Raw genomic sequence first — 54,325 nt, 5'->3', positions numbered from 1 at the left:
ACACCGCCGGGCGAACTCCGTCAGCAGGGCGGCGACGGTGGCGCCCGCGATGTCGGGCGGCAGGGCCGCGCGCAGCAGGCCGCTCTCCCCGTCCCGGATGCGGCGGGCCGCGGCACGCAGCGTTCCGGCGCGGGCGAGCAGGTCGCGCGCCTCGGGCAGCAGCAGCGTGCCGGCCTTGGTGAGGGCGACCTGGCGGCTGGTGCGCTCGAACAGGCGCACCTCCAGCTCCCGTTCCAGTCGTTGGATGCGCTGCGACAAGGGCGGCTGGGCCATGCCCAGGCGGGCCGCCGCCCGGCCGAAGTGTGACTCTTCTGCAACAGCCACAAAGCATTCCAGATGTCGGATCAGGTCCACGACCAGCAACTATATCTGAATATGATTGATCATTGATCAATATCTGTCTTGGACATGAAGCAGTACGGCTTGCTCTGCTCACGGCATGACTCACCACTCCAGCACCGGTCGGGCGCCGCGATCCGGCCGCTCGCCGTCCTCGCCGTTCAAGGCCGTCACCGCCGTCGTCGTGGTCGGCGCCGTCGTCGCGGGAGGCGCCTGGGCGGCCGGGCTCGGCCCCTTCGACCGGGGGCCCGGCGCGCCCGATCCGGCCGCCGCCGCACAGGCGCGGGCCTTCCTCTCCGACTGGTCCCGCGGCCGCTACGAGGGGGCCGCGGCCCGGACCACCGCGCCCGCGCGCGCCCAGGAGGTGCTGCACAGCTTCACCTCGGGCCTCGACATCGAGAAGCCGCGTCTGACGGCGTCCACCGTGCAGCGCGCGGGCGACGGCACCGTGCGGGTCGCGTTTACCGCGAGGATGCCCGTCACCGGGCTCGGCACCTGGACGTACACCTCGCACGTCCCCGTCCGCGAACAGGGCGACGGTTCCTGGAAGGTGGCCTGGTCCCTGGGGCTCGTCCACCCGCATCTGAGCGACCAGGCCAAGTTCCGCCTGGAGCGCGCGGACCCGGTCGTCCCGAAGGTCACCGACCGGCACGGAAAGTCCCTGGTGGCAGACGCCTACCCCTCGTTGCAGCCGCTGCTCGGCGGGTTCGCGGGGGTCGGCGGCGGACCGCGCGGGTCGATCCGGCTGATCGACCGGGTCACCGGCGAGACCGAGAGGACGGAGACCACGTTCGGGCGCACCGGCGGCGCGAAGGGTGGCGCGACGTCCGGCGACGCGCCGGTGCGGACCACTCTGGACGCATCCTGGCAGTCCGCCGCCGACCGGGCGCTCGCCGCCGAGGCCGACGGCAAGAACGCCTCACTGGTCGCGCTGCGCGTCGACAACGGCGAGATCCTCGCCATGGCGAACACCCCGGCCACCGGCTTCAACCGGGCCGTCTCCGGCACGTACGCGCCCGGCTCCACCTGGAAGATCGTCACCAGCAGCGCGCTGCTGCTCAAGAAGGCCGTCACACCGAACACCGTCGTGGACTGCCCCCGCCACCTCACCGTCGGCAAGGAGTTCCACAACGTGGAGACGTCCGAGTTCCGCGGCGCGACCTTCCAGAAGGACTTCACCGAGTCCTGCAACACGGCGTTCATCAGCCTGCGCGACAGACTGGGCGACGCCGAGAGCGGCGACGTCGCCCGCACCTACTTCGGTGTCGGCCAGGAGTGGCACGTGGGTCTGCCCTCGTACGACGGCTCGGTTCCGGTGCCCGAGGACGCGACGGAGAAGGCGGCGGCGATGATCGGGCAGGGCCGCGTCCAGGCCAATCCGCTGATCATGGCGTCGGTCACCGCGACCGCCGCGTCCGGCCGCTTCCACCAGCCGACGATCGTGCCCGGCGCCGAGGACCGCACCTCGACCACCCCGCTTCCCGCGTCGGTGGTCACGCAGTTGCGCACCATGATGCGGGCCACCGTGACCGACGGGACGGCGCGCGTCCTGGCGGATCTGCCCGGTGACATCGGCGCGAAGACCGGCACCGCCGAGGTCGCCGAGGGTGAGCCCAACAACGGCTGGCTGGTGGCCCGGCGCGGCAATGTCGCCGTGGCCTGCGTGGTCGAGCAGGGCGTCACGGGCGGCGGCTCGGCCGGGCCGATCCTGCACCGGCTGCTGTCCGCGGTTCCCGGCGACCCGAGCTGAGCCGGCCGGGGCCGCGGTCGCCCCGAGGGCCCCGGCTCAGCCTGCCGCCCGTTCCGCGGCCACCGTCGCGGCGAGCTTCTGGAACTCCCCGAGGTCGTAGTTGGCCAGCGTGGAGTCGAGGTTGGTCAACGCGCCCAGGTGCTCCACGAACCCCTGGGGGTCGTACTCGATCTGCAGGGTCACCCGGGACGTCGTGTCGCTGAGCCGGTGAAAGGTGACCACACCCGCATGGTGCACGCCCTCCACGGTGTGCCACGCGATCCGGTCCTGCGGGATCACCTCGGTCAGTTCGGCGACGAAGTTCTTGTCGGCGCCCGGCAGTGCGAGCTGCCAGGCGAATCGGCGCTGGTCCATCCGTTCCACGAGCCGGACGTGGCTGAGGAAGGCGGGCCACCGTGCCACGTCGCTCCACAGCTCCCAGGCCACGGCGACGGGTGCGTCGACATCGACGGTCTCCAACAGCGACGCGGACATACGGGCATCTCCTTCCGGTCCGCCGGCCGGCCTCGGCCGTCCGGGCTCTGAGCGGCTTCCGGCCTCCGGTACCCCGTCGTCGCGACGGCACGCAGGCCGCGCCCCGCGGTGTGCGGTGCGCGGCCTGCGGCACGGTGTCGGTGCGTCAGGGAGCGGGGACCGGGATCACGGGAAGGAAGTGATCTTGGACGGCACGGTGTCGGTGCCCGAGGTCGGGGCTCCGGTGTCGTTCACGACGTGCGCGTACTGGCCCTTCCCGCCGAGCGAGATGACCTGGATGTCGTGCAGCTTCACACCCGACTTCACCGGGACCTGGAAGCCGTGCTGCTGCACGATGCTCGGGTCGGCGGTGAAATTGCAGTAGCTGCCCAGGCCCCACGCCTCGTGTGTCGTCACGCTGTCGGCGACCTTGTAGGCCGCGTACCCGACGATGCCGTCGTGTGTGATCGCGGCCGCGCTCGGAGCGTCGTACGCCTTCTCGTTCTGGAAGAAGATCGTGCGTCCGCGCTCGCCGTTCCACAGCACGTCGTACTTGTTGAAGTGCTCCACGAACAGGCCCGTGGCGAGGACGTCGTCGCCGTTGACGACGAGCCCGTAGTCGGCGCGGTTGGTCTCCCAGCCGACGCCGTCGCCGTGGTCGGCGCGCCAGATCCAGGTGTGGTCGACGATGACGTCGTCGCTGTTGACGATCACCGAGTTGGTGGCGAGGCCGGGGCCCGCGCCGCCGATCCGGATGAACACGTCCTGCATGGTGGTCGGGTTCGCGGCGTGGTCGGCGCTCGCGCCGGAGCCGCCGATCTGCAGCAGGGTGTCGGACTTCTTCGAGCCGGCGTCGATGAGGAAACCGGCCAGCCGGACACCGTCGACATCGGCGACGTGCATCGCGTCCACACCGTTGTCGGGCACGATCGTGGCCAGGCCGAGACCGAGGACCACGGTGTTGGCGCGGTCGACGTCGAGGGTCCGGTCGAGGTGGTAGACGCCCGGGGTGAACAGCAGGTTCAGTCCCTGGGACAGCGCCTGGTTGATGGTGGCCGCGGTCGCGCCGGGCTTCACGACGTAGAACTGGCTCAGCGGGAGCGAGGTCCCCGCGTTGGCCGGCCAGGACACGCCGCGCGCGTTGGTGCGCTTGGCCGGGACGAACACCTTGTAGTCGTTGCCGTCCAGGTAGAGGAACGGCTTCTCGCGGGAGACGGGAGTGTTGTCGAGGGTGGTGTACGGGCCGGTGTCGAAGTTGGTCGCCGGGGCGCCCTGCACACCGGAGAACGTCATGTTCCACACGCCGTTGGTCCAGCCACCCACCGAGCTGTCACGGGTGTACCACTGCTGCTGGGAGTACGGGCCGACCGTGCCGTCGATCTTGGAGTCGGCGATGTAGCCGCCCGAGGCCCAGCCGTAGCCGTTCGGCGCGAGGTTGAGCCCGCCGGTCACGTGGATGCGGCGGAACGGTGCGGCCTGGGCGACGGCCCACCGGTCGGTGCCGTTCACCGGGTTGAGGGCGAGGTTCTCGGCGGAGCGCCAGAAGTTCTGCGTGGCGTTGCCGTTGAACCAGCCCGCGTCGACCGTGATGTCACCGTTGATCTTCGTGTCGTCCGGGTTGATGCCGAGCCCGGAGATCGAGGTGTAGAAGCCGAGCTGGGCGTTGATGTTGTTGTACGTGCCCGGCTTCAGCAGGAACTGATAGCGCTGCGAGCCGAACTGGTTCGACTCCTGCTGCGCGAAGACCTGGTCGAACTTGGCCTGGAGGTTCGCGGTGTTCGGGTCGACGACGATGACGTTCGGGCCGAGGTCGCCGCCGCCCTCGACGGGCGGGGTGGTGCTCCCGGTGCCGGTGTGCACCGCGACCTCCCACAGCGAGTAGCCGTAGCCGGTGGCGCGCGTCGTGCCGTAGACGCGCAGGTAGCGGCCGGATCCGCTGACGTCGTAGGAGGCCTTGCCGCCGGTGGCTCCGGTCACGTCCTTCAGTGTCGTCCAGGTCTGGCCGTCCGTGGATGCCTGGATCTTGAAGGCCTTGGCATACGCGGCCTCCCAGTCGAGGTCCACCTTGCACAGGCTCTGCGTGGAGCCGAGGTCCACCTGGATCCACTGCGGATCGGCGGCGGCGCTGGACCATCGCGTGGCGCCGTCACCGTCGAACGCGGCGGAGGCGGGGGTGCCGCCGTTCTCCGTGGAGGAAGCCGTCGCGGTGTGCCCCTGGGCGGCGTTCGCGGTCGAGCAGTCGCCGGCCGGCGGGGTGGTGCCGGCGGTGCCGTACACCTGGAACTCCCAGAGGGAGTAGCCGTACTGGGTGGCGCGGGTGACCCCGAGCATGCGGACGTACCGGCCCTGCCCGGAGACGTCGAGGGTGTCGGTGCCGCCGTCGGAGCCGGTGACCGACTTGAGGTCGTTCCAGGTGCTTCCGTCGTCGGAGACCTGGATCTTGTAGTCCTTCGCGTAGGCGGCCTCCCAGTCGAGGACGACCTTGCTGAGCGTCGCGGACGCGCCGAGGTCGACCTGGAGCCACTGGGAGTCGGTGGCGGCGGACGACCAGCGGGTGCCGGTGTCGCCGTCGACGGCGTACGCCGCCGGGGTGCCGCCGTTCTCCGTAGAGGAGGCGGTGGCGGTGTGGCCCTGGGACAGCGGGGTGTCGGCGGCCGCCGCCGAGGAGGCCTGGGCGGGGATGGTCAGCAGCGCCGCCGCCGTGGCGAGCGCGATCCCCAAGGATCTGTGTCTCATGCGTGTCACTCCGTGCGGGGTGAGGGTGGGACGGCCGTGGCCGCCTTCACCGGGTGAGCGCACGTCTGGGACGACGGGCGCAGTGGAGCGCACTCCTGCCGCGTCCGGAAGTTTCAACGGCCAGAGGAAACCGCTTAGTTCGAGCTTTGATTTAAGGGTCGAGGCAAGTGGACGGCAAGACCTCGGAAGCGTCTTCTTTTCATGACTCGAACGGACCGATCATCGATTCCGTCGTCCCGGAGGCCGCCGCACGCCCCTCACCTGCTTGAACGTCATCTCGGTCGCGCCACCTCGCGCAGCCGTGCCGTCAGAAATTGGACACACGGGTCGCACTGATCCGCCGGGCCTGGGACACGGGCGATCCACCGGCGCGCCGCACCGGTCGGCCGGCACCGGTCCGGGCCTCGTGACGGCCGTCCGTGGCGGACGGACGACACGCTTCGCAATTCGATGCGGCCGACTCAGGTTTGCGGACGGATTCACGGGCACCGGAGGCGAGAGGCCCCCATGGAAGGTTCCCATGAACGCCACAGATTCCGGGCGCCCGAGCAAGGCACCGGGTGCCAAGACGAGTACCGCCCAGGACCGCGAGACGACGGACCGAAACCGCACGAGTGACGAAGGACGGGAGAGCGCCGCTTCCCGGCCTCGTCGCCCGAAGCGACTGCGACCCGCCGAGGCGATCCGTCAGGGCCGCGAACAGCTGATGGAGCTCACCGGCAAGGAAGTGGACTCCGTGTCGTCCTTCAGCGCCACCGACGACGGTGGCTGGCAGCTCGACGTGGAGGTCCTAGAACTGTCCCGGATCCCCGACACCATGAGCCTGCTGGCGAGTTACGCGGTGACGCTCGACAGCGACGGCGTCCTCACCGACTACCGCAGGGTCAGGCGTTACGAGCGCGGCCGCTCCGACGACCGCAGCTGAACGTCTCCCCTTGACGATCCGCCGGCCCGGGAGCCGCCCGCACCGGGCGGCTCCCCCGACGAGCGGCCGGCTCAGGACAACCGGACACGTCAGACGAAAGAGACGAAAGGACGGATTCCCATGACAGTGGCCACGACGCAAGGCGGAGGAAGCGGCGGAGGCACCAGTGGCCTCTACGACGTTCTGGAGCTGGTCCTCGACCGGGGCCTCGTGATCGACGCGTTCGTCCGCGTCTCCCTGGTCGGCATCGAGATCCTCAAGATCGACGTACGTGTCGTCGTCGCGAGCGTGGACACCTATCTGCGCTTCGCCGAGGCGTGCAACCGGCTCGACCTGGAGACCGGCAGCAAGAAGCCGTCGGGCCTGACGGACATCACCGGCAACGCGATGGAGTCCGGCGCCCGGGGCAAGACCAAGGGCGCCCTGTCCGGCGCGGCCGAGACCATATCGGACGCCTTCAACCAGGCCCGCGACGAGGCCGAAGAGAGCCAGTCCCGCTCCCGCACCCGCCGCACCTCGACGAGCCGCAAGAAGGAGGACTCGTGATGAGCACGTACGTCTACGGAATCGCCGCGGCCGACCACCCCGCCCTGCCCGACGGCATGGAGGGCGTCGGCAAGCCCGCGCTGCCCGTGCGGACGGTGACGGCGGGCGGCCTGGCCGCGATCGTCAGCGACGCCCCCGAGAACCTGCGGCCCAAGCGCCGCGACCTCCTCGCCCATCAGAACGTCCTGTCCGAGGCGGGTGGCGGCGGCACGGTGCTCCCGATGCGCTTCGGCAGCGTCGCCGACGACGACCGGGCGGTCGCGACCGCGCTCGAACAGCGTGCCGAGCACTACACCGAGCGGCTGCGGGCCCTCCACGACAGCGTCGAGTACAACGTGAAGGTCCAGCACGACGAGGAGGCCGTGCTGCATGTCGTGATGGCCGAGCACCCCGACGTCCGTGAACTCGCGCAGCGCAACCGCGCGGCGGGAGGCGGCAGCCACGAGGACAGGCTGCGGCTGGGCGAGGCGGTCGCGACGGCCGTGCAGCAGCGTGAGGCGCGGGACGCCGAGGAGGTACGGGCCGCTCTGGAGCCGCACGCCCAGGACGTCAGTCCAGGACCCGAGAGTTCCGGCTGGATCACCAACCTGTCCTTCCTGGTGCACCGCGGCTCGTCGGAGCATCTGCTCCAGGCGGTCGAGGAGGCCCGCAAGGCGTCGCCGCATCTCGTCTTCAGCGTGAACGGGCCGCTGCCGCCGTACAGCTTCGTGGAGCCCGCCCCGGCGGCCCGGGCCGGCGGATGAGGCCGCCATGGGGCTGCTGAGCGAGATCCTCCTGCTTCCGCTCGCTCCGGTCCGGGGCTCGTTGTGGGTCCTCGACCAGGTGGTCGCGGACGCCGAGCGGCAGTACTACGACCCGTCGGCGATCCAGGCACAACTCCGCTTCCTGGAAAAGCAGTTGGAGGCGGGCGAGATCGACGAGGAGACGTTCGACCGGGCCGAGGACGAGCTCCTCGACCGGTTGGAGGCCAGTCGCTTCAGACAGACAGAGACGTGACCACGGGGCCTCGCGCGGCGCGCGCGAGGCCCGGGCACGACACACGAGAACGGGCAACGCATCATGAATCGAGCAGCACTCGGCCTGGCCGTAGGGGCCGGGTACCTCCTGGGCCGGACCAAGAAGATGAAACTCGCCTTCGCGGTCGGCACGATGGTGGCCGGCAAGAAGCTGCAGCTGTCCCCCTCCGCGGCGCTCGACCTGGTCCGCACCCGGCTCGCCGACCATCCGCAGTTCAAGGAGTTGGGCGGGCAGCTGCGCCAGGACTTGCGCGGCGTCGGCAAGGCTGCCACCGGGGCGATCCTCGAACGGCAGATGGAGAGCCTGGCCGACCGCCTTCAGGCCGGCACGGCCGGTGTGCGGGACCGTCTCGACGGCGTCACGCCGAACTCCGGCGACGCCAAGGAAACAGCCGAGACAGCCGAAACAGTCGAGGCAGCCAGGACAGCCGACACGGCGGAGAAGACCTCCGGCGGCAAGGACTCCGCGCGTCCGGCCGCGCGGAGGCGGGCGCCCGCGAAGAAGACGGCCCCTCGGTCGGGCGAGCGCGGGGCGGCGCCGCGCAAACGGACCCAGGGCGTGGCGAAGAAGACGCCGGGCAGCACCCGGCGGGCCCCGAGCGGCGACGCGAAGGGAGAGCGCGGCGATGGCTGAGACACCTGCGGTCAACCCGTTGAAGGAACTGGCCGGAAGTGAGGCGGCCGACCGGCTGAAGGCCGAGGCTCAGGACTATCTGGTCGCTCAGGCCACCCGTCTGCTCACCGGCGTCGGCCGCGGTCTCGGCCGGACCACGGCCAGGCTGAACGACATCGCCGAGGGCAACAGCCCGGGTTTCGCCCGGCCGGCCCTGGACGGCGCTCGCACGCCGGCCGCGGGCAAGGGGCCCGTGCGCACGGCCGTCGAGGTCGGTGCGGGCCGTCTCAAGGAGAACCTGGTCAGCGGCGTCAAGGGATGGCTCGGACCGGGCGGCAAGGACGGCAAGGGCAGGTCCAGGGCGGGCGGCGGTCAGAAGCCGACGGTGATCCTGGAGAGCATCGACGTCGGGGTCGATGTCCGGACCGCCTACGACCAGTGGACCCAGTACCAGGAGTTCTCCACGTTCGCCCGGGGCGTCAAGAACGCCGGCCGCGCGGACGACGTGACGTCCGACTGGCAGATGAAGATCTTCTGGTCGACCCGCAGTTACAAGGCGCACACCACCGAGCAGGTTCCCGACCAGCGGATCTGCTGGACGTCCGAGGGCGCCAAGGGCACCACGAAGGGCGTCGTCACCTTCCACGCACTGGGCGAGCGCCTGACCCGGGTGCTGCTGATCATCGAGTACTACCCCGAGGGCCTCTTCGAGCGGACCGGCAACATCTGGCGGGCGCAGGGCCGCCGCGCCCGCCTCGACCTCAAGCACTACGCCCGCTTCATCTCGCTCAGGGGTGAGGCGAGCGACGGCTGGCGGGGCGAGATACGCGACGGAGAGGTCGTCCGCTCGCACGAGGACGCCGTGGCCGAGGAGGAGGACTCGGAACGGGCCGACTTCGCCGAGGAGGAACCCGAGGAATACGCCGATGAGTACGACGAGGAGTACGCGGCCGAGGGGGAACCCGACGAGTACGACGACGCATCCGAGGACGCGTACCTCGACGAGGACGCACCGGCGGACGAGCCTGACGACGACGAGGACGGGTACGCGGGCGAATACGAGGAAGCGGACGAGGACGAGTACGACGACGAGTACGACGACGGCGAGGAGCCCGCATACGACGGCGAGGAGCCGGCGTACGAGGACGAGGAGCCCGCGTACGACGCCGAGGACGACGATGCGGACGAGGTCGCCGACGACGAGCGCGGGCACCGGGCCGGCGCGGGAGCACGGAGCCGCTGATGGGACCTGCAAGCACTTTCCCCGATTCCCCGCTCGGCGGGGGGAACTCGGGAGCCAACCTCGCCGACATCCTGGAGCGTGTCCTCGACAAGGGCATCGTGATCGCCGGCGACATCAAGATCAACCTGCTGGACATCGAGCTCCTCACGATCAAGCTGCGTCTTGTCGTGGCCTCGGTCGACAAGGCGCGGGAGATGGGGATCGACTGGTGGGAGCACGACCCGGCGCTCTCGTCGGGCGCCCGCAGCAAGCAACTCGCCCGGGAGAACGCGCAGTTGCGGGAGCGACTCGCCGCCCTGGAGGCCGGAAGCGCGCCCGAGGCCCTCGACACGGCCGACGAGAAGGAGACCCGCCATGACTGAACTGCGGTACGTGTACGCCGTCTGCGGCTCCCTCGACGCCCCGCTGCCCGCGCAGCTGACGGGCGTCGCGGGAGCCGTCCCCCGACTGGTCCGGCACGCCGGACTGACGGCGGTCGTGAGCCATGTGCCACCGGACCAATTCTCCGAGAGCGCGTTGCGCCGGAACCTGGAGAACCTCGACTGGCTGTCCGACACCGCGCGCGCCCATCAGACCGTGATCGCCGCTCTGGCCTCCGTCACGAGTCCCCTGCCGATGCGGCTGGCCACGGTGTTCCACGACGACAGCGGCGTACGCACGATGCTGGAGACGCAGGCCGACGGTTTCCGGGCCACTCTGTCCCGGCTGGACGGGCGCGTCGAGTGGGGGGTGAAGGTCTACGTCGAAGCGGAACCGGAGGAGACGCGGGAGGCGCGCGGCGGGGCGCCGCGGGAACGGCCCTCGGCGAACGCGGCGGCGGCCGGGTCGGGCCGCGACTATCTCCGGCGCAGGCGGGCCGAGCGGGCCGGGCGGGACGAGGTCTGGCGCCGGGCGGAGGGGTTCGCGCAGGACCTGCACGACCGCCTGACGCGGCGCGCGGAGGAGGCCCGTCTGCATCCGCCGCAGAACTCGGAGCTGTCCGGGGCGAGCGGCCGCAACGTCCTGAACGCCGCCTACCTGGTGGACCGCTCGGCCTCCGAGGAGTTCGTGGAGCGGGTCGACGCGGTCAAGGACGGACAGCCGGGGCTGCGGGTGGAGCTGACGGGGCCCTGGGCCGCGTACTCCTTCTGCGCGCCACCCGAGGAACGCTCCGGGCCGTCGGCTCCTCCCGCCCCCGCGCCGGAGGGCGAGCCGTCATGACCGTCGTGGAACGCCGCGAGATCGCCCTCGTGGACCTGCTGGACCGGTTGCTCGCGGGGGGTGTCGTCCTCACCGGGGACATCACCCTGCGCATCGCGGACGTGGACCTCGTCCGGATCGATCTGAACGCTCTGATCAGTTCGGTCAACGAGAACGTTCCCTCGCCCTGGGAGGACCTGCTGTGAGCACGTACGACGCCCGCGAGCGCCGGGACGACACGGCACCGGCCCACACGGCTCACTCCGACGAGACGGCCGACCCGACCGGCACGCCGTGCGCGACCTGCGGTGCCCCCGCCTCGGGACGGCGCGGGCGGATCCAGATCGAGCCCGACACCGTGGAACGCGATCTGATGAAACTCGTCCTCACCATCGTGGAGTTGCTGCGCCAGCTGATGGAGCGCCAGGCCCTGCGCCGGTTCGACACGGGCGACCTGACGGAGGAGCAGGAGGAACGCGTCGGCCTCACGCTGATGCTGCTGGAGGACCGGATGGCCGAACTGCGCGACCGCTACGACCTGGCCCCCGAGGACCTCAACATCGATCTCGGTCCGCTGGGTCCGCTGCTGCCGCGTTGAGCGCTCGGCCGAGGCGTCGACCCTCAAGGTCAAGTAGACCCTCAGAGTGAAATCGCACGAAAAGTCCGCGCAGCACCACCCTGACCCGGTGTCCCAGATGGAACATCATGCGTCATGTACGAAGATCACAACGCGGCCCCGTGTCGCGGCACCGCTCCGTTGCCGCGCGCCGCGGCACTCGCGATGGCGACGGCCGCAGCCCTTGCCTGCGCTGTCGGAACCGCGCTCGCGGCGGCCCCGCCGACTCCCCCGTCGTCCGCCGCCTCCCAAGGGGCCTCGGCCCGGCCGAGCGGCCCTGGCGACATGACGTCCCGGCCCATTTCCGGCAGGACGGAACCGCTCGGCGCTGACGGACACCGCTCGGCCGACGGCAGCACGGCCAGGTCCGCAACGAGCCAACAGGGACCGATCGGCTCCGCGGATCCAGGACGCGAGGGGGACGAGCACGGGACGACCGGCTACGCCGACCCCGGACACGAGGAGTCGACCTACGGCGACACCGGATACGGCGGCTCTGGCTACGAGGACTCCGGCTACGGGGGGCCCGGTTACGAGGACTCCGGCTACGGCGAGCGCGGATACGGGGAGGAGGAGTCACCTTCTCCCACCCCGTCGATGACGTCCTCCGTCGGACCACCCGTCGTGCGCACCCCGCCGGCCTCACCCCCGGCGACGCCGCCCTCCACCAGCCCTTCCGCCAGCCCCTCCACCTCGCCTTCTCCTTCTCCCACGCGCCGCCCCGTCGCATCGCCCTCCCCGCGCCCGGGGCAGCTGGCCCATACGGGTCCTCAGGACAGCGCCCTCGTGGTCGCGGCCTTCGCCGCCGCCCTCGTGCTGACCGGCGGCGCCTGCTGCGCGATCACCCGCAGAAAACGTCCGTAGGTTCCTCGGCGCACACCGTTCAGCGGCGGCGCAGGCGACTGAGCCAGGCACGGGCCTGAGCCCGCTTGCGGGGATCCGCCGCCGTCCGGCGTGCCGTCGCGATGGTGCGCCGGCCCTGCGGGGTACGGCTGTACTGCTTGATGCGGTCGAGAATGCCGGGCATCACGCCTCCATGGTGTCGTCGGACGGGGGCCGCGGCGCCCCCTTCACGGTCCGGCTACCCGGGATGCTCTACAGAACGCGAAAGCGGGCACACGGGCGTCAACACGAGGCCGATCAAAGGGAGTCACCATGTTCGCCATAGCCGCAGCCGTGCTGTTCTTCCTCGCTTTTCTCATCAACGCCGCGACGATCTCGACCAATGACGTCTTCTCCTCCGTGAACGTCATGCTGCTCGGGCTCACCGCGTTGGCCCTTCATGTGGCGGGAGCGGGCGGCTGGGCGCGCGGCCGGTCGACGCGCCGCCGCTGAACCGGTCGGCCGCCGCGGATGCCGGGAGCCGGGCTCGTGTCCGCACATGCTCGTGGCATGCGCGTGCGCCGACGACCATGGCCAAGAAGGCATCTTGAGCGCAAACCGACATATGACCTAGCGTGTGGGGCGCGGCGCAGAGGGTGTCCCTGCGCTCGCTGGCCCTCGGTCCCCGGGCCGTGACGACCTCAGGCGCCGGAGCCGCATCGCCGACAGACACGGCTCCGGCTCTCCGCCCGCAGGCGACCGGCAGGTGCGATTCCCGCACGCACCTGGGGCGCCGAGGCGGAGTCTGCGGGGCAGCGCGCAATGGAGGAGCCGCGCCGCCTCGCCTCGGCCCTCGCTGATGTTCCGGCCGGATTCCCGGCGGGGGCCGCTGTCGGCAGTGTGCACCACAATTTACGGTTCATACATGTTCCTGCCGAAGCGTTGAAGGCTTTGCGCCATCGTCGCCACGGTCCTTGTCACCGCGGCGCGGGGACCGGCCCGGCGAGGAGTTCGCCCTGGTGTCCCCTGCCCTCAGCCGGATCAGACGGTACCGCCACGGCCTCCGTCGGTCCCCGTCCCCCGGATCGCCCGGGAACGCCTCCCGGGTGCCGATGACGGTGAACGCTTCGGCCAGCCCTGTCAGCCTCAACAGCCTGCGGAACTGCGGCTTGTCACTCACCAGCGTCAGCCGCCCGTCACCCTGCTGGACGCGGACACGTACGGCACAGAGCATCGACAGGCCCCGGCAGTCGATGAAGGACACCTGGCTCAGATCGAGCACCAGGTCGGTGCTGCCTCTCCCCATCAGGGAAAGCAGGCGCTCCGACATCTGCTCGACGGCGAGGATGTCCAGTTCACCCCAGAGTTCGATCACGCGCCGGCCCCGGGTCCCCCGGACACGGCAGCCGAACGCGGCGACGTTTTCGGCCATGCCTCCCCCTCCCGGTGCCTGGGCGGGCGGCAGCGAGACACGAAGGATGCCGTGACGTCCGGGACGTGACAGGAGTAGTGATAGGGCGGTGCGGGCGTTCACTCCCAGCAGGCGCGGGCGCCCGCGCAGATGTGGCGACCACCAGGGTCAGGGGCGGCGCTGACGTGCCAGGGGAATACCCCGCACCTTCCTGGCCCAATCAACCCCCCACTGTCAGAAGGAAGTTGTCCGAAATCTCACGTCCGAAGGACGCGCACGGACCGTGACGGGGCCGGGACCCGAGCCCGGCCGTCGCTCTCACGGGTGGACGGTCCGCGCCCGGGGAACTCACCGCCGCCGTCAGGACAGCCGTGTCGCCACGAACTCCGTGAGGTCGAGCAGGCGGTGGGTGTAGCCCCACTCGTTGTCGTACCAGCCGAAGACCTTGACCAGTTGTCCGTTGGCCTGGGTGAGCGGGGCGTCCAGGACGCACGAGGCCGGGTCGCCCACGACGTCGCGGGAGACGATCGGCGCGTCGGACACCCGCAGGACACCTTTCAGGGAGCCCTCGGCGGCCGCGCGGTAGGCGTCGTTGATCTGGTCCGCGGTCGCGGGCTCGTCCAGCACGACCGTCAGATCGGTCAGCGATCCGTCCTCCACCGGCACCCGCACGGCGAGCCCGTCGAGGGTGCCCGCCAGTTCCGGCAGCACCATGCCGACGGCGCGCGCCGCCCCGGTGCTGGTCGGGATGATGTTCACGGCGGCCGTGCGGCCACGGCGCGGGTCCTTGTGCGGTCCGTCGAGCACGACCTGGTCGTTCGTGTAGCCGTGGATCGTGGTCATCAGCCCCTTGCTGACGCCGAACCGCTCGTCGAGCACCTTCACCATCGGGGCCACGCAGTTGGTGGTGCACGACGCGTTCGAGACGACGTGGTGCCGGTCCGGGTCGTACGTGTGCTCGTTGACGCCCATGACGAGGGTGGCGTCGACCCCCTTGCCCGGGACGGAGAGCAGGACTTTGCGCGGCCCGGACTTCAGGTGCGCCCCGGCCTCCTCGCGGGTGCGGAACCGGCCGGTCGACTCGATGACGACGTCCACGCCGTACGTGTCCCAGGCGAGCGCCGCCGGATCGCGCTCCGCCGTCACGGCGATGCGGTGCCCGTCGACGCTCAGTGAGGTGTCGTCGTACGTCACGGTCCTGTGCAGCCTGCCGTACGTGGAGTCGTACTCCAGCAGGTGCGCCAGGGCCGCGGGTGAGGTGATGTCGTTGACGGCGACGATCTCGACCGGTGTCCCGGCCGCGCTCTCGGCGCGCTCCAGTACGCAGCGCAGGTAGTTGCGTCCGATGCGGCCGAAGCCGTTGATGCCCACACGCACGCTCATGTCGTGCCTCCCGGTCGACGGTTCCACGATGCGGTCCCAGCTTCCCGGCCCGGCGACGGCGCGGGCATGGGTCGGGCGGCGCCCGCGTGGGGGTCGTTCGGCCCCACCCGGGGCCCGTCACCGCGCGCCGCGGGTGGCGACGGCGTGCACGATGGCGGCCACGCCGACGCGGTCCGTGGGCCGGTCGTCGACGGAGTTGTGGATGGAGAACCCCTCCACCAGGGCGTCGAGCGCACGGGCCGTCAGCGGGTCGAAGTGGCGGGCCAGCGACCGCCGGCTGGCCCGCATCCAGGAGCGCATCACCGCGCGCAGTTCGGGGTGGCGGGCGGCGAACGCGTACAGCTCGTAGCTGAGCAGCAGATTGCGGTCGGTGCCCCAGACCTTGCCGCAGATGATCTCGACGACGGCGGCCTCGGCCTCCTCGGGGGTGCGGGCCGCCTCCAGCAGGGCCCCGTACCGCGAGGAGACGGACTCGGCGAGCCGGGTGAAGGCGGCGGTCAGCAGGTGCTGCATGTCGTCGAAGTAGTAGGTGAGGGAGCCGAGCGGGACGCCCGCGGCCGCCGCGATCTTGCGGAAGGTCACCTTGATGGCGCCGTGTTCGGCGATGACGTCGAGGGCCGCGTCGAGGATGCGCTCGCGCCGGTGCGGGTCGTTGGGCCCGCGGGAACTGCCGGTCATCGCTGTCGTCCGCCTCTTCTCTCACCCGTGCTCAAGTGTGTACGTTTGTACATACATGGTGCCGGTCCTGTCGTCCGCCCGGCATTCTTCCGCAGCCGCATGGAGTTCCTTCGTGATGGACCGCGCCGTACGCCGACGCCGTCAGGCCCTGTTCCTGTTCTTCTTTTTGCCGGGCATCGCCGTGTCGTCCTGGGTCACGCGGACCCCGGACGTCCGCGATCTGCTGGGCGTCTCCACCGGGGAGATGGGGCTGATCCTGTTCGGCCTGTCCGTCGGTTCCATGGGGGGCATCCTCTGCTCGGGCCGTCTCGTGTCCCGGTTCGGCACGCGGCCGGTGATCGCGCTGGGCACCAGCCTGATCGTGGCGAGCATGCTCGTCGTCGGGGCCGGCAGCGCTGTGCCGTCCGCGCCGATGGTCGCCGCCGGCCTGTGCGTGTTCGGGGCGGGGATGGGCGCGGGCGAGGTCGCGGTCAATGTCGACGGGGCCGATGTGGAGCGCCTCACCGGCACGGCCGTCCCGCCCACGCTGCACGGGTGCTTCAGCCTCGGCACGGTGATCGGCGGGCTGGCCGGCATGGCCGCGACGGCCGCCGGGCTGCCGGTCGTGCAGCACCTGGTCGCGGTCGCCGTCATCGCCACCGCGATCCTGTTCCACGCCCTGCGGGCCGTCCCGTCCGGCATCGGGCTCAAGCACGGCTCCGCCGGGGCGCAGGCCGCGGCGCCTTCCGAGCGTCAGGTGTGGCGGGACCGCAGGCTGCTGCTGATCGGCGGCATCGTCCTGGCCATGGCGCTGGCCGAGGGGGCGGCCAACGACTGGCTGCCGCTGCTCATGGTGGACGGGCACGGTGTGGACGCCGCGCTGGGCTCGCTGGTGTTCGTGGGGTTCGCCGCCTCGATGACCCTGGGCCGGTTCTGCGGCACGTACTTCCTCAACCGGTTCGGCCGGACGGCCGTCGTGCAGGCCAGCGCCGTCTCCGGCGCCCTCGGTCTGGTCCTCGTCATCTTCTCGGACAACGCCGTGGTGGCCGCGGCGGCCGTGCTGTTCTGGGGGCTCGGCGCCTCGCTGGGCTTCCCCGTCGCCCTGTCCGCGGCGGGCGACTCGGGGCCCGATCAGACGGCGCGCGTGAGCCTGGTCGCCACGATCGGGTACGTCGCCTTCCTGGTCGGCCCGCCGGCCCTCGGCTTTCTGGGCGACCATTACGGGCTGCGCTCCGCGATGCTGGTGGTCCTGGTGTTCGTCGTGGCCGCCATCGGTATCGCGCCCGCCGCCGGGAAGCGCAACTCCGAGGTGGCCCGCGGCGGTTCACCCGAGGCCCCCGCGCAGCGGGCACCGGCGGCCGACGCGTCCGAGGTGGCCGACGAACGACCGTGACGCCGGGCGGACCGAACGGCGCCGCGCTTCCCCCTCAGGCGGCATTCGGCGCGTGTTCCGCCCGCCGGTCCGCCGCGACGCGGGACGGGCTCAGTACAGTGCGGCGCATTCGTCCCCGTACGGCCCACTTGTCCGAAGGAGCAGTCCCATCGCGACACAGCCCTCAGGTTCCCGGATGACGTCCCGCAGGCGGGCCCTGGCCGGTATGGCCGGGGCCGCGTGGGCCTTGAGCACCGCCCGTCCGTCCGCCGCCGGTTCGGTCGCGGAGACCGCGCGCGCCCTGGCCGGCCGCATGACGGTCGAGCAGAAGGTCGGCCAGCTCTTCCTGATCGAGGTGGCGGGCCGGGACGCCCACGACGTCGACGAGGCCGCCGCCGCGCTCAACCGGCAGCGCTACGGCGTGGCCACCCCTGCCGAGGTGGTGCGCACCTTCGCGCCCGGCGGCGTGATCTACTTCTCCGCCCGCGGCGACGACAACCTCGGCAGCCCGGCCCAGCTCGCCCGTCTCTCCCAGGGCTTGCAGGAGGCGTCCACCGCCGTCGCCGGTGTCCCGCTGATCATCTCGGTGGACCAGGAGGGCGGCGTGGTCTCCCGGATGCCCACCCCTCCGGCCACCCCGCAGCCGGGCAACATGGCGCTGGGCGCCACCTGGTCGACGGCCCAAGCCCGGCGCGCGTACGAGATCACCGCCGCCGAGCTGTCGGCCTGCGGCATCACCGCCGACCACGCTCCCGTGGCCGACGTGAACGTGAACCCGGCCAATCCCGTGATCGGCATCCGCTCGTTCGGCTCCGAACCGCGGGCCGTGGCGGCGTTCGTCCGCGCCGCGGTCCAGGGGCTGCACCGGGGCGGCGTGGCCGCCACCGCCAAGCACTTCCCCGGGCACGGCGACACGGACACCGACAGCCACCTCGGGCTGCCGCGGATCACGCACAGCAGGGCGCAGCTCGACGCGATCGACCTTCCGCCGTTCCGCGCCGCGATCGCCGCGGGCGTCGACATGATCATGACGGCGCACATCAGCGTTCCCGCGCTCGATCCGACGCTCGCGCCGTCGACCATGTCCCGCACGATCGTCACGGGCCTGCTGCGCGAGGAGCTGGGGTTCGACGGTCTGATCGTCACCGACGCGCTCGACATGCGGGGCGCCAGCGCGGTCTACCCGCCGGACAAGGCCGCCGTGACCGCGCTCGCCGCGGGCGTCGACATGCTCGTCCTCTCCCCCGATCTGCCCCGGGCCCACGCCGCCGTGCTCAGCGCCGTACGCTCCGGGCGGATCTCCGCCGCCCGCCTCGACGCGTCGGTGATCCGCATCCTGAGCCACAAGATCCGCCGCGGTCTCGGCCACGGCGCGAGCGACCCGGCCAGGGCCGAACGCGTCGTCGGGCGCACGGCGTTCCTGGCCGCCGCCGACGCGATCACGGGCCGCGGCACCACTCTCGTGAAGAACGACGACGACGTGCTCCCCCTCTGCCCCGGCACCCGCTCCGTCCTCGTCACCGGCTCGGACGACGCCGCGGTGCGCTCGCTCGCCGCGGCGTTCGGCGAGCGCGGCCACCGTGCGACGCCGCTGGCGACGGGCGCCGCACCGGACCGGACGGTGACGGAGGAGGCGGTGCGGGCCGCGGCGTCCGCGGATCTGGTGGTCGTCGCGAGCGGCCTGGCCCCGGCCGACGGGGCACAGGGCGGGACCGCTCATGTCGCCCTGGTCCGGGCCCTGTTGGCGTCGGGCCGTCCGGTGGTGGTGATCGGAGTGCGCAACCCGTACGACATCAACCGCTTCCCCGAGGCCCCCCTCTACCTCGCCACGTACGGCTCCGGCCCGCGCCAGCTCGACCACGCCGTCCAGGTCGTCCTCGGCGAACACGCACCGCACGGACGGCTTCCCGTGGCGGTCCCGGCGGCCGGCGATCCGGCCGAGGTGCTGTATCCGGTCGGGCACGGGCTGCGGTTCTAGGGAGAGTCCGCCATGTCGAGGGCGACGGCGCCGACCACCGCTCCGGTCCGCAGGCGTTCCACGGTCTCGGCGAGGTCCGCCATGCCGTGCCGCTCGTACGGCAACGACAGCGCGCCGGACATCAGGTCGGGCAGCAGCCGCAGCACCTCGGGGGTGGCCTGCGGGCCGCGGCGCAGCATGTTCACGGGCAGGAGGGCGACATCCGCGAGGCAGAAGTCGGCCAGGTCCACGGTGAGTTCGCGGCCCGCCGTGTAGCCGAGGAGCGCGGCCCTGCCGCCGGACCGGACCAGGGTGAGCGCGTCGCGCAGGACCCGTCCGCCGACGGTGTCGATCAGTACGTCGACGGGGGCGCCCCCGCGCGCTTCGTCCAGGTCGGCGGCGAGCACGGACCGCGCGACCGCGGGTACGTGCTCCAGCTTGGCCGGGCGGCCGACCACGCCGATCACCTCCGCGCCGGCCCGCGCCGCGAGCTGCACGGCGACGGCGCCGACGGCCCCGGCGGCGCCGGTCACCAACACCCGCTCCCCCGGCCGCACTTGGGCGATCGGGTGGACCGAGGCCCAGGCCGTGCCGACGGGGGTGAAGCAGATGCAGGCGAGGACCGGGTCGATTCCCTCGGGCACGGGCTCGACCGCCGCGTCCGGTACGAGCGCGTGCTCCGCCCAGGCTCCGTCGCGGCTCAGGCCGATCCCCTCGCCGCGCAGCCGGACCAGGGCGCCCTCGGGGTGCGGGTCCGAGGCGAGGACGAAGCCGCTGCCCTGCACGCCGGGGACGAACGGCAGCGCGGGCAGAATGCCGAACTCGCCGTCGACGACGTTCAGATCGAGGTGGCCGAGGCTCGCCGCCGCCATCCGTACGAGGGTGTGGCCGGGGCGTGGCGCGGGCGCGGCCCGCTCCACGAGCCGCGGCAGGGTGCCGAACTCCTCCAGGACCAGGGCCCGCGATGCCGTCGTCGATCCGCTCATGTGCGTCCGCTCTCCGATCTTCCCCCGGTGCCGGCACCCCCGCGGCTACACCCTGGCCCCGCCCGCGCCGGCGGCCCTGGGGCCCCCTTGCGTCCCTGCTTCACCACGGTACGACGACGAGCGCGCCGCAGGACCGCGCCACCAGGGCCCGCAGGGACCGGTCGAGATGAGGTCCACCGGGACTGACGACGAGGAGCTGGGACCGCGGCACCGCCCACGCGAGCGCCTCGTCGGCGGTGAAGCGGACGACGTCCGGCACGACCCGCACGTCCGGGTACCGTGCGCGCCAGGGACGCAACGCGTCGGACAGGGCCTGGACCTCCTGGTCCTCCCACCGCGCCCGGTCCGCCTCCGGTACGGGGAACGGCCGTTCCCGTGCCGCGTCTCCGGGCGGGCTCCACGCGTGCACGGCGCGCAGGCGGGCTCCGAGCAGCCGGGCCCGCTCGAAGGCGAAGCCGAGGGCGCCGTGCGCGGGCCGACGGGCGTCCAGGAGGAGCGCGATCTCCCGTTCGAGGACCGTGGCCGGTGTGTGCGGGACGAGGACCACGGGGCAGACCGCGTGCCGGGCCACGGGCCGGGCGGCCGGGTCGTCCGCCCCGAGGACCAACAGGCGGGCGTGCCGGGCCAGTCGGCACAGCGCGCCGGCGTCGCGCTCGCCGGTCATCATCAGCCGGCCACCGGTTCGTGCCGTTTCGAGCGCCGCCCACTGCCCCGCGGCCCGCCCGCGCACGCCGCCGTCCGTGACGGCGACGATCGTCCCCCGCATACGGTTCCTTTCCCCGTTCCGGTCCGGTGCCCGGTCGTGGGCCCCAGCGTCGTCGGGCGGGCACCGGTGGCACGAGGGCCGTTCGGCCCTGTGCCGCCGCCGAAGGGACCGCTCCGTTCAGGCCGTGGTGCGTTCGGTGACGACCTCGTGCGCGATGGTCTCGGCCCAGGCGTCGATGCGGCCGACGTCGCGGAAGTCGCCGCCCCGGCCGGAGTTGAAGGCGGCGCGGGCCGGCCACCCCTTGGGGTGCGCGCCGAGGCAGCCGCCGAAGGTGACGTGGCCGCGGGCCCCGATCCGGGTGGCCGTGCGGCGCACGAACGGCACCGGCGGGATGTCGTGCTCGGCCGCCGACGTGTCCAGGGGGCCGCTGCTGAACAGCCACACGGGCCGGTGCCGCAGCGTCCAGCGGGCGCGGGCCGCAAGACGGCGGGCATCGCCGTGCCAGTGGCTGGAGCAGAGGGCGCCGCCGATGATCACGGCGTCGTAGCGGGTGATGTCGTCGACGTCGGCGGCAGGGCGGACGTCGGCCTCGCATCCGTGGGCGCGCAGGTCGTCACCGAGGCGGGACGCGATGGCGGCCGTCGCCCCGTTCCTGCTGCCGTACGCGACGAGGACCAGTGGCCTGATGGGGATCATGACGCGGCCTCCTTCCTCCGGCCGGGCTCCGCCCCTCTCCAGCGTCCGGCGCCCCGCGCCCCGTCCCCAGGGTCGCGCCGGGCATCCCGGTGGGCCGTTCGGCCCCAACTGCGCACGGAGACCGGGGCCGCCCTAAGGCGAGGACGTGCCCCGCGACGGCGTGGCGCTGTTGTCGCCGGTGTTGGTCGGCGGTGACGAGGGCGACGGGACGACCGAGCTCGGTGTCGCGGTGCCCGAGGGCGGGAGCGACGGGCTCGGTGTGGCGGGGAGCCGTGAACCGGTCGGCGACGGTGGCGCCGCCGGCGGTACGGGCCGGCGGTCGCGGTCCGGACCCATGAGGAGGTGGCCGACGACCATGGCGGCGATCACCGCCGTGGCGAGGCCGACGAGCGGCAGGGCGTAGCGGCGCCATCCGCGGGGCGGCCACGGCAGACGGCGCGGCTGCGGCACCGGCGGCCGGGCCGGGCGCAGGGTCCGTACGGTGATGCTGTCGGCGCGGGCGGCGAGCGCTTCTCGGAGCAGTCGTTCCGTGGCGCGTTCGGGGTGGCCGGGCGGAGCGTCGGCCCGAGGTGTGCGGGGCGTCATATCCGGCCCTCCAGAATCTTTTCGAGTGCGTCAAGGGCCCGGCTCGCGTTCGACTTCACCGCGCCCGCGCTGATACCGAGCGTGGCGGCTATCTCGGCCTCGCTGAGGTCGGCCCAGTAGCGCAGGACGAGGACCTCGCGGCGGCGCGGGGTGAGCCGGGCGAGCGCGGCGAGGACCTCGCGGTGGGCCTCGTCGAGCACGACGGAGTCCTCGGCGGACGGGGCTTCACCGGCCGGTGGCGGGGTCCAGGCCCGTGCGGTGCGGCGGCGGCGCAGCACCGACCTGGCGGTGTTGACGACCGAGGTGCGCAGATAGCCGAGCGCGTTGTCCACCTCGGTGATCTGTTCGCCGTGCCGGCGGTAGAGGGCGGTGAAAGCGTCCTGCACGACGTCCTCGGCGGTGGCCGGGTCGTCCACGAGCAGCACCGCGAGCCGGACCATCCGCAGCCGGTGCGCGTGGTACAGGTCGGTGAGCGTGGGCGGCCGCTCCGCGTGCGCGCCCCCGGCGCCGTACGGCCGCGGACTCGCGGACGGGTGGCGGGGGCCGGGCCGGGCCACCCCGTCGGCGGCCGGGCCGGCCGCTTCGAGGGTGGACCGGTCGCGGCGCAGCAGCCCGCGCAGCAGATCCCGCCGTCCCGAGCGGGCACGGCGGCCGCGCGGGAGCGTGAACGGCAGCGTCCGTGGGGCGAGTTCGGTCAGAGCGGGGCTGGGCACAAGGGTCCTCGGGTGGGGCACGTCAGCGGTGCGAGCGGCGGCGTACGGCGATGAGGGCCCCCGCGCCGCCCGCGACGAGCACGGCCGCCCCGGCGCCCATGGCGGTGGTCACCCCGTTCGAGGCACCAGTATGGGCGAGCTCGTCCTTGGCGGGGGCGGGGGACGGGGTCGCGGTCCCGCCGGGTGCGGTGCTGGGCGCCGCGCTGGGCACGGTGTTCCCGTCGTCGCCGGGACGGGTGGGCGAGGCGGACGGCACCGCGGAGGGCTGCGCCGACGGCGGGAGGCTCGCGGACGGTTCCGGGGCGCTGCTCGTGGAGGCGGAGGGCACCGGGCTCGGGGTGGCGACCGCGGTGGCCGAGGGGGTGGCGGTCGGGTGCGCGGGTGCGGCGTCGGCGGGGTGGGTCGCGGCCAGTGCGGCCAGCAGTCCGGCGGCGACGACGGCACTGCGGGCGGGGACGAGACGGTTCACGGTCGTACTCCACGGTCGGGTCGAGGACGCCGGGCGGCACCCTTCACCCCCACACGACGCGCGACCTCACGCGAGGTTGCCGCCCGGGCGCGAAAACTTTTCCGGCCGCCGCGCACCACTCCACCCTCGCGCCCCGCTCAGTCCTGTCGGGTCGCCTCCGCGGGCTCCACCACCGTCCCGCCGTTGTGCAGGGTGCTCGCTCCGACCATCACCCCGAGCGCCACGGCGACGACGGTCAGCAGCGCGTTCACCGTGGTCAGCAGGCCGTCGGACGCGTGGCCCGCGACGAGTTCGCCGACGCCGGTGAGGCTCAGGGAGCCGGGCACCAGCATCCAGAAGGCGGGCAGGAACGTCACCTGGGCAGGCGGCGCGGCCCGCCACTGCTCCACGATCCGGGCGACGAGCGGCAGGACGACGCCACCGAGGAAGGCGCCCACCAGGGTGCCGGCCAGCGACCGCCCGAACTGCTGGACCCCCTCCACCGACACGAGCACCACCAGCAGCCAGGGCAGACGGGTGAGCGAGGCCGAGGAGTTGAGCGCGAAGCCGACCCCGAGCAGCACGGCCCCGGCCCAGGGCGCCCACGCTCCGAACGACGGGGCGTGGCTGCCGTCGGGGACCGGGTGCGCGGTCATCAGCTGGGCGCCGATGGTGATGCCGAAGGCCAGCAGCACCAGCACGTTGACGCCGTAGACGAGGCGGGAGGAGCCGGACACCAGCGATCCCGTCGCCAGTTCCATCGTGCCCATGGTCAGGGCCGCACCGGGCAGGAACGCCAGCAGCGGCGGGATGACCATCTTGCTGGGGTTCTCACCGAGCAGCGGTCCGCTGAAGCGGTAGGCGAGGACGGTCACGACGACCGCGGCGACGACCGGCAGGGCGAGCGCGAGAAGGCGCAGCGGCCCCACTACGAGTTCGCGCAGCAGGCCGACGGCCACACCGAGGACGGCGTAGCCCACGAGCGCCATGGGGTTGGGGTAGGTGAGCAGGCCGAGGCCGACCGTGAGGATCGCGTATCCGGCGATACGCGGCACGGCGGTGAAACGCGGCGGACGGGCCTCCAGCTCGGCGAGACGGCGCATGCCCTCCTCCGGCGGCACCAGCCGGTCGTGGAGCAACTCGTCGAGGAACGCGTACAGCTCGCCGATCTGGTCGAGGCGCAGGTCGTCGGGGTGGACGGGGGTGAAGTCGGTGACCGCGCCGGGTCCGTCGCCGATCCGTACGAAGACACCGGTCGGCAGGACGAAGGCGTGGACGGGGGGCATGGCGTAGCGGGCGCCCAGTTCCACGATCACCTGCTCGACGCGCCGGGTGGTCTCGCCCGCCCGGCACAGCACGGCGCCGCAGTCGCGCAGGAAGCGGCCGACCTCCTCGGGGCCGAGGGAGGAGTCGTGGGACGCGTGCACGGGCGCCTCGCGCCACAGGGCGCCGATCCGGGCGACGGAGCGGCCGACCCGGTCGGCGAGCCGGTGCAGCGAGTCGTCGGACCGTCCCCGGGAGCGGCGCAGGTGGGAGACCCGCCAGTTCTCCTTCCGCGGACGTCGCGGCACGGCGGGCCTCCTCCGTACGGGCATGTGGCACCCCATGCTGACGTACCAGGACAGAGTTCGCACGACGGGCGACATCTGCAGGGTGGCGCGCCCCGCAACCGTGCGATCGGATGCGGACCGCGCCACCGATACCGGTCGCGCTCAGCTCCCTTGGGCGAGCGCCGCCACCTCCGCGGCCGTCAGGGTCTTGCCGTAGATCCGGAAGTCGTCGACCGAGCCCTTCAGATACGGGTCGGCGTACTGGGACTTTCCGACGTAGCAGGCGCGGACGTGGTTGCCGAACAGGTCCGGCTGCGCGGTGACCTGGTCGTTGCGACCCTTCTCCTGGCCGTCGACGTAGAGGACGGCCGTGCCGTTCCCGTAGGTCACCGCCACGTGGACCCAGGTGTCGATCGGCAACGGGTCGGCGTCGATGCGCTGTTCGGCCCCCGCGCCGCCGGCGGTGACGGCGAACCGGAGGGTGCCGGCGTCGCTGCGCGGGGTCAGGAACAGGTTGGCGGTGGTGCCGGTGCCGAGGTCGAAGACGCGGGTCCACGCCTCGGGGGCGCCGTCGAGCCGCACCCAGGTCGCCAGGGAGTAGGCGGCGGCCCCCGCGATGACGTCCTGGGCCAGGGCCACGTGGCCGTCGGTGCCGTCGAGCGCCACGGCGCCGCCTACCTTTCCGCCGGTCGACCAGGTGGCGCCGCCCGTCAGCTGGGCGGTCATGCCGTGGCCCGTGGCGTCGGCCGCGGTGCTGCCCGACGTCTCGTCGAAGCGGTGCCAGGCGGCGAACTCCGGCGGCGGGGACGGAGGTTCGCCGGTCAGCCAGTACACGTTGTAGTACACGTGGTGGGTGCGGGCGACGGGCAGCAGGGTGACGGTGTCGCCGTCGGCTCGTGCGGTGAACTTCATCGGGGACGCGGCCGTCCGCGTCACGGTGCCGGGGTCGAGGCGCGGCATGCGCGGCACGGCGCTGTCGCCGTACTGTCCGGCGAGGACCACGGGCCCGTACAGGACGGCCTGTACGTCCTGGTCGTCCGGGGTCGGCTCGATGGTCAGCCGCATCGGCAGGGTGACCTCAAGCCGGTCGCCGCGCTGCCAGCGGCGGCGCAGCGAGAACCAGCTGCCCGGCTTCGGCCGGTCGGCGAGGGCGCGGCCGTTGAGCGTGACGCGGGAGCCGGTCGTCCAGGAGGGGATGCGCACGCGCAGTTCGTGCTCAGCCCGTCCGGCCGTGACGGTGAGCAGGGTGGTGGCCCGGTCCGGGAACCCGGTCGCCTGCCGCCAGGTGATGCCCTGTTCGCGCCAGGTCACCTCTGCGGGCACGAAGAGGTTCACGAGCAGGCTGTCGGCACCGTGCGAGAAGACGGTCTCGGCGAACTTCGCCTGGGTCTCCATGCCGGAGCCTTGGTCGCAGGAGAAGTTGTCGTAGTCCGTGGAGTAGGCGTTCGGGTCCTCGCCCATGAACGACGGCTGCTGTTTGAAGGAGCCGGGAGCCAGGCCCGTGTAGTAGATGTTGAAGCCGTGCGCGGAGTCGGGGTCCTGCTCGCCCAGCATCTGGTTGAACAGGGTGCGCTCGTAGTAGTCGAGCAGGTCGACGCGGTCGGGTGCGTGGAAGTGCATCAGGCGCGTCAGCTTGAGCATGTTGTAGCTGTTGCAGTTCTCGCAGCAGCCGTTGGAGAGCTGGGAGGCGATGGCGTCGGGCTCGTGGAACGCCTCGCCGTTGCTGTTGCCGCCGATGACGTACGTGTGGTGGTCGGTGACGATCTGCCAGAAGTTCTCGGCGATGGTGCGGTAGCGGGCGTCGAGCCCCTCCTCCCACAGCCGCAGCGCGCCCACCATCTTCGGAATCTGCGTGTTGGCGTGCAGGCCGGCGAGCCGGTCCTCGTTCTTGGCGAGCGGATCGAAGACGACCTCGTGCGTGAACCGTTCGGCGACCTTCAACCAGTTCGTGTCGCCGGTGATCTCGTGGAGATCGGCGAGGACCTCGTTCATCCCGCCGAACTCGGTCTGCAGGACCCGCTGCATCTGGTCGTGGGTCAGCGCGCCGGTCCGTTGGTCGACCCAGGCTGCCTGGCGCAGGACGACGTCGAGAGCCTGGTCGCAGCCGGCCAGCCGGTACTGGTCGACGAGCCCCGCCATGATCTTGTGGATGGTGTAGTACGGCGCCCAGACGCCCGTACCCGCTTCGAGGCGGTCGAAGAAGCTCTCCGGGAACGCCGAGAGATATCCGGTCGCGTAGCCCGCTTTCGGTGCGGCGTCCTGGCATGCGGCGAGCGCCGCGACGAGCCCCCGGCCCTTGTCGCGGACGGCGGTGTCCCCGGTGTTGGCGTAGGTGAGCGCGAGCCCGGAGAGCAGGTGCCCGGTGCTGTGCCCGCGCAGTTCCACGTCCGGGCCCTCCCAGCCGCCGCAGGGTGCGGCGCCCGAGGGCAGGCCGACGTTCTTGCGGAAGGTGTGCAGCAGCCGGTCTGTGTCGACGAAGTGCAGGTAGGCGGTGTTGCGCCGCTGGTTGTCGCGGAAGGCGCCGGGCAGCAGGGCGACGGCGTCGAGGGCGAACGGCTTGACGGCGACCGGGCCCTGGGCGGCCCGCGCGCTCGGTGCGGCGTCGGCGGCGGTGCCGGGTGCTGCCGCGGCGGGGGTCAGGGGGAGGACGGCCGCCGCGGCGCCGGTGGCGGCCGCGGCGATGAACTGCCGTCTGCCGGGCGGGGTGTGCGAGGGGGTGTCCTGGCCGCCCGGTCCCGGACGGTCGTCGGTGGCGGTGGCGGTGGGTGCGGGTGCGGGCACGGGTGCGAGTTCGGGTGCGGATCTCTCGGTGCGGCTCACGTCGTCTCCTCGCGTGACGTCAATGTTCGCGATTTCGGACAGTAGACGTAATTCCGGACGCGAATGTAGGCGCGCCCCTCGCCATGGTCAACACCTCGGGCACCACCACGCTCACCCTCAACTCCCCACCCGTGCAAGCCGATCCACCCCGGTGCGGGTCGGCGTTCGCGGCCATGCCCGGCGGCATGACGCAACCCGCGCCGCGCGGTCCGCGGGCCGCCCTCGTCATCGTCAGCGGCGTCCGGGGAGTCTTCTGGGGCACCTGGTCGGCGCTGCTTCCCGCGGTACTGGCGCGGGTGCACGCCACGACCGGTGAACTCGGTCTCGGTCTCGCTCTCACCGCGGTGCCGCTGGGGGGCGACGCCCGCGATGGCGGTGGTGGGCCGGTTCGCCGTCGGCCGTGAGCACCGTGCGCCGATGCTCACCGTCGTCGCGATGGCCCTGGGCATCGGGGCGTTGAGCATGACCGGCACGCTCACCGGGCTCGGCGTCGCGCCGCTCCTCGCGGGGGCCGCGAGCGGTGCGCTGGAGGTATGTCTCGACGCGGCGACGGCCCGCGCCGAACGCATGGGCGGCCGCCCGCTGTTCCAGGCGGTGCACGCCGCCTCCCCGCTGTCGGTGATCGCGACGGCCCCGCTGACCGGTCCGGCCCGGCAGTCCGGCCCGGGCATCCGCGTCGTCCTGCTGCTGAGCGCGGCGGCGCTGCTCGGCAGCGTCCTTCCGTTGCTCGCACCAGCGGCCGCGGACCGCCCGGACGACCGCGCCCACCAGGGAGTTCGAAGGCTCCGTACGGCACGGGTACGCGACCTGGCCGCGGCGCCTCAGCCGTAGGGATTGCAGACGAGGTACCCGTCGACGCGCGCGAGCAGTGCGGAGTCGGGGTCGGGCGGCAGCGCGTGCCCGAGGTTCTGGGCGCGGACCTCACCGATCCACTGGTCGTGCTGGTACTCGTGGTTGATCAGCGCGGTGAGCAGACCGACCGCGACGATGGACAGTTGCGTCGGAGCACCCACCCGCCCGCCGGCGATGTCCCCGATACGGGCGTGAACGCGCTCGGCGACGGTGTCGCGGAAGGCACCGAGCCGCTCGACGGTGGGCAGGGCCCCGCGGAACTTCTCCGGGTTGGCGGAGTCCATCACCGCGTCGAGCCCGGGGTCCGGACTCGGTTCGGCCGCGGTCAGGTTGCGGACCATGAAGTGCGCGACGTGCGCCTGATGCCCGAGGTGCCAGCCGATGGCACTGGAGTCCTCGTGCGGACGCCAGACGACCTCGTCGGGCGTGAGGTCGCGCCACAGGTCGTCGGTGTAGGCACGGGCGCGGTCGTATTCACGCAGCAGGGCTGTGAGGTCGTACATGGCTCCACCTGTCGGAAGTTCGGGGTGCTCCGCATACGGTAGGCGCGGACCGTGTGCGCCGATGGACGAGGTGGCGGACACGGTTCACGAGGACCGCGACCGGAGGCCGCGGGGGGCCGTTCAGCGGCGTGGCGGCGCTGTCGGCCGACGGTCAGGAACGGGCCGGTTCCACGTACAGCCTCTCCGGTCAGACGGCTGCGGCCCGCAGATCACCGGCGGTCAGCAGCGAGACGAGCGCGACCCCCTCGACGCGGAGTGCTTCGGCGCCGCCCTGCTCACGGTCGATCACGCACAGGGCTTCGCGCACGTCCGCCCCCAGGGCGCGCAGGTCCGCGGTCGACAGCACGATCTGTCCCCCGCTGGTGACCACGTCCTCGACGACGAGTACCCGGCGTTCCTCGACATCGGCCCCTTCGGCGAGCCGGCAGGTGCCGTAGGACTTGGCCTGCTTGCGCACGAACGCGCACGGCAGCCCCGTGTACCGGCCGAGTGCGGTCACCACCGGAATGCCGCCCATCTCCAGGCCGGCCAGCACCTCGGTACCGGCCGGCACCAGCGGGGCCATCAGCCGGGCGATCTCGTCGAGCAGTACCGGGTCGGCCTCGAACCGGTACTTGTCGAAGTACTCCGTGGCCGTGCGACCGGACCGGAGGGTGAAGCGACCGCTCAGGTGGGCGGCGGCATGGATACGGCGGGCCAGATCAGAATGCGTCACAGGCACCCAGTCTTCCATCCGCAGCACACCTCAACCCAACACAACCGAACGGACCTTCCCTCCAGAACCCCCAACTCCCGTCGCCGTCAAGGGTTCTGACGAAACATCCCTCACCTCCCACCGCATTTGATCCGACCTCTTCCAACAGACTCCAACACGGCCTACCGTCAACGCGCACCACTGACACGTACATGCCGTGATCCAATCTGCCGCAAGTACGGAGGAGCGTCACGATGCGTCGTCTTCCCACCCGCGCACCCCGGGCCGTCCGGCGAAGAATCGTCGGAGCGATGGCCGGTGGCGTGCTGTGCGTCGGCGGGCTCGCCGCCCTGCCCGCCCCGGCGTCGGCCGCCCCGGTGACCGAACCAGCCGCCGCCGAGGCGGAGTCGGCCGCCACACCACCCATGGGGTTCAACAACTGGAACTCCACGCACTGCCGGGCGGACTTCAACGAGTCCATGGTCAAGGGCATCGCCGACATCTTCGTGGACAAGGGCCTGAAGGCCGCCGGGTATCAGTACGTGAACCTGGACGACTGCTGGGCCCTGCCGGCGCGTGACGCGGACGGCAAGCTGGTACCGGACCCGGTCCGCTTCCCCAACGGGATCAAGGCCGTCGCGGACTACGTCCACTCCAAGGGCCTCAAGCTCGGCATCTACACCAGCGCCGGGACGAAGACCTGCAACAGCGCCGGCTTCCCGGGCGCGCTCGGCCACGAGTACAGCGACGCGCAGCAGTTCGCGGACTGGGGTGTCGACTACCTCAAGTACGACAACTGCAACAACCAGGGCGTGGACGCCAAGCAGCGCTACACGACGATGCGCGACGCGCTGCGCGCCACCGGCCGGCCGATCGTCTACAGCATCTGCGAATGGGGCCAGAACAAGCCGTGGGAGTGGGCCGGGCAGCTCGGCCAGTTGTGGCGCACCACCGGTGACATCAGCGACAGTTGGGGCTCCATGCTGTCGATCATGAAGCAGAACCTGCCGCTCGCCCCGTACGCGGGTCCCGGGAACTGGAACGACCCGGACATGCTGGAGGTCGGCAACGGCGGCATGACCGACACCGAGTACCGCACGCACTTCTCGATGTGGTCGATCATGGCGTCGCCGCTGCTGATCGGCACGGACCTGCGCAAGGCGTCCGACGAGACGTACCAGATCCTGTCCAACCGCGATGTCATCGCCGTCGACCAGGACCCGCTGGGCAAGCAGGGCACCGTGGTGTCGTCCGAGGGCGGCCGCTGGGTGGTCGCGAAGCAGATGGCGGACGGCAGCCGTGCCGTCGCCCTGTTCAACGAGTCGGGCAGCGCCCAGCGCATCGCGACGACGGCGCAGGCGGTCGGGCTCCCGGAGGCCGACGCGTACGTCTCGCGCGACCTGTGGCAGCACAAGAACTACAACACCGCGGGCGGCATCGCGGCGACGGTCCCCGCCCACGGCACGGTGCTGCTGCGCGTGTCGGTGAACCCGCGCTGGGCCGAGTACCCGCCGGCGGCCGAACTGGGCGCAGGACAGGGCCTGTTCGCCGAGGCGGGGCGCCCGGTGCCGTTCGACAGCACGTTCACGAACCAGGGCCGCACCGCGGCCCGTGACGTCTCCGTCTCGCTCGACGGCCCCGACGGGACCGACTGGGCGGTGAAGGCGGGCGGCCCGGCCAAGGTCCCGGCGCTGGAGAGCGGCACCTCGCTCAAGACGCCCTGGACGGTCACACCGCCCTCGGGCACGTCCGACGGCTCCTACCAACTGACCCTGAACGCCACGTACCGCTCGCCCCAGGGCACCCGGGTCACGACCCAGGCGCCGGTGACCGTGCAGGTGGTGACGGCCCCGCCGAGCGGCGCCTCGTCCCTCGGCGACCTGGCCTGGATGTCCGCGGTCAACGGCTACGGGCCCGTCGAGCGCAACACCAGCAACGGCGAGAGCGCGGCGGGCGACGGTCATCCGATCACCATCGGCGGCACCGTGTACGCCAAGGGGCTCGGGGTGCACGCGCAGAGCGAGGTCACGTACTACACGGGCCGCGCGTGCGAGCGGGTCACCGCCCAGGTCGGCGTCGACGACGAGAAGGGCACCAAGGGCACGGTCGCGTTCGAGGTCTGGGCCGACGACCAGAAGGTGGCCTCGACGGGCACGCTGACCAACGCGGACGCGGCGCGGGCGGTCTCGGCCGATGTGAGCGGCGCCCAAGTGGTGCGGCTCGTGGTCACGGACGGCGGTGACGCGGTCGACTCCGATCACGCCGACTGGGCGGACGCGCAGCTCAGCTGCTGACGCGTCGGCGGGAGGTGCGGCCCGGTCCTGCGCGGTCGCCCTCCCGCCCTCCGCTCCTGGCCGTCAGACGGTCTGGCGCCACGCCTCCTCGACGGAGCTGCCGGCGTGCAGCGCCGCGGCCGCCGCTCCCACGAGCCCCGCGTCCGTACCGGTCGAGGCCGGGACCACCGTGAGCCGCTGGACGAACGAGAGCGTGGCGTAGTCGCGCAGCGCGCGCCGCAGCGGGGCGAACAGGACGTCGCCCGCCTTCGCCACTCCCCCGCCGATCACCGCGATGTCGATCTCCACGAGCGTCGCCGTCGCCGCGATACCGGCGGCGAGCGCCTTGGCCGCGCGCTCGAAGGAGGCCACCGCGATCGGGTCGCCCGCACGGGCGGCGGCGGCCACCGCGGCCGCGGTCGTGTCGCCGTCCGGCCCCGGCTGCCAGCCCGCGGCCAGGGCACGCCGGGCGATGTTGGGCCCGGAGGCGATCCGCTCGACGCAGCCGCGTGCACCGCAGGGGCACGGGTCGCCGTCGAGGTCGACGCTGATGTGGCCGATGTGGCCCGCGTTCCCGGTGGGGCCGGGGTGGAGCGCGCCGTTGAGGATCAGGCCGCCGCCGACACCGGTCGAGACGACCATGCACAGCGCGTTGTCGTGACCGCGCGCCGCGCCCTGCCAGTGTTCCGCCGCCGTGATCGCCACGCCGTCGCCGACGAGTTCGACGGGCAGTCCGCCGGTGGCCGAGCGGACGCGGTCGACGAGCGGGAACGCACGCCACCCGGGCACGTTGACCGGGCTGACCGTGCCGGCCGAGCGGTCCACGGGGCCCGCACTGCCGATGCCGACGGCCCCCGCCTTGGGCCACAGGTCGGACTCCGTCAGCTCGGTGAGCACCGCCTCGACCGCGCCCATCACCGTCTCGCCGTCCTCCTGCGCGGGGGTCGGCCGCTGCGTTCGCGCGAGGATGTGGCCCCGGTCGTCCACCAGGGCGCCGGCGATCTTGGTGCCGCCGATGTCGAGCGCGGCGACGAGGTCCGTGTGCATCTGTGTCAGGTCTCCTGATGGAAAGGGGAGAAAGGGCAGCTGGGAGAAGCCAACTCTAAGCAGGCCCAGGAATGCGGTGGACAGTCTCTCCCGCATCTGACAACGTTGTCCAGGCCCTATGCTCGACGCCACATGCCCGCGCGCCGACCCGTGCAGCATGATGAACCCCCATGAACGGTCGCCCACACCCGCCCCGGGCAACCGCCCTGACGGCAGTGACGACAGGACAGGACAGCGCATAGTGGACCGCACCGCCCGCCGCACGGAGAACCGCTACGGCAATCGCCCGACCATGAAGGACGTCGCCGCGCGCGCGGGAGTCGGCCTCAAGACGGTGTCCCGGGTCGTCAACGGTGAGCCCGGAGTCACTCCCGACACCGAGCGGCGCGTGCAGGAGGCGATCGCGGCGCTCGGTTTCCGGCGCAACGACAGCGCGCGGGTGCTGCGCAAGGGACGTACGGCGAGCATCGGCCTGGTCCTGGAGGATCTGGCCGACCCCTTCTACGGTCCGTTGAGCCGGGCCGTGGAGGAGGTCGCCCGGGCGCACGGCGCACTGCTGATCAACGGGTCGAGCGCCGAGGACCCGGACCGGGAGCAGGAGTTGGTGCTCGCCCTGTGCGCGCGCCGGGTCGACGGTCTGGTCGTGATCCCGGCCGGGGACGACCACCGTTATCTGGAGCCGGAGATCGCGGCCGGTGTCGCGACCGTCTTCGTGGACCGTCCCGCGGGGAAGATCGACGCGGACGTCGTGCTGTCGGACAGCTTCGGCGGCGCCCGTGACGGCGTCGCGCACCTCATCGCGGGCGGCCACCGCCGCATCGGCTTCATCGGCGACCAGCCGCGCATCCACACCGCGGCGGAGCGTCTGCGCGGCTACCGGGCGGCGATGGAGGACGCCGGGATACCCGTCGAGGACCGCTGGATGTCGCTCGGCGTGACCGACCCCGAGCGGGTGCGCCGGGCCGCCGAGGAGATGCTGAAGGGCCCCGATCCGGTCACGGCGATCTTCGCGGGCAACAACCGTGTGACGGTCACCGTGGTCCGCGTCCTGTCCGAACTCGACCGCGATGTCGCCCTGGTGGGCTTCGACGACATCGAACTGGGCGATCTGCTGAAGCCGGGCGTGACGGTGGTCGCGCAGGACGCCGCCCAACTGGGCCGCACCGCCGCGGAACGCCTCTTCCGCCAACTGGACGGCGCGACGCTGCTGCCCGAACGCATCGAGCTGCCGACGCGGCTGATCGAGCGCGGGTCGGGGGAACTGCCGCCCGCGGGCTGAGGGTTCACAGGGCTGCGCCCCAGCGGCGTTGTCAGTGCCCGCCGTTACGGTCGGGTGCATGAGTATGGGACTGAGCGTCTTCCTGCTGGATCCGTCGGCCACGCACGCCCTCGTGGGCTCCTGTGACGATCAGCTCCTGGAGGTGATACGCGACAAGTTCGCGGACGACCTGGCTCGTGACGACGACTGGTTCCGTGACCAGATAGACCAGGGCGCTCCGACGGCGTACGAGGCGCTGCGCACGGTCGTGCACGGCGGTCCCTTCCCGACGGGCGGCTCGCCGGGCGCGAGTCAGTACGGGTACGCGTACAAGCGGCTGTGCTCACTGACCGGGTCGCATCTCGACAACAGCTCGTTCTGCCCGTACCGCAGCGGCTGGCTGGAGGCCGTGGACGAGGGGCTGCGGACGATCGGTGTCACGGCGGTGTCCGTCGCCGGCCTCGGCGGCTGGGACGGCCTGCCGAAGGGGGTGCCCTGGAGCGAGTTCCCGGGCTGCGGCGAGTGGACGCACGAAGAGTGCGCCACGGCCTTCGAGCAGTTCGAGGCGGGCGATCGCGCGGACCGGGGGGCCGGCTTGGCGCCCGAGGTGTTCGCCGCCGTGTCGGACTGCGCGCGGTGGGTCGCGGCGGCCGCCCGGCGTCCGGGGTACGGAGTGATCGGCTTCCAGTCGTGAACCGGAGCGGCCTCGGCACGGACGCGGGGAAGAGCGGTGAGCAGGCCGTCGCGCTGGTCCGGCGGATCATGGCGGCCGATGGCGGCGAGGACGAGATCGACGGATGGCTCAGCGGTCTTGACCGGGCCCTCGGCTGTCCCACCGGGCATGTCGCCGGCCTGATCTTCTGGCCGCCGGAGGGCGAGTTGACGGCCGAGGAGGTCGTGGCGAAGGCACGGGCCCACCGCCCGTTCGCCCTGTAGCGCCCGCCGTGCCCGGGCCGGTGCGCACACACCACTGCCCTCCCCCGGCCGTGTACGCCCTACTCGGCGCTGGCCGTCAGGTCGCCGCGGCGCGGGGCGGAGTAGCCCTCCAGGTCGCCGCGGGTGAGGCCGGTCAGGCGGGCCACCTCGGCGATGTCGAGGGCGCCGCAGTCCAGGCCGCGCAGCAGATACCCGGCGAGCGCCTTGGCGGTGGCGGGCTCGTCGGCGATGTCGCCGGAGGCCTGGCTCGCGTAGGCGGCGAGGCGGGCGGCCGCCTGCTCGAAGCCCTCGCGGTAGAAGGCGAAGACCGCCGCGTAGCGGGTCGGGATGTGGCCCGGGTGCATGTCCCAGCCCTGGTAGTAGGCGCGGGCGAGGGCGCGGCGGGTGAGGCCGTAGTGCAGTCGCCACGCGTCGTGGACCTTGGCGGTCGGGCCGACGGGGAGCACGTTGGTCGAACCGTCCGAGACACGTACGCCGGTGCCGGCGGCGGCGACCTGCATGACGGCCTTCGCGTAGTCGGCGGCCGGATGGTCGCTGGCCTGGTAGGCGGCGGAGACACCGAGGCAGGCGCTGTAGTCGAAGGTGCCGTAGTGCAGCCCGGTGGCGCGCCCCTCGGCGGCATCGATCATCTTGGCGACCGCGGCGGTGCCGTCGGCGCCGAGGATGGACTGGCTGGTCTCGATCTGGATCTCGAACCCGAGCCGCCCGGCGTCGAGCCCGTGCGCCTTCTCGAACGCCTCCAGGAGCCGGGCCATCGCCGTGACCTGCTCCGGGTACGTCACCTTGGGCAGCGTCAGGACGAGACCTTCGGGCAGGCCCCCGTGCTCCATGAGGCCGGTGAGGAAGATGTCGAGGGTGCGGATGCCGCGGTCGCGGACGGCCTCCTCCATGCACTTCATGCGGATGCCCATGTACGGGGCCGCCGTGCCGTTCGCGTAGGCCTCGGCGATGACGCGGGCGGCGCGGGCTGCCGTCTCGTCCTCGTCGGCGCAGGAGGCGGGCCGGTAGCCGTCCTCGAAGTCGACGCGCAGGTCCTCGACCGGCTCGCGCTCCAGCTTCGCCCGTACGCGGCTGTAGACCGGCTCGGCGAGCTCGTCGGAGAGGCCGAGGACGGCCGCGAACGAGGCGGCGTCCGGGGCGTGCTCGTCGAGCTGCGCGAGCGCCTGGTCGCCCCAGGAGCGGACGGTGCCGGCGTCGAAGGCGTCACCGGGGACGTAGACCGTGTGGACCGGCTGGCGGGTGCCGGGGTCTCCCGGGTACCGGCGGGCGAGCTCCGCGTCGACCGGGGCGAGTGAGGCGCTGATGCCCTCGCTGACCGCGCCCGCGAGGCTCGTCGACACCTTCTCCTGCTGACCCATTCGTGCACCCTCCATACGCTCACTGTTTCCACTTCACGGAATCAACAATCCGTATAGCGAAGTTAACCGCCGTCCCGGGCCAGGTCAATGGTCATTTTCCGGGCCCGGGTACGCGGACGGGGCCGCGCGGTGCAGAACACCACGCGGCCCCGTCGGCACATCACTGCAGCGGAACAGGTTCAGCCCTTGCGGGAGTTGACCTCTTCGGTGAGCTGGGGGACGACGTCGAAGAGGTCGCCGACGACGCCGTAGTCGACGAGGTCGAAGATGGGGGCTTCGGCGTCCTTGTTGACCGCGACGATGGTCTTCGAGGTCTGCATGCCGGCCCGGTGCTGGATCGCGCCGGAGATGCCGTTGGCGATGTACAGCTGCGGGGACACACTCTTGCCGGTCTGGCCGACCTGGTTGGAGTGCGGGTACCAGCCCGCGTCGACCGCGGCCCGGGAGGCGCCCACGGCCGCGCCCAGGGAGTCGGCGAGGGCCTCGATGAGGGCGAAGTTGTCCGCGCCGTTGACGCCCCGGCCGCCGGAGACCACGATCGCGGCCTCGGTCAGCTCCGGACGCCCGGTCGACTCGCGCGGGGTGCGCGCGGTCACCTTCGTACCGGTCGCCTGCTCCGAGAAGGACACCTCCAGGGCCTCGACGGTACCGGCGGCCGGGGCGGCCTCCACCGCGGCACTGTTGGGCTTGACGGTGATGACCGGGATGCCCTGCGAAACCACCGAGCGGGTGGTGAAGGAGGCGGCGAACACCGACTGGGTGGCCACCGGACCGTTCTCGCCGGCCTCCAGGTCGACGGCGTCGGTGATGATGCCCGCCTTGAGACGCAGCGCCACACGCGCGGCGATCTCCTTGCCCTCCGCGGAGGAGGGCACCAGCACGGCGGCCGGGCTGACGGCGGCGACCGCGGCCTGCAGCGCGTCCACCTTCGGCACCACCAGGTAGTCCGCGTACTCGGCGGCCTCGTGCGTGAGGACCTTGACCGCACCGTGCTCGGCCAGCACGGCGGCCGTGCCGGCGGCACCGGCACCCAGCGCGACGGCGACCGGCTCACCGATCCGGCGGGCCAGCGTCAAAAGCTCCAGGGTGGGCTTGCGGACGGCACCGTCCACGTGGTCGACGTAGACCAGAACTTCAGCCATGGGACTTCAATCTCCTGCAATCACAAAGAAGTGGGGCGGTTGGGTGGGGTGACTGAAGCTCAGATGAACTTCTGGCCCGCGAGGTACGCGGCGAGCTGCTTGCCGCCCTCGCCCTCGTCCTTCACGATCGTGCCCGCGGTGCGCGCCGGACGCTCCGCGGCCGCCTCGACCTTCGTCCACGCGCCCTCCAGACCCACTTCATCGGCCTCGATGTCCAGGTCGGAGAGGTCCCACGAGGTGACCGGCTTCTTCTTCGCCGCCATGATCCCCTTGAACGAGGGGTACCGCGCCTCACCGGACTGGTCGGTCACCGACACCACCGCCGGCAGCGACGCCGCCAGCTGCTCGCTCGCCGCATCCCCGTCCCGGCGGCCGGTCACCGTGCCGTCGGCGACCGCGACCTGCGACAGCAGCGTCACCTGCGGCACCCCCAGACGCTCCGCGACCAGCGCCGGCACGATGCCCGCCGTACCGTCGGTCGAGGCCATCCCCGAGACCACCAGATCGAAACCGGCCTTCTCGATCGCCTTCGCCAGCACCAGCGACGTGCCGATCGCGTCCGTGCCGTGCAGATCGTCGTCCTCGACGTGGATCGCCTTGTCCGCACCCATCGACAACGCCTTGCGCAGCGCGTCCTTCGCGTCCTCCGGACCCACCGTCAACACGGTGATCTCCACGTCGTCATCGGAGTTCTCCGAGATCTGCAGCGCCTGCTCCACCGCGTACTCGTCCAGCTCCGACAGCAGGCCGTCCACGTCGTCACGGTCGACGGTCAGGTCATCGGCGAAGTGCCGGTCGCCGGTGGCGTCCGGCACGTACTTCACGGTGACAACGATCCTCAAGCTCACGCCGGCTCTCCTACTGCAATCGTCTTTTACTGGGCGGCTTTGCTGCCTGCGGCGGAAATCGCCTCGTTGCAGGCAGCATAGGCGCCGGAAGCGGACTCTTCCGGTCGGGGCGGCCCGCGCTCCGAACGAAATATTACTCGCCAGTACACCCAGTTCTTACCCGCTAAGCAAGCGCTTTGAACTGTGACCTAGCCAACGGTCCCCCATCGCGTGGACCTGGGAACTTTCAGTCGCGCAGCGCGTTGAAGCGTCCCTGGTGGTAGAGCAGCGGGCGCCCGGCACCCGCCGAGTGCCCGCAGACCGCCTCGGCGAGCACGATCCGGTGGTCCCCCGCGGGTACCCGCGCGACGACCTTGCAGACCATCCAGGCCAGGACGCCGTCGAGGACCGGGACCCCTTCGGGACCTTCGGACCAGCTCGTGGGGGCGCCGAAGCGGTCGGCTCCGCTACGGGCGAACGTCGCGGCGAGGTCGGCCTGGCCCTCCTCGAGTATGTGCACGCCCACATGGGTGGCCTCGGCGACGGTGGGCCAGCTGGAGGAGCCCACGCCCACGCCGAAGGAGACGACCGGGGGTTCGGCGGAGACGGAGGTGAGGGAGGTGGCGGTGAATCCGACGGGGGCGCCGCCGGCCGCCGTGATCACGGCGACGCCCGCGGCGTGCCGCCGGAAGACCGAGCGGAGGAGGTCGGGGCCGGCGGACAGGGCGGTGCGCAGGTCGGGAGTGACCGTCATGGAGTTGTCCTTCTGCGGGAGGGTACGAGCGGGGTCCGTGGCTGCGTCAGGAGACACAACAGCGGGCGCTCGAACAGCGCGCGAGGTCGACATGGACCCGCTGGTGGAGAAGGAGTTCCGGCGGCATAAAGTCAGACTGACGATAGGTGGCGTGCGCAGTCAAGTGCGTTCCGTCATCTGGGAGATGCGTCACCCCGGCTCGCGGGCGCAGCCGTCACACAGCCTGGCCGAGCGCGGCGATGACGTCCGCCTTGCGCGGCTGCCCGGCGGCGCGCCGGACCTCGCGGCCGTGCGCGTCCAGGACCAGCACGGTCGGCGTCTTCAGGACACCCACGTCGCGTACGAGATCGAGCCGGGCCTCGGCGTCGATCTCGATGTGCGCGACGCCCGGGACCATGGCGGCGACCTCGGCGAGCACCCTGCGCGTGGCCCGGCAGGGCGCGCAGAAGGCGCTGGAGAACTGGACGAGCGTCGCCCGCTCCCCCAGTTCCGCACCCAACTGTGCGGCGCCCAACGTCACTTCACCCACGGTCACTCCTGTCCTCCTTTGTCCGTCGCTCTCGGTACAGCGCACAAACGTTCCCGCTGATTCCGGCCAACGTGACAAGGATCTCGCGCGGCACAGGAACCAGGACTGGCCACCCGGCCGTTCTTGGGGCACGATCTGCGCAAGCCGCAATACCTACGGCTCCGTAACTTAACGCCGGGAACCGTCCCACCCACCACGTTCCCCAGGCACTTCAGAAGGGTCCTCCCCCTCCATGGCAGAGCTCGTCTACCGTCCGGTCATCGGCGCCGCCCTCACGATGTTCAAGGCGCTCGACCTGAAGATCGACTGCAAGGGCTCGGAGAACATTCCGCGCTCGGGCGGTGCCGTCCTGGTCAGCAATCACATCAGCTACCTGGACTTCATCTTCGACGGCCTCGCCGCGCTGCCTCAGAAGCGTCTGGTCCGCTTCATGGCCAAGGAGTCGGTGTTCCGGCACAAGGTCTCCGGTCCACTGATGCGCAGCATGAAGCACATCCCGGTGGACCGTTCGCAGGGTGAGCACGCGTACCAGCACGCGCTGCAGTCGCTGCGCGCGGGCGAGATCGTCGGGGTGTTCCCGGAGGCGACGATCTCGGAGTCGTTCACGCTGAAGAGCTTCAAGACGGGTGCCGTGCGGCTGGCGCAGGAGGCCGGGGTCCCGCTGATCCCGATGGCGCTGTGGGGCACGCAGCGGCTGTGGACCAAGGGGCGTCCGCGCAACTTCAAGCGGCAGCACATCCCGGTCACGATCCGGGTCGGCGAGCCGATGGAGGCGCCGACGGACCAGTACGCGGGTGCGATCACACGCCGGCTGCGCGGCCGGGTGCAGGAGCTGCTCGAAGCGGCGCAGCGCGCCTACCCCGTGCGCCCCAAGGGACCGAACGACACCTGGTGGATGCCGGCCCATCTCGGCGGCACGGCCCCGACCCCCGAAGAGGTCAAGGCCGCAGAGGCCGGCTGAGTCGGGCGGCCGAGTCGAACGACTGCGTCAGACGGCGGGGTGCACGGTGATCCGGGCGCCGGGGCTGAACTTCTGAAGGAGTTCGGCCAGTTCGGCCCCCGCCGCCTCCAGCCCCGCGTGCTCGCCCATGCCCTCCAGGAGGAACAGGGCGTTCGTCGACGTGTCGTCGAGGCAGGTGCGCGGGCCCTGCCGCCAGTTCCAGCGACGGCAGGTGACCCCCTCGTCGTCGCACCAGACGACCTCCCCGGCCTCGGGGTGCTCGACGACCCGCTCCCCCGCCGCCACGGTCACGAAGTCCTCCGCGCCGGTGGCGCGCACGAGTCGCATGCCGCCCCGGATCCGGTCGAGGTCCTCGCCCCCGACGGGGATGAGGTGGGCGACGCTGATCGCGTTGTAGACGTCCACCAGAGTGTTGATGCGGGGCAGACCCGCGTCACTGAGCGCCCTCTTCGCCAGCGCCTCCGCCGAGTTGCGGGTCCGGTTGGGCTTGGCGCCGAAGGCCTTGTACGTGTCGCGCCAGGCCACCATGTGCGGATCCTCGTGCGGCGCGCGCCCGTCGAGGCGCTCGGCGAGCCGGCGTGCGGCCTCGTCGAGAAGGGCCGACGTCTCCGGGGTGCTGGGCGTGTTGACGAGGTCGTACGCCTCGATGGCGATGTGGTGGAAGCCGGGGGCGAACGCGCGGACGTCGTCGGCGACGGTGAGCTGGAGGACCATGACGGGTGCGGCCTGCCTTACAAGGTGAGCGAGTCGGGGAGGTTCTCCCAGAGGTACGGGCGGTCCGGCGCGCTGCGCAGAATGTCGAGCACGACCGGATGAGGTACATCAAAGAGTACCGGATAGTCCACCTCGCTGGACTCCGGATCGGGCACCCAGGCCAGCCGCTCGCCGTCCAGCGAGAACTGGGCGTCGACCCCCGGTTTGTTGCCCCGGCAGTCCTGCCGGTGCCATGCGCCGCGGAACCGTACGGCCACGAGTCCGTGCACACACCAGCCGGTCCCGGCGTCGTGCGTCAGCCGCTGATAGCAGAGCGCGGTGGGGATGTCCTCGGCGCGCAGCAGCGCCGTGAGGGCGTGCGCCTTGGCGTGGCAGATGCCGGTGCCCTGCGCGAGGACGTCGGAGGCCCGCCAGGTGACGCGCAGGTCCCCGCTGTCGGCGGAGTGCGGAATGGTGTCGCGCACGAACTCATAGGCGGCGCGGGCGTATGCATATGAATCGGCGGCGCCTTCGGCGAGCCGCGCGGCGGTCTCGCGCACCAGTGGATGGTGATGGTCGATGACGCCGTCGGCCGCCAAGTAGGCGGAGAGATCAGGGTTCTGCTGGATCAGCTGCATGGCACGCGAGCATAGAAATGCGATCGACCGCGCGTCAATACTTTTACGATCGATCGCATATCTATGCAGCCATGCGGGGTGGAACGCGCTAGCGCGCCATCTCCTCCTTGAGGGCGGCGACGAATCCGTCGACGTCCTCCTCGCGGGTGTCGAAGGCGCACATCCAGCGGACGTCGCCGGCCGTCTCGTTCCAGAAGTAGAAGCGGTACTTCTTCATCAGGCGCTCCGAGACGTCGTGCGGGAGGCGGGCGAAGACGCCGTTGGCCTGCACCGGGTAGAGGATCTCCACGCCGTCGACGGCTCGCACGCCCTCCGCGAGGCGCTGGGCCATCTCGTTGGCGTGCCGGGCGTTGCGCAGCCACAGGTCCTTGGCGAGCAGCGCCTCCAACTGCACCGACACGAACCGCATCTTGGAGGCGAGCTGCATGGACAGCTTGCGCAGATGCTTCATGTGGCGCACGGCGTCCTGGTTGAGGACGACGACGGCCTCGCCGAACAGCGCGCCGTTCTTGGTGCCGCCGAGCGACAGGATGTCCACGCCGACCGCGTTCGTGAACGTACGCATCGGGACGTCGAGCGACGCGGCCGCGTTGGATATCCGGGAACCGTCGAGGTGCACGACCATGTTGCGCTCGTGGGCGTGGTCGCAGATCGCGCGGATCTCGTCGGGCGTGTAGAGCGTGCCCAGTTCGGTGGACTGCGTGATCGACACGACCTGCGGCATGGCCCGGTGCTCGTCGTCCCAGCCCCACGCCTGCCGGTCGATCAGCTCGGGGGTGAGCTTGCCGTCCGGCGTCGGGACGGTGAGCAGCTTGAGGCCGCCCATCCGCTCGGGGGCGCCGCCCTCGTCCACGTTGATGTGCGCGGACTCGGCGCAGACCACCGCGCCCCAGCGGTCGGTGACCGCCTGCAGCGCGACGACGTTGGCGCCCGTGCCGTTGAAGACCGGGAACGCCTCGGCGCTCGCCCCGAAGTGGCTGCGGATGATCTGCTGGAGATGGGCCGTGTAGTCGTCCTCGCCGTACGCGACCTGGTGCCCCTCGTTGGCGAGGGCGAGGGCCGCCATCACCTCGGGGTGGGCGCCCGCGTAGTTGTCGCTGGCGAAGCCCCTGACCGTGGGGTCGTGGTGCCTGCGCGCGTCGGTCTTCGCGTTCTTTCCCAGGGTTGCCAAGGGGTTTACGGCTTCTCGGTCAGCCACAGACGGGTCCCGTTCACTTCGGCGGCGGGCTTGTTCCAGACTCCGGTGATGGCCTCGGCCAGCTCCTTGACGTCCGTGAAGCCCGCGAACTTCGCGTTGGGGCGTTCGGCGCGCATCGCGTCGTGCACCAGCGCCTTGACCACCAGGATCGCAGCCGCCTGCTGCGGTCCGGCGTCACCCCCCGCCTTGCGGAAGGCGTCGCCGAGCGCGAGCGTCCACGCCTCGGCGGCGGCCTTGGAGGCGGAGTACGCGGCGTTGCCCGCGGTGGGCTTGGACGCGCCCGCGGCGCTGATCAGCAGGAAGCGACCGCGCTCCGACCGGGTCAGGGCGCCCTCGAAGGCGAGCGAGGTGTGCTGCACCGTACGGATCAGGAGCTTTTCGAGGAGGTCCCAGTCGGCGAGGTCGGTCTCGGCGAAGGACGCGCTGCCGCGCCAGCCGCCGACGAGGTGGACGACGCCGTCGACGCGGCCGAAGTCCTTCTCGATGCGGGCGGCCCAGTCACGGGTGGCCTGGAGGTCGAGGAGGTCGACGGTGTCGCCGACGACGGTGGCGCCGCCGTGGGCGTAGCGCGCCTCGTCGACGGCGGCGGCGAGGCGCTCGGCGTCCGCGTCGGCGCCGACGACCGTGGCGCCGGCCTCGGCGAGCCGCTTGAGCGTGGCCCGTCCGGCGGGTCCCGCCGCTCCGGCGACCGCGATCACCGCACCGTCCAGGACGTCCTTGCTGGTCGTGGTCTCGGTCATGGCCGTCGCCTCCTGCTGGTCGCTGTTGCTCACGCGGCGACCTGCTCGGCGTCCGCCGCGGTGATGCCCTTCGTCGAGGCGATCACGTTCTTCAGCTTCTTCGAGAGGGCCTCATAGAACATGCTGAGCGGAAACTCGTCCGGAAGCACCTCGTCCACGAGCTTGCGGGGCGGCAGCGAGGTGTCCAGGGCGTCGGGGCCCTTGGCCCAGCGGGAACCCGGGTGCGGGGCGAGATACGTGGAGACCAGGTCGTACGCGGCGAACCAGTGCACGAGCTTGGGGCGGTCGATGCCGTCGCGGTAGAGCTGCTCGATCTCGCCGCAGAGCTGGTTCGTCACCTCGGGGGCGCGGTTCCAGTCGATGTGCAGCTTGTTGTCGGTCCAGCGGACGACGTCGTGCTTGTGCAGGTACGCGAAGAGGAGCTGGCCGCCCAGGCCGTCGTAGTTGCGGACGCGCTCGCCGGTGACCGGGAAGCGGAACATGCGGTCGAAGAGCACGGCGTACTGGACGTCGCGGCCCTGCGGGACCCCGTCGGCCTCCAGCTTCACGGCCTCCTTGAAGGCGGTGAGGTCGCAGCGGAGCTCTTCGAGGCCGTACATCCAGAACGGCTGGCGCTGCTTGATCATGAACGGGTCGAAGGGCAGGTCGCCGTGGCTGTGCGTGCGGTCGTGGACCATGTCCCAGAGCACGAACGCCTGCTGGCAGCGGTCCTGGTCGCCGACCATGTCCTTGATGTCGTCGGGCAGTTCGAGCCCGAGGATGTCGACGGCGGCCTCGGTGACGCGGCGGAAGCGGGCCGCCTCGCGGTCGCAGAAGATGCCGCCCCAGGAGAAGCGCTCGGGGGCCTCGCGCACGGCGATCGTCTCCGGGAAGAGCACCGCCGAGTTCGTGTCGTAGCCGGAGGTGAAGTCCTCGAAGGTGATGCCGCAGAAGAGGGGGTTGTCGTAGCGGGTCGCCTCCAGCTCGGCGAGCCACTCGGGCCAGACCATCTTCAGGACGACGGCCTCCAGATTGCGGTCCGGGTTGCCGTTCTGCGTGTACATCGGGAAGACCACCAGGTGCTGGAGGCCGTCCCGGCGCCGGGCCGCGGGCTGGAAGGCGAGCAGGGAGTCGAGGAAGTCGGGGACCTGGAAGCCCTCGTCGGACCAGCGGCGCAGGTCGCCCACGAGGCCGTCGAGATAGGCGGCGTCGTGCGGCAGCAGCGGGGCGAGCTGCTCGACGGCGGATATGACGCGGTCGACGGTGAGCTCGGCGTCTGATTTCGCGGGGGCGCCTTCGGCGGCGAAGTCGATGGACCCGTCCGCCTTCTGCCAGGTCCTGATCTCCTCCACGGCGTCCTTGAGCACGGGCCAGGCCGGGTGCTCCACCACCCTGTCGCCGACCGCCTGGACCGAAGGAACGTGCCCCTCCGCGCCAGCCTGCACAAGAATTTCCGTCATGTCTCTTCCTCCACGGGAGAACCTCGCGTAAGGACACCGTATGCGCGCGAGGTTCTCCGCCACAAGAGGAGACGCCGAAAATTATCCTGCGCCACCCCCGTGGTCACCGTCGTTTTTCCTGTCTCGCCTGCTTGAAACGATGACCTCGACCACATCCGCCAGAGCACGGCGGGCGTCCTCCAGGAGTTCGGGGAAGCCGAAGAAGCCATGGAACATGCCGGGGAAACTGCTCTCGGTGACCGGGACTCCGGCGTCCTTCAGTGCCTGCGCGTAGGCGCGCCCCTCGTCGCACAGGGGGTCACAGCCCGCGGTGACGACGTGGGCGGCCGGGAGCCCGTCGAGGCGCTCGGCGAGCAGCGGTGAGACGTGCGGGTGGGCGGGGTCGCCGTCCGGCCCCAGGTACTGCTCACGGAACCAGGCGCAGTGCGCGGCGGTGAGGAAGTAGCCGTCGGCGTTGGCGTCGAACGAGCCGGTCTTCTGACGGACGTCGGTGGCGGGGTAGACGAGGATCTGCCGGGCGACGGCGGGGCCGTCCTCGTCGCGGGCGATCTGGGCGACGACGGCGGCGAGATTGCCGCCCGCACTGTCCCCGGCGACGCTCAACGCGCCCGCGTCGGCGCCGAGTTCGGCGGCGTGGCCGGCGACCCAGCACAGGGCGGCGTACGCGTCCTCGACGGCGGCGGGGAACCGGTGCTCGGGGGCGAGCCGGTAGTCCACGGACACGACGACGGCACCGGCGTCGCGGCACAGGGCGCGCGCGGTGGAGTCATGGCTGTCGAGATCGCAGATGACCCAGCCGCCGCCGTGGAAGAAGACGACGACGGGCACCGGTCCGGGCGCACTGTCGTCCGGCCGATAGATCCGTACCGGGATCGGCGGAGCCCCGGCGGGACCCGGTATCGCGCGGTCCTCCACGGCGCCGACGACGGGCGCGGGGAACGGCTTCTCGGGCGCCGCCGAGAGGATCCGCCGGGCCTCGGCGGCATCGGTGACGGCGCCGCCGAGGTCGGGGAAGAAGGCGGCCATGGCGTCGACGAGGGGGCGGGCCTGCGGGGCGAGGCGGTCGTGAAGTGGCATGCGGGCTCCTGGTGGTGGGTGTGGTGCCGGCAGGGGCGGGGCCCCGGGCGGCACGGCGGGCGCCCGATGGTGACGCCTGCCGCGCGAGAAGGACAGGCCGACGAGCGATGCCGCGTGCGGACGGGGCGGTTTCGGCGGTCCCGGCTTCGCACCGGCCCCGAGATCGGCGCCGGTGCGAGGGCATGACAGGGTGTCGGCCGACGACGCGGCGCGCCGGAACCGGGCGCGAGCGGGAACTGGGGGACCACGTGGTCGAGACGGCACCGCGGGAACGCGCCGAGCTGCAGCGCGCCTTTCCCGAGCTGGCTCCGTACGGGCTGCCGGCGGCGCGGCTGCATCCGCGGCCCGGGACGCCGACGGTCCGCGACAGTTCCGTGGGCGGTCCGCCGCTGTGGCCCGCGGACGAGCCCTGGCCCACGTGTGCGGGTCCGCATCCGGAGCCGATGGATCTGGGTCCGCGTGCCGAGGACGCGTCGCACGCGGCGCTGCACCAGGTCATCGCGGCCCTCGGCGCGCGGCCCGTCCCCGGGGCGGCCCCGGTTCCCCTGGTGCCGGTCCTGCAGCTGCGGCGCTCCGACGCGCCCGGGACGTACTTTCCCGGCGACGCGGACCTGCTGCAGATCCTGTGGTGCCCGCGGCAGCACGCCGAGGCGTCGGACGGGCTGCGGCCCGCGGTCTTCTGGCGGCGGGCGGCGGAGGTGACGCCGGGCCCGGCCCGTCCGACGGCCGAGCCCGGCCCGCGGGTACCCGTACCGTGCGCGGTCCACCCCGAGGAGCTCGTCGAGTTCCCGTGGATGGAGCAGGGGTACGGGTACACGGTCGGCCCAAGCCCGCTGCCCGGCGCGCTCCAGCGGCGGATCCACGCGTGGGACGCCGACCGGGCCAGGGGCCTCGACTACCACGCGCTCGCCGTCGCGCCGGGCTGGAAGGTCGGCGGCTGGGACCTGACGCATCCCGTCTGCGACTGCGGCACCACGATGGTCATGCTGTTCCAGACGTCGCAGTACGAGTTCCTCGACGGCACCTGGGCGCCGCGCGATGACCCGGGTTTCCCGTGGGGCGATCCCGGCGACGCGGCCGCGCAGCAGCCGACCGGCGTGCGGCTGGGCGGCGACCGGTGCGCCATGGTTCACCTCTGCCCCGCCGACCCCGACCATCCGCTCCACCACTCGGTGAACTGACCACCGGCGCACGGGACGTCAGTCCGTCCCCGCCTCCCGGAAGTGCGGGATCACCGTGCGGCCCCACTGCCGCAGCGTCTCCAGGCATGCCTCCTGCGGCACCGTGCCCATCTGGATGAGGCACATGATCTCGTCGGCGCCCGCGTCGCGGAGGCGCTCGACGTAGGCGATGGCGTCGGCGGCCGTGCCGTAGGCGTGGTCGGCGTTGAAGGTGGCGGTGGCGGAGGGGCGGACCGGGATCCGCTGCTCGTTGAGGCGGGCCACGACCTGTTCGGCGGCCCTGCGCATCTCGGCCGCCTCGTCCGCCCCCTCGACGACGGCCTCGTCGGGGATGCCGGCGCCGCCGTACCAGTGCCCGATGGACTGGGCGAAGAAGCGCTGACCGCGAATGCCGATGCCGCGCGCCGTCTCCCGGTCGTCGAGGACGATCGTGGGGCACAGCACGGAGAAGTGGTCGTTGACGACGGAGGAGACGAGGCGCTCGGGGGTGCGCTCGGCGATCGCGGTGTCGTAGGCCCGGCGCATCTGCGCGATCGAGTCCGGGCCAGCGAAGCCCATCACCAGTGCGCCGACGCCGAGTTCGGCGGCCTGACGCAGCGTCTCCGGGCGGCTGCAGGCGAGGAAGAGCGGCGGGTGCGGGGTCTGTGCGGGGCGGGGCAGGATCGGGTGCGGGTCGATGTCGAGGAGCGGGCCGTGGTGCTCCAGCTCGTCCTTCTCCCACGCCTTGCCGATGATGCGCAGCGCCTCCTCGACCTCCTGGGTGGTGCGCTCCTTGTCGACGCCGCACAGGGACGTCTCCTGCCGGGTGCCGCCGCGCCCGGCGCCGAGGTCGAGCCGCCCGCCCGACAGCAGGTCGAGCGTGGCGGCGCGTTCGGCGACGCGGGCGGGGTGGTTGAACCGGAACGGCATGCAGACGACGCCGTGCCCGACGCGGATCCGGGAGGTGCGGGCGGCGACCCAGGTGAGGAAGATCTCCGGCGCGGACATGTGCGCGTACCACTTGAGGGAGTGGTGCTCCACCGCCCAGATCCGGTCGAATCCCATCTCCTCGGCGAGGACGGCCTGTTCGACACAGTCACGGAAGAGCTGGTGCTCACGGTCGACGGTGGGGTCGGCCAGCTGCGCCTCGAAGATGACGGAGAACTTCACTGTTCCTCCCGGGAGTTGGGCCTGGGCGGTGGGGCATCGCCTCCATATGACTCTTAGGTATATGACGGTCCGTCAGAGATGGGAAGGGGCGGGAGGGTTCCGGACTTCGCGCACCGGAACCCTCCGGGTCAGCCGGCCGCGAGCAGGTTCAGCGTGTCGACGACGCGGTTCGAGAAGCCCCACTCGTTGTCGTACCAGGCCACGACCTTGATGTGGCGGCCGTCGACGCGCGTCAGGGCCGAGTCGAAGATCGAGGACGCCGGGTTGCCGACGATGTCCGAGGAGACCAGCGCGTCCTCGGAGTACTCCAGGACTCCGGCGAGCGGGCCCTCGGCCGCGGCGCGGTAGGCGGCGAGGACGTCGTCGCGGGTCACGTCACGGGCGACCGTCGTGTTGAGCTCGACGATCGAGCCGACCGGGACGGGGACGCGGATCGAGTCGCCGGCCAGCTTGCCGTCGAGGTTCGGCAGCACGAGGCCGATGGCCTTCGCGGCGCCGGTCGTGGTCGGCACGATGTTCACGCCTGCGGCGCGGGCGCGGCGGGCGTCACGGTGCGGCCCGTCCTGGAGGTTCTGCTCCTGGGTGTAGGCGTGCACGGTCGTCATGAAGCCGTGCTCGATGCCCGCGAGCTCGTCGAGGACGGCCGCGAGGGGCGCGAGCGCGTTCGTGGTGCAGGAGGCGTTCGAGACGATCGTGTGCAGCTCCGGGTCGTACCCGTCGCTGTTGACGCCGTACGCGAGGGTGATGTCGGCGCCGTCCGAGGGGGCGCTGACGAGGACCTTCCTGGCGCCGGCGTCGAGGTGGGCGCGGGCCGCCTTGGCCGAGGTGAAGCGGCCGGTGGACTCCAGGACGATGTCGACGCCGAGCTCGGCCCAGGGCAGCTGGGCCGGGTCGCGCTCGGCCAGCACCTTGATGCGGCGGCCGTCGACGACCAGCTCGTCGCCCTCGGCGCTGACCGGGCGGCCGAGGCGCCCTGCGGTGGAGTCGAAGGCAAGCAGCCGGGCCAGCGCGGCGGGCTCGGTGAGGTCGTTGACCGCGACGACCTCAAGGGAGGTGTCGCGCTCCAGAAGCGCACGCAGGACGTTGCGCCCGATGCGACCGAATCCGTTGATGGCGATGCGGGTCATGTGCGGGTTCTCCCATCGGAGTTCAGCGGGTGAGGTCCGTGCGCGGTGTTCGTCGCGTCCGGAACACCTCAAGAGTCGCTCGCCGCGCGGGCCGTCGACAGCGGCGGGATCGCCATGGTTCAAAAGGATCCCGCCAGCCGGTGCGCAAGGATCCCGCCGACCCGCCCCACCAGGTGCTATTCGCCGCGGGCGAAGGTGCGCCGGTACTCGCTCGGCGTGGTGCCGAGGATCCGCTGGAAGTGCAGCCGCAGATTGGCGCCGGTGCCGAGGCCGACGTCGGCGGCGATCTGCTCGACGCTCAGCTCCGAGCGTTCGAGGAGTTCCCGGGCCCGGTCGACGCGGGCCCGCATCACCCACTGCATCGGCGTGTACCCGGTGTCGTCGACGAAGCGCCGCGAGAACGTGCGCTCCGAGACCGCCGCGTGCCGGGCCAGGGCCTGGAGGGTGAGCGGTTCGCCGAGCCGACGCAGCGCCCATTCCCGGGTGGCGGCGAAGCGTTCACCGAGCGCCTCCGGCACGCTGCGCGGCACGTACTGGGCCTGGCCGCCGCTGCGGTACGGCGCGGCGACCAGCCGCCGGGCCGCATGGTTGGCGGCGGCCACCCCGAGGTCGCCGCGCAGGATGTGCAGGCACAGGTCGATGCCGGACGCGGCGCCCGCGGAGGTCAGCACGGTGCCCTCGTCGACGAAGAGGACGTTCTCGTCGACCTTGACGTCGGGGTGCTGCTCGGCGAGGGCCTGGGTGTAGTGCCAGTGGGTGGTGGCGCGGCGGCCGTCGAGCAGGCCCGTGGCGGCGAGTGCGAAGGCGCCGGTGGAGATCGCGGCGAGCCGGGCCCCGCGCGCGTGCGCAGCGATCAGCGCGTCGACGACGGCGGGCGGCGGCGCCTCCTGGTCGGGCCTGCGGTAGCCGGGCACGAAGACGATGTCCGCCCATTCCAGCGCTTCGAGCCCGTGGGCGACGGCGTACGAGAGGCCGTCGCCGCCGGTGACGAGACCGGGCGCGGGCCCGCACACCCGGACCTCGTACGGCATGCTGGCGCGGGTCGTGAACACCTGCGCCGGGATCCCGACGTCGAGCGGTTTCGCTCCTTCGAGGACGAGGACGGCGACGCGGTGCAGGCGGGACGGGGCGGACGGGCCGGACGGGACAGACACGGGCACGAGCGTACGGGTATGCCGTCCCAACTGCGCGGCAGCGCCCCTTAGGCTGGCCCGGCCAACGCCCCCGCCTCCAGGAGCCCGCCGTGTTCGACGCCGCACCCGTCTACCCGTACAGCGAGAGCTACGCCCCCGACGGGACGACCGCGCCGCACGAGCTGCTGACGCCGGTGCTCGGCCTGCTCGGCACCTGGCGCGGCCGCGGGCGCGGTGAATACCCCACGCTGGACAGCGACTTCACGTACGCGCAGGAGGTCACGTTCAGCCACGACGGACGGCCGTTCCTCAAGTACGAGGCGCGGGCCTGGCTGATCGACGCCGAGGGCGCCCCGCTGCGGCCGGCCGCGCGGGAGAGCGGCTGGTGGCGGGTGCAGCCCGGCGGCCGGGTGGAGGCGCTGATCACACAGCCCACCGGGATCGCGGAGATCGCGGTCGGGACGGCCGACGGCACGACGGTCGAGCTGGCCACGGACGGCGTGGGGCTGACGCCGACGGCGAAGAAGGTGGCGGCGACGCTGCGCCGGTACACGGCGGCCGACGCCGACACGTTCGACTTCGTGCACGAACTCGCCGCGGTGGGACAGCCGTTGCAGCACCACCTCGCCGCGCGGCTGCACCGCACGACGGCGTAGTCCCTGCCTCTTGCGCCTGTCTCCCCCGCTCACTTCAATGCGGACGCATGCCGACCTCTCGCCTTCCGCAGACCGCCTGGGCCGTGCTCGGGCTGCTCTCCTTCCCGGGTGAGCGGACCGGGTACGAGTTGAAGAAGTGGGCGGACGCGTCGCTGCGGTTCTTCTACGGCGCGCCCGCCTTCAGCCAGATCTACGCGGAGCTGCGCCGCCTCGAAGCACTCGGTTACGTCACGTCGCGGCGCTCGGGGCCCGAGGAGCCGCGCACCAAACGGGCCTATGCGATCACCGAGGAGGGGCGGGCCGCGCTCGCCGCGTGGGCGGCGGGGCCGCAGGATCCGGGCGGCGTGTCGCTCAAGCACCCGGTGCTGCTGCGGGTCTGGCTCGGGCATCTCGCCGAGCCGGAGCGGCTGCGCACGCTCGTCGAGGAGCACGTGACGCATGTCGAAGGTGAGTTGAAGGAGGTGCGGGACGCGATCGCGCGGGCGGACGGCGTGGATGCCTGGGCGCATCCGCAGATCGCGCTGCGCTGGAGCGAGCGTCATCTGGTCGCCGAAGTGGAGCTGGCACAGGGCATGTTGGCGGATCTGGACGCGCTCGGCCCGGGTCAACCTCCGCGGGACGCGCCCACGCACGGGTGACATGGCCGGGCGCGCGGGCGGCGCTCCGGTAGGACGGTTCGCGGCCTCGTCCCCGTCCCACCGGAGCGCACCCGTCATGAGCACCCGAGCCGTCCTCCTCGCCGCCGTCGTCACCGGGCTGCTCCTCGGAGTCGTGGGCACTCGGGCGGACGGCCCGGCCGGCGCCGGTCCTCCGCGTCGCGACGGCTCCGTCGCGCAGACGGGCCGTTAGGCTGCGAGACGTGTCACGTGGGTAGGGAAGCGTGTGACAGCAGAGCCGCCGTCGACGGAAGCGAGACCGCCTTGAACTTCCTCACCATCGGGCATCGCGGAGCCATGGGTGTCGAACCCGAGAACACCCTTCGATCCTTCGTCGCCGCCGAGCGGGCGGGACTCGACCTCATCGAGCTCGACCTCCATCTGAGCAAGGACGGCGCGCTCGTCGTCATGCACGACAAGGACGTGGACCGCACCACGGACGGCACGGGGCCGATCGCCGAGAAGACGCTCGCGGAGCTGCGCACGCTCGACGCCGGGCGCGGCGAGCGGATCCCGGTCTTCGAGGAGGTCCTGGACGCGGTGGCCGCGCCGCTCCAGGCGGAGATCAAGACGGTCGCGGCGGCGCAGGCGCTCGCGGAGGTGATGCTGCGCCGCGATCTCGTGCACCGGGTCGAGGTCATCTCGTTCCATGACGAGGCGGTCGCGGAGATCGCCCGCCTGGTGCCGGGCGTGCGCACGGCGCTGGTCGCGAGCCGCTACGGCACGGACGTGGTGCAGCGGGCCGTGGCCGTCGGCGCCACGACCCTCGTCCTCAACATCCGCCGCCTCACCCAGGAGATCGTCGAGCACGCCCGCAAGGCCGACCTCAGGATCATCGGCTGGGTCGTGAACACCCAGGACGACCTGAGGCTCGTACGGGCCCTCGGCCTGGACGGGGCGACCACCGACTACCCGGAGATCAAGCGGACCGGGCGGTTCACGGCCTGACCGCTACACCAGCGGCTTGACCAGCAGCTCGAACTGGAGGTCGTCGCGCTGCGGGACGCCGAAGCGCTCGTCGCCGTACGGGAAGGGGCTCATCTCTCCCGTACGGCGGTAGCCGCGCCGCTCGTACCAGGCGATGAGCTCCTCGCGCACGGAGATCACGGTCATCTGCATGGCGCGCACGCCCCACACCTCGCGGACCCGGCGCTCGGCCTCCGCGATGATCTGCTTGCCGAGGCCCGCGCCCTGGAGCGCCGGGCTGACCGCGAACATGCCGAAGTACGCGGCCTCACCGCGGTGCTCCAGCTGGCAGCAGGCGACGATCGTGCCGTCGCGCTCGACGGTGAGCAGCCGGCTGTCCGGATCCTTGATCACGGTGAGCACGCCGTCCGGGTCGGTGCGCTGCCCCTGGAGGATGTCCGCCTCCGTGGTCCAGCCCGCACGGCTGGAGTCGCCGCGGTAGGCCGACTCGATGAGCGCCACAAGTGCGTCGACGTCCTCGGGGACGGCGTCACGGAAGGTCAGGGCGGCGGTCATGGAGCTCTCCGATCTCGTACGGGTGCGGGCCTGTCGGCGCCGTCGAGGTTAACGCGACGGCGCTAGGGTGCGTCGGCATGGTTCACGTACTGAGCAGCAGGATTCTCGTCCGGCCCGTCGATCCCGAGCGGTCGCGGGCGTTCTACGGCGATGCGCTGGGCCTCGCCGTGTACCGGGAGTTCGGCACCGGGCCCGAGCGGGGCACGGTGTACTTCCTCGGCGGCGGCTTCCTTGAGGTGTCGGGGCGGGCGCGGCAGCGTCCCTCGCCGCATCTGGAGCTGTGGATGCAGGTGGCGGACGTGCGTGCCGCCCACGGGGAGCTGGTGGCGGCCGGGGTGGAGGTGCTGCGGGAGCCGGTGCGGGAGCCGTGGGGGCTCGTCGAGATGTGGATCGCCGATCCGGACGGGCACCGGATCGTGCTCGTGGAGGTGCCCGAGGATCATCCGATCCGCTACCGACCCGGGATCTGAGGGCAGGTTTTGGTCATCGGTCGGCCCCCG

The 54,325-nt window shown here is 72.0% G+C and carries 61 protein-coding genes (1 of these 61 running past the window's edge); 28 read left to right on the top strand and 33 right to left on the bottom strand.

Features of this window, described 5'->3' with window-relative positions; all coding sequences use genetic code 11:
- On the bottom strand, positions 1-324 hold the beginning of the coding sequence (locus J3486_RS03230) for a LysR substrate-binding domain-containing protein (RefSeq protein WP_307804667.1). It extends 606 nt beyond the left edge of the window; the window shows 324 of its 930 coding nt (coding positions 1-324); it begins with the start codon at positions 322-324; its stop codon lies beyond the left edge, outside the window.
- A gap of 115 nt (positions 325-439) precedes the next feature.
- On the opposite strand from J3486_RS03230, the gene J3486_RS03225 reads away from it, so the two are divergent.
- Entirely contained in the window at positions 440-2,089 is a 1,650-nt protein-coding gene (locus tag J3486_RS03225) for a penicillin-binding transpeptidase domain-containing protein (protein ID WP_207818362.1), read from the top strand.
- A 36-nt stretch (positions 2,090-2,125) separates the two neighbouring features.
- On the opposite strand, the gene J3486_RS03220 is transcribed toward J3486_RS03225, so the two are convergent.
- Both J3486_RS03220 and J3486_RS03215 read right to left on the bottom strand, forming a co-directional pair.
- Positions 2,126-2,563: an SRPBCC family protein gene (locus J3486_RS03220; protein WP_207818361.1), complete on the bottom strand. Its 438-nt coding sequence runs from the start codon at positions 2,561-2,563 to the stop codon at positions 2,126-2,128.
- A 165-nt stretch (positions 2,564-2,728) separates the two neighbouring features.
- Positions 2,729-5,278, bottom strand: coding sequence for a discoidin domain-containing protein (locus J3486_RS03215; protein ID WP_207818360.1), 2,550 nt, complete (start codon positions 5,276-5,278; stop codon positions 2,729-2,731).
- Positions 5,279-5,798: 520 nt separating this feature from the next.
- Here J3486_RS03215 and gvpO point away from each other — a divergent pair.
- From gvpO to J3486_RS03160, 11 genes are all read left to right on the top strand, one after another.
- Positions 5,799-6,203: a gas vesicle protein GvpO gene (gene gvpO, locus J3486_RS03210; protein WP_207818359.1), complete on the top strand. Its 405-nt coding sequence runs from the start codon at positions 5,799-5,801 to the stop codon at positions 6,201-6,203.
- A gap of 120 nt (positions 6,204-6,323) precedes the next feature.
- Positions 6,324-6,749 (top strand): gas vesicle structural protein GvpA, encoded by a 426-nt coding sequence (locus J3486_RS03205; protein WP_207818358.1) that lies wholly within the window; start codon positions 6,324-6,326, stop codon positions 6,747-6,749.
- A complete protein-coding gene (locus J3486_RS03200; protein ID WP_207818357.1) occupies positions 6,749-7,492 on the top strand; it encodes a GvpL/GvpF family gas vesicle protein in 744 nt (247 codons plus the stop codon). The genes J3486_RS03205 and J3486_RS03200 overlap by 1 nt, the downstream gene beginning before the upstream one ends.
- A gap of 7 nt (positions 7,493-7,499) precedes the next feature.
- Positions 7,500-7,745: a gas vesicle protein GvpG gene (locus J3486_RS03195; RefSeq protein ID WP_207818356.1), complete on the top strand. Its 246-nt coding sequence runs from the start codon at positions 7,500-7,502 to the stop codon at positions 7,743-7,745.
- Between the two features lie 63 nt (positions 7,746-7,808).
- Positions 7,809-8,399 (top strand): DNA primase, encoded by a 591-nt coding sequence (locus J3486_RS03190; RefSeq protein WP_207818355.1) that lies wholly within the window; start codon positions 7,809-7,811, stop codon positions 8,397-8,399.
- Positions 8,392-9,621 (top strand): SRPBCC family protein, encoded by a 1,230-nt coding sequence (locus J3486_RS03185; RefSeq protein ID WP_207818354.1) that lies wholly within the window; start codon positions 8,392-8,394, stop codon positions 9,619-9,621. Before J3486_RS03190 ends, J3486_RS03185 begins: the two co-directional genes overlap by 8 nt.
- Positions 9,621-9,983: a gas vesicle protein gene (locus J3486_RS03180; RefSeq protein WP_207818353.1), complete on the top strand. Its 363-nt coding sequence runs from the start codon at positions 9,621-9,623 to the stop codon at positions 9,981-9,983. Before J3486_RS03185 ends, J3486_RS03180 begins: the two co-directional genes overlap by 1 nt.
- Positions 9,976-10,821, top strand: coding sequence for a GvpL/GvpF family gas vesicle protein (locus tag J3486_RS03175; RefSeq protein WP_207818352.1), 846 nt, complete (start codon positions 9,976-9,978; stop codon positions 10,819-10,821). The genes J3486_RS03180 and J3486_RS03175 overlap by 8 nt, the downstream gene beginning before the upstream one ends.
- On the top strand, positions 10,818-11,006 hold the full coding sequence (locus J3486_RS03170) for a gas vesicle protein (protein ID WP_207818351.1): 189 nt from the start codon (positions 10,818-10,820) through the stop codon (positions 11,004-11,006). Before J3486_RS03175 ends, J3486_RS03170 begins: the two co-directional genes overlap by 4 nt.
- Positions 11,003-11,398, top strand: a complete 396-nt coding sequence (locus tag J3486_RS03165) for a gas vesicle protein K (RefSeq protein WP_307804666.1) — start codon at positions 11,003-11,005, stop codon at positions 11,396-11,398. The genes J3486_RS03170 and J3486_RS03165 overlap by 4 nt, the downstream gene beginning before the upstream one ends.
- A gap of 303 nt (positions 11,399-11,701) precedes the next feature.
- Positions 11,702-12,280, top strand: coding sequence for a hypothetical protein (locus J3486_RS03160; RefSeq protein ID WP_207818350.1), 579 nt, complete (start codon positions 11,702-11,704; stop codon positions 12,278-12,280).
- 19 nt (positions 12,281-12,299) lie between these two features.
- Here the strand turns inward: J3486_RS03160 and J3486_RS03155 are convergent, their stop codons facing one another.
- Entirely contained in the window at positions 12,300-12,443 is a 144-nt protein-coding gene (locus J3486_RS03155) for a hypothetical protein (RefSeq protein WP_207818349.1), read from the bottom strand.
- A gap of 128 nt (positions 12,444-12,571) precedes the next feature.
- Here J3486_RS03155 and J3486_RS03150 point away from each other — a divergent pair, with 128 nt between their 5' ends.
- Positions 12,572-12,751 (top strand): hypothetical protein, encoded by a 180-nt coding sequence (locus tag J3486_RS03150; RefSeq protein ID WP_207818348.1) that lies wholly within the window; start codon positions 12,572-12,574, stop codon positions 12,749-12,751.
- 406 nt (positions 12,752-13,157) lie between these two features.
- On the opposite strand, the gene J3486_RS03145 is transcribed toward J3486_RS03150, so the two are convergent.
- From J3486_RS03145 to J3486_RS03135, 3 genes are all read right to left on the bottom strand, one after another.
- Positions 13,158-13,670 (bottom strand): STAS domain-containing protein, encoded by a 513-nt coding sequence (locus J3486_RS03145; protein WP_207818347.1) that lies wholly within the window; start codon positions 13,668-13,670, stop codon positions 13,158-13,160.
- A gap of 339 nt (positions 13,671-14,009) precedes the next feature.
- A complete protein-coding gene (gap, locus tag J3486_RS03140; RefSeq protein ID WP_207818346.1) occupies positions 14,010-15,032 on the bottom strand; it encodes a type I glyceraldehyde-3-phosphate dehydrogenase in 1,023 nt (340 codons plus the stop codon).
- Positions 15,033-15,149: 117 nt separating this feature from the next.
- Positions 15,150-15,710: a TetR/AcrR family transcriptional regulator gene (locus J3486_RS03135; RefSeq protein ID WP_207818345.1), complete on the bottom strand. Its 561-nt coding sequence runs from the start codon at positions 15,708-15,710 to the stop codon at positions 15,150-15,152.
- A gap of 115 nt (positions 15,711-15,825) precedes the next feature.
- Between J3486_RS03135 and J3486_RS03130 the strand changes: the two genes are divergently transcribed.
- Both J3486_RS03130 and J3486_RS03125 read left to right on the top strand, forming a co-directional pair.
- Complete coding sequence (locus J3486_RS03130; protein WP_207818344.1) at positions 15,826-17,082, top strand: MFS transporter; 1,257 nt, start codon at positions 15,826-15,828, stop codon at positions 17,080-17,082.
- 175 nt (positions 17,083-17,257) lie between these two features.
- A complete protein-coding gene (locus J3486_RS03125; RefSeq protein WP_207818343.1) occupies positions 17,258-19,039 on the top strand; it encodes a glycoside hydrolase family 3 protein in 1,782 nt (593 codons plus the stop codon).
- On the opposite strand, the gene J3486_RS03120 is transcribed toward J3486_RS03125, so the two are convergent.
- The 8 genes from J3486_RS03120 to J3486_RS03085 all read right to left on the bottom strand — a co-directional run bounded on the left by J3486_RS03120 (position 19,036) and on the right by J3486_RS03085 (position 27,384).
- The gene (locus tag J3486_RS03120) at positions 19,036-20,004 is read right to left on the bottom strand and encodes a zinc-binding alcohol dehydrogenase family protein (RefSeq protein WP_207818342.1); all 969 of its coding nucleotides are present in this window, start codon (positions 20,002-20,004) and stop codon (positions 19,036-19,038) included. The two genes, J3486_RS03125 and J3486_RS03120, sit on opposite strands and share 4 nt — an antisense overlap.
- Positions 20,005-20,104: 100 nt before the next feature.
- Positions 20,105-20,770 (bottom strand): universal stress protein, encoded by a 666-nt coding sequence (locus tag J3486_RS43840; protein WP_229377368.1) that lies wholly within the window; start codon positions 20,768-20,770, stop codon positions 20,105-20,107.
- A gap of 117 nt (positions 20,771-20,887) precedes the next feature.
- Positions 20,888-21,406 (bottom strand): flavodoxin domain-containing protein, encoded by a 519-nt coding sequence (locus J3486_RS03110; RefSeq protein ID WP_229377365.1) that lies wholly within the window; start codon positions 21,404-21,406, stop codon positions 20,888-20,890.
- 132 nt (positions 21,407-21,538) lie between these two features.
- The gene (locus J3486_RS03105) at positions 21,539-21,991 is read right to left on the bottom strand and encodes a hypothetical protein (RefSeq protein ID WP_207818341.1); all 453 of its coding nucleotides are present in this window, start codon (positions 21,989-21,991) and stop codon (positions 21,539-21,541) included.
- Entirely contained in the window at positions 21,988-22,704 is a 717-nt protein-coding gene (locus J3486_RS03100) for a SigE family RNA polymerase sigma factor (protein ID WP_307804665.1), read from the bottom strand. The genes J3486_RS03105 and J3486_RS03100 overlap by 4 nt, the downstream gene beginning before the upstream one ends.
- A gap of 22 nt (positions 22,705-22,726) precedes the next feature.
- A complete protein-coding gene (locus J3486_RS03095) occupies positions 22,727-23,173 on the bottom strand; it encodes an LPXTG cell wall anchor domain-containing protein (RefSeq protein ID WP_207818340.1) in 447 nt (148 codons plus the stop codon).
- A gap of 137 nt (positions 23,174-23,310) precedes the next feature.
- Positions 23,311-24,723 (bottom strand): threonine/serine exporter ThrE family protein, encoded by a 1,413-nt coding sequence (locus tag J3486_RS03090; RefSeq protein WP_207818339.1) that lies wholly within the window; start codon positions 24,721-24,723, stop codon positions 23,311-23,313.
- A 141-nt stretch (positions 24,724-24,864) separates the two neighbouring features.
- The gene (locus J3486_RS03085; RefSeq protein WP_307804704.1) at positions 24,865-27,384 is read right to left on the bottom strand and encodes a beta-L-arabinofuranosidase domain-containing protein; all 2,520 of its coding nucleotides are present in this window, start codon (positions 27,382-27,384) and stop codon (positions 24,865-24,867) included.
- 323 nt (positions 27,385-27,707) lie between these two features.
- Between J3486_RS03085 and J3486_RS03080 the strand changes: the two genes are divergently transcribed.
- Positions 27,708-27,926 (top strand): hypothetical protein, encoded by a 219-nt coding sequence (locus tag J3486_RS03080; RefSeq protein ID WP_207818338.1) that lies wholly within the window; start codon positions 27,708-27,710, stop codon positions 27,924-27,926.
- Between the two features lie 13 nt (positions 27,927-27,939).
- Complete coding sequence (locus J3486_RS03075; protein WP_207818337.1) at positions 27,940-28,353, top strand: hypothetical protein; 414 nt, start codon at positions 27,940-27,942, stop codon at positions 28,351-28,353.
- On the opposite strand, the gene J3486_RS03070 is transcribed toward J3486_RS03075, so the two are convergent.
- Both J3486_RS03070 and pyrE read right to left on the bottom strand, forming a co-directional pair.
- A complete protein-coding gene (locus J3486_RS03070) occupies positions 28,344-28,877 on the bottom strand; it encodes a DinB family protein (protein WP_207818336.1) in 534 nt (177 codons plus the stop codon). The two genes, J3486_RS03075 and J3486_RS03070, sit on opposite strands and share 10 nt — an antisense overlap.
- Before the next feature lie 187 nt (positions 28,878-29,064).
- Positions 29,065-29,592 carry an orotate phosphoribosyltransferase gene (gene pyrE, locus J3486_RS03065; protein WP_207818335.1) on the bottom strand — a complete coding sequence of 176 codons (528 nt, stop codon included), beginning with the start codon at positions 29,590-29,592 and terminating at the stop codon, positions 29,065-29,067.
- 233 nt (positions 29,593-29,825) lie between these two features.
- Between pyrE and J3486_RS03060 the strand changes: the two genes are divergently transcribed.
- Positions 29,826-31,865: an NPCBM/NEW2 domain-containing protein gene (locus J3486_RS03060; protein WP_207818334.1), complete on the top strand. Its 2,040-nt coding sequence runs from the start codon at positions 29,826-29,828 to the stop codon at positions 31,863-31,865.
- Positions 31,866-31,928: 63 nt separating this feature from the next.
- On the opposite strand, the gene J3486_RS03055 is transcribed toward J3486_RS03060, so the two are convergent.
- Positions 31,929-32,891, bottom strand: a complete 963-nt coding sequence (locus J3486_RS03055; RefSeq protein WP_207818333.1) for an ROK family protein — start codon at positions 32,889-32,891, stop codon at positions 31,929-31,931.
- Positions 32,892-33,051: 160 nt separating this feature from the next.
- Here J3486_RS03055 and J3486_RS03050 point away from each other — a divergent pair, with 160 nt between their 5' ends.
- Genes J3486_RS03050 through J3486_RS03040 form a run of 3 tightly spaced genes read left to right on the top strand, consistent with a single transcriptional unit; the run spans position 33,052 to position 35,085 of the window.
- A complete protein-coding gene (locus J3486_RS03050; protein WP_229377561.1) occupies positions 33,052-34,170 on the top strand; it encodes a LacI family DNA-binding transcriptional regulator in 1,119 nt (372 codons plus the stop codon).
- A gap of 58 nt (positions 34,171-34,228) precedes the next feature.
- Positions 34,229-34,843 carry a hypothetical protein gene (locus tag J3486_RS03045; RefSeq protein WP_207818331.1) on the top strand — a complete coding sequence of 205 codons (615 nt, stop codon included), beginning with the start codon at positions 34,229-34,231 and terminating at the stop codon, positions 34,841-34,843.
- Positions 34,840-35,085, top strand: coding sequence for an e9imm peptide (locus J3486_RS03040; protein ID WP_374194675.1), 246 nt, complete (start codon positions 34,840-34,842; stop codon positions 35,083-35,085). Before J3486_RS03045 ends, J3486_RS03040 begins: the two co-directional genes overlap by 4 nt.
- Before the next feature lie 59 nt (positions 35,086-35,144).
- Here J3486_RS03040 and J3486_RS03035 read toward each other — a convergent pair whose 3' ends face one another.
- From J3486_RS03035 to J3486_RS03015, 5 genes are all read right to left on the bottom strand, one after another.
- Positions 35,145-36,443, bottom strand: a complete 1,299-nt coding sequence (locus J3486_RS03035) for an aldolase/citrate lyase family protein (RefSeq protein WP_207818929.1) — start codon at positions 36,441-36,443, stop codon at positions 35,145-35,147.
- A gap of 179 nt (positions 36,444-36,622) precedes the next feature.
- On the bottom strand, positions 36,623-37,585 hold the full coding sequence (locus tag J3486_RS03030) for an electron transfer flavoprotein subunit alpha/FixB family protein (protein ID WP_207818330.1): 963 nt from the start codon (positions 37,583-37,585) through the stop codon (positions 36,623-36,625).
- Between the two features lie 59 nt (positions 37,586-37,644).
- A complete protein-coding gene (locus tag J3486_RS03025; RefSeq protein ID WP_207818329.1) occupies positions 37,645-38,433 on the bottom strand; it encodes an electron transfer flavoprotein subunit beta/FixA family protein in 789 nt (262 codons plus the stop codon).
- 226 nt (positions 38,434-38,659) lie between these two features.
- Entirely contained in the window at positions 38,660-39,166 is a 507-nt protein-coding gene (locus J3486_RS03020; protein ID WP_207818328.1) for a flavin reductase family protein, read from the bottom strand.
- A 214-nt stretch (positions 39,167-39,380) separates the two neighbouring features.
- On the bottom strand, positions 39,381-39,701 hold the full coding sequence (locus J3486_RS03015) for a thioredoxin family protein (RefSeq protein ID WP_207818327.1): 321 nt from the start codon (positions 39,699-39,701) through the stop codon (positions 39,381-39,383).
- Positions 39,702-39,927: 226 nt separating this feature from the next.
- On the opposite strand from J3486_RS03015, the gene J3486_RS03010 reads away from it, so the two are divergent.
- Positions 39,928-40,656 carry a 1-acyl-sn-glycerol-3-phosphate acyltransferase gene (locus J3486_RS03010; protein ID WP_207818326.1) on the top strand — a complete coding sequence of 243 codons (729 nt, stop codon included), beginning with the start codon at positions 39,928-39,930 and terminating at the stop codon, positions 40,654-40,656.
- A gap of 27 nt (positions 40,657-40,683) precedes the next feature.
- On the opposite strand, the gene J3486_RS03005 is transcribed toward J3486_RS03010, so the two are convergent.
- The 6 genes from J3486_RS03005 to J3486_RS02980 form a co-directional block, all read right to left on the bottom strand.
- Entirely contained in the window at positions 40,684-41,370 is a 687-nt protein-coding gene (locus J3486_RS03005) for a B3/4 domain-containing protein (RefSeq protein WP_207818325.1), read from the bottom strand.
- A 17-nt stretch (positions 41,371-41,387) separates the two neighbouring features.
- Positions 41,388-41,987 carry a transglutaminase family protein gene (locus J3486_RS03000; RefSeq protein WP_207818324.1) on the bottom strand — a complete coding sequence of 200 codons (600 nt, stop codon included), beginning with the start codon at positions 41,985-41,987 and terminating at the stop codon, positions 41,388-41,390.
- Between the two features lie 88 nt (positions 41,988-42,075).
- Entirely contained in the window at positions 42,076-43,149 is a 1,074-nt protein-coding gene (locus J3486_RS02995) for a low specificity L-threonine aldolase (RefSeq protein ID WP_207818928.1), read from the bottom strand.
- A gap of 14 nt (positions 43,150-43,163) precedes the next feature.
- Positions 43,164-43,925, bottom strand: a complete 762-nt coding sequence (locus J3486_RS02990; protein ID WP_207818927.1) for an SDR family oxidoreductase — start codon at positions 43,923-43,925, stop codon at positions 43,164-43,166.
- A gap of 29 nt (positions 43,926-43,954) precedes the next feature.
- Complete coding sequence (locus J3486_RS02985) at positions 43,955-45,364, bottom strand: DUF6421 family protein (protein WP_207818323.1); 1,410 nt, start codon at positions 45,362-45,364, stop codon at positions 43,955-43,957.
- Between the two features lie 81 nt (positions 45,365-45,445).
- On the bottom strand, positions 45,446-46,441 hold the full coding sequence (locus J3486_RS02980) for an alpha/beta hydrolase (protein ID WP_207818322.1): 996 nt from the start codon (positions 46,439-46,441) through the stop codon (positions 45,446-45,448).
- A 182-nt stretch (positions 46,442-46,623) separates the two neighbouring features.
- Between J3486_RS02980 and J3486_RS02975 the strand changes: the two genes are divergently transcribed.
- A complete protein-coding gene (locus J3486_RS02975; protein WP_207818321.1) occupies positions 46,624-47,622 on the top strand; it encodes a hypothetical protein in 999 nt (332 codons plus the stop codon).
- 18 nt (positions 47,623-47,640) lie between these two features.
- On the opposite strand, the gene J3486_RS02970 is transcribed toward J3486_RS02975, so the two are convergent.
- The 3 genes from J3486_RS02970 to J3486_RS02960 all read right to left on the bottom strand — a co-directional run bounded on the left by J3486_RS02970 (position 47,641) and on the right by J3486_RS02960 (position 51,052).
- Positions 47,641-48,771 carry an LLM class flavin-dependent oxidoreductase gene (locus tag J3486_RS02970; protein ID WP_207818320.1) on the bottom strand — a complete coding sequence of 377 codons (1,131 nt, stop codon included), beginning with the start codon at positions 48,769-48,771 and terminating at the stop codon, positions 47,641-47,643.
- Between the two features lie 128 nt (positions 48,772-48,899).
- Positions 48,900-49,898 carry a type I glyceraldehyde-3-phosphate dehydrogenase gene (gap, locus tag J3486_RS02965; RefSeq protein ID WP_207818319.1) on the bottom strand — a complete coding sequence of 333 codons (999 nt, stop codon included), beginning with the start codon at positions 49,896-49,898 and terminating at the stop codon, positions 48,900-48,902.
- 176 nt (positions 49,899-50,074) lie between these two features.
- Positions 50,075-51,052: a GlxA family transcriptional regulator gene (locus J3486_RS02960; RefSeq protein ID WP_207818318.1), complete on the bottom strand. Its 978-nt coding sequence runs from the start codon at positions 51,050-51,052 to the stop codon at positions 50,075-50,077.
- A gap of 89 nt (positions 51,053-51,141) precedes the next feature.
- Between J3486_RS02960 and J3486_RS02955 the strand changes: the two genes are divergently transcribed.
- The 4 genes from J3486_RS02955 to J3486_RS02945 all read left to right on the top strand — a co-directional run bounded on the left by J3486_RS02955 (position 51,142) and on the right by J3486_RS02945 (position 53,291).
- Complete coding sequence (locus J3486_RS02955) at positions 51,142-51,687, top strand: FABP family protein (RefSeq protein ID WP_207818317.1); 546 nt, start codon at positions 51,142-51,144, stop codon at positions 51,685-51,687.
- A 47-nt stretch (positions 51,688-51,734) separates the two neighbouring features.
- Positions 51,735-52,325: a PadR family transcriptional regulator gene (locus J3486_RS02950; protein WP_207818316.1), complete on the top strand. Its 591-nt coding sequence runs from the start codon at positions 51,735-51,737 to the stop codon at positions 52,323-52,325.
- A gap of 76 nt (positions 52,326-52,401) precedes the next feature.
- Entirely contained in the window at positions 52,402-52,536 is a 135-nt protein-coding gene (locus J3486_RS44610) for a hypothetical protein (RefSeq protein ID WP_267878140.1), read from the top strand.
- Positions 52,537-52,607: 71 nt separating this feature from the next.
- Complete coding sequence (locus J3486_RS02945) at positions 52,608-53,291, top strand: glycerophosphodiester phosphodiesterase family protein (RefSeq protein WP_207818315.1); 684 nt, start codon at positions 52,608-52,610, stop codon at positions 53,289-53,291.
- Positions 53,292-53,294: 3 nt separating this feature from the next.
- Here the strand turns inward: J3486_RS02945 and J3486_RS02940 are convergent, their stop codons facing one another.
- A complete protein-coding gene (locus J3486_RS02940; protein WP_207818314.1) occupies positions 53,295-53,825 on the bottom strand; it encodes a GNAT family N-acetyltransferase in 531 nt (176 codons plus the stop codon).
- A gap of 77 nt (positions 53,826-53,902) precedes the next feature.
- On the opposite strand from J3486_RS02940, the gene J3486_RS02935 reads away from it, so the two are divergent.
- Complete coding sequence (locus J3486_RS02935; RefSeq protein ID WP_207818313.1) at positions 53,903-54,295, top strand: VOC family protein; 393 nt, start codon at positions 53,903-53,905, stop codon at positions 54,293-54,295.
- Positions 54,296-54,325 lie beyond the last annotated feature (30 nt).

Source organism: Streptomyces sp. VRA16 Mangrove soil (genome assembly GCF_017377775.1).
Taxonomy (GTDB): domain Bacteria; phylum Actinomycetota; class Actinomycetes; order Streptomycetales; family Streptomycetaceae; genus Streptomyces.
Note: the sequence above shows the minus strand (reverse complement) of the source record. Positions and strands in the feature narration are given on the sequence as shown.

Bases quoted from the DNA above. Each gene is read 5' to 3' on its own strand.
- J3486_RS03080 (WP_207818338.1), top strand. From the start codon at position 27,708: ATGACGCAACCCGCGCCGCGCGGTCCGCGGGCCGCCCTCGTCATCGTC.
- J3486_RS03190 (WP_207818355.1), top strand. From the start codon at position 7,809: ATGAATCGAGCAGCACTCGGCCTGGCCGTAGGGGCCGGGTACCTCCTG.
- J3486_RS03175 (WP_207818352.1), top strand. From the start codon at position 9,976: ATGACTGAACTGCGGTACGTGTACGCCGTCTGCGGCTCCCTCGACGCC.
- J3486_RS44610 (WP_267878140.1), top strand. From the start codon at position 52,402: ATGAGCACCCGAGCCGTCCTCCTCGCCGCCGTCGTCACCGGGCTGCTC.
- J3486_RS03030 (WP_207818330.1), bottom strand. From the start codon at position 37,585: ATGGCTGAAGTTCTGGTCTACGTCGACCACGTGGACGGTGCCGTCCGC.
- J3486_RS03010 (WP_207818326.1), top strand. From the start codon at position 39,928: ATGGCAGAGCTCGTCTACCGTCCGGTCATCGGCGCCGCCCTCACGATG.
- J3486_RS03120 (WP_207818342.1), bottom strand. From the start codon at position 20,004: ATGAGCGGATCGACGACGGCATCGCGGGCCCTGGTCCTGGAGGAGTTC.
- J3486_RS03110 (WP_229377365.1), bottom strand. From the start codon at position 21,406: ATGATCCCCATCAGGCCACTGGTCCTCGTCGCGTACGGCAGCAGGAAC.
- J3486_RS03020 (WP_207818328.1), bottom strand. From the start codon at position 39,166: ATGACGGTCACTCCCGACCTGCGCACCGCCCTGTCCGCCGGCCCCGAC.
- J3486_RS03045 (WP_207818331.1), top strand. From the start codon at position 34,229: ATGAGTATGGGACTGAGCGTCTTCCTGCTGGATCCGTCGGCCACGCAC.
- J3486_RS03000 (WP_207818324.1), bottom strand. From the start codon at position 41,987: ATGCAGCTGATCCAGCAGAACCCTGATCTCTCCGCCTACTTGGCGGCC.
- J3486_RS03130 (WP_207818344.1), top strand. From the start codon at position 15,826: ATGGACCGCGCCGTACGCCGACGCCGTCAGGCCCTGTTCCTGTTCTTC.
- J3486_RS02980 (WP_207818322.1), bottom strand. From the start codon at position 46,441: ATGCCACTTCACGACCGCCTCGCCCCGCAGGCCCGCCCCCTCGTCGAC.
- gvpO (WP_207818359.1), top strand. From the start codon at position 5,799: ATGAACGCCACAGATTCCGGGCGCCCGAGCAAGGCACCGGGTGCCAAG.
- J3486_RS02940 (WP_207818314.1), bottom strand. From the start codon at position 53,825: ATGACCGCCGCCCTGACCTTCCGTGACGCCGTCCCCGAGGACGTCGAC.
- J3486_RS03125 (WP_207818343.1), top strand. From the start codon at position 17,258: ATGACGTCCCGCAGGCGGGCCCTGGCCGGTATGGCCGGGGCCGCGTGG.
- J3486_RS03180 (WP_207818353.1), top strand. From the start codon at position 9,621: ATGGGACCTGCAAGCACTTTCCCCGATTCCCCGCTCGGCGGGGGGAAC.
- J3486_RS03205 (WP_207818358.1), top strand. From the start codon at position 6,324: ATGACAGTGGCCACGACGCAAGGCGGAGGAAGCGGCGGAGGCACCAGT.
- J3486_RS03050 (WP_229377561.1), top strand. From the start codon at position 33,052: ATGAACCCCCATGAACGGTCGCCCACACCCGCCCCGGGCAACCGCCCT.
- J3486_RS03185 (WP_207818354.1), top strand. From the start codon at position 8,392: ATGGCTGAGACACCTGCGGTCAACCCGTTGAAGGAACTGGCCGGAAGT.
- J3486_RS03075 (WP_207818337.1), top strand. From the start codon at position 27,940: ATGCTCACCGTCGTCGCGATGGCCCTGGGCATCGGGGCGTTGAGCATG.
- J3486_RS03035 (WP_207818929.1), bottom strand. From the start codon at position 36,443: ATGGGTCAGCAGGAGAAGGTGTCGACGAGCCTCGCGGGCGCGGTCAGC.
- J3486_RS03200 (WP_207818357.1), top strand. From the start codon at position 6,749: ATGAGCACGTACGTCTACGGAATCGCCGCGGCCGACCACCCCGCCCTG.
- J3486_RS03005 (WP_207818325.1), bottom strand. From the start codon at position 41,370: ATGGTCCTCCAGCTCACCGTCGCCGACGACGTCCGCGCGTTCGCCCCC.
- J3486_RS02990 (WP_207818927.1), bottom strand. From the start codon at position 43,925: ATGACCGAGACCACGACCAGCAAGGACGTCCTGGACGGTGCGGTGATC.
- J3486_RS02950 (WP_207818316.1), top strand. From the start codon at position 51,735: ATGCCGACCTCTCGCCTTCCGCAGACCGCCTGGGCCGTGCTCGGGCTG.
- J3486_RS03135 (WP_207818345.1), bottom strand. From the start codon at position 15,710: ATGACCGGCAGTTCCCGCGGGCCCAACGACCCGCACCGGCGCGAGCGC.
- J3486_RS02935 (WP_207818313.1), top strand. From the start codon at position 53,903: ATGGTTCACGTACTGAGCAGCAGGATTCTCGTCCGGCCCGTCGATCCC.
- J3486_RS03060 (WP_207818334.1), top strand. From the start codon at position 29,826: ATGCGTCGTCTTCCCACCCGCGCACCCCGGGCCGTCCGGCGAAGAATC.
- J3486_RS03155 (WP_207818349.1), bottom strand. From the start codon at position 12,443: ATGCCCGGCATTCTCGACCGCATCAAGCAGTACAGCCGTACCCCGCAG.
- J3486_RS03220 (WP_207818361.1), bottom strand. From the start codon at position 2,563: ATGTCCGCGTCGCTGTTGGAGACCGTCGATGTCGACGCACCCGTCGCC.
- J3486_RS03145 (WP_207818347.1), bottom strand. From the start codon at position 13,670: ATGGCCGAAAACGTCGCCGCGTTCGGCTGCCGTGTCCGGGGGACCCGG.
- J3486_RS02985 (WP_207818323.1), bottom strand. From the start codon at position 45,364: ATGACGGAAATTCTTGTGCAGGCTGGCGCGGAGGGGCACGTTCCTTCG.
- J3486_RS03170 (WP_207818351.1), top strand. From the start codon at position 10,818: ATGACCGTCGTGGAACGCCGCGAGATCGCCCTCGTGGACCTGCTGGAC.
- J3486_RS03195 (WP_207818356.1), top strand. From the start codon at position 7,500: ATGGGGCTGCTGAGCGAGATCCTCCTGCTTCCGCTCGCTCCGGTCCGG.
- gap (WP_207818319.1), bottom strand. From the start codon at position 49,898: ATGACCCGCATCGCCATCAACGGATTCGGTCGCATCGGGCGCAACGTC.
- J3486_RS03070 (WP_207818336.1), bottom strand. From the start codon at position 28,877: ATGTACGACCTCACAGCCCTGCTGCGTGAATACGACCGCGCCCGTGCC.
- gap (WP_207818346.1), bottom strand. From the start codon at position 15,032: ATGAGCGTGCGTGTGGGCATCAACGGCTTCGGCCGCATCGGACGCAAC.
- J3486_RS03225 (WP_207818362.1), top strand. From the start codon at position 440: ATGACTCACCACTCCAGCACCGGTCGGGCGCCGCGATCCGGCCGCTCG.
- J3486_RS43840 (WP_229377368.1), bottom strand. From the start codon at position 20,770: ATGCGGGGGACGATCGTCGCCGTCACGGACGGCGGCGTGCGCGGGCGG.
- J3486_RS03150 (WP_207818348.1), top strand. From the start codon at position 12,572: ATGTTCGCCATAGCCGCAGCCGTGCTGTTCTTCCTCGCTTTTCTCATC.
- J3486_RS02975 (WP_207818321.1), top strand. From the start codon at position 46,624: ATGACAGGGTGTCGGCCGACGACGCGGCGCGCCGGAACCGGGCGCGAG.
- J3486_RS03055 (WP_207818333.1), bottom strand. From the start codon at position 32,891: ATGCACACGGACCTCGTCGCCGCGCTCGACATCGGCGGCACCAAGATC.
- J3486_RS03215 (WP_207818360.1), bottom strand. From the start codon at position 5,278: ATGAGACACAGATCCTTGGGGATCGCGCTCGCCACGGCGGCGGCGCTG.
- J3486_RS03160 (WP_207818350.1), top strand. From the start codon at position 11,702: ATGACGTCCCGGCCCATTTCCGGCAGGACGGAACCGCTCGGCGCTGAC.
- J3486_RS03105 (WP_207818341.1), bottom strand. From the start codon at position 21,991: ATGACGCCCCGCACACCTCGGGCCGACGCTCCGCCCGGCCACCCCGAA.